Genomic DNA, 57,671 nt, shown 5'->3' on the forward strand with positions numbered 1-57,671 from the left:
GCCGCAGAAAAGGGGTTTCCCGAGCTGTCCTTCAAGTGGTTGTTCGACGCCCGCGCCCTGACATCGGATAGCCAGCCCTCCTGGCTCAACGATGGCTTGGGTAAGGGCCGCTACGACCAATCCGATCCCCTGTTGGAGCTGTCGGAAATCTCCTTGGTCGCGGAAGCCGACTTCAATTGGCAGTGGCAGGGCTTTACCCATCTCAAGTACGACCCCGAGCAGGATCAGGCGATCGATCTGGTCGAAGCTTATGTACGATTCAACCCGGTTCCGGACGGTGATATTCGCTACCGTATTCGCGCGGGTCTGCTGTTCCCGCATATCTCACGGGAGAACCGAGGTCTGGCCTGGACTAGCCCTTTCTCCATCACCCCCTCGGCCATCAACAGCTGGATCGGTGAAGAGATTCGAACGCTGGCACTGGAAGGCTCGGCGACCCACCGACAGGGTCCGTGGAAGATGACCGCCACCGCAGCCATTTTCGGCTTCAACGACCCTGCCGGGAGCCTGCTGGCGTATCGGGGTTGGGCCATGCACGACCTGAAAGTCGGCGCGTTCAGTCGAGTACCGCTGCCCCCGCTGTCCTCAATCGGCTCGCCGAGCGCGTTCTCGCCCCAACCGCTTTGGGTAGATCCCGTCCGCGAAGTCGATAATCGCCCCGGATTTTACGGCGCTCTGGACTGGGAGTATCAGCGCAAGCATAAATTCGGGGTCTTTTTTTACGATAACCGGGGTGACCCCGAAGTGTTCAAACGTAGCCAGTACGCCTGGGACACCCACTTCTGGAATCTGTATTTTGAAACCAAACTGCCTGCTTCGACCTTGCTGATCGCCCAGTACATGACCGGTCGAACCCAGATGGGACCGGAGAGCGGAGGCGCCCGACAGGTCGACGTCGATTTTGAGGGCGCCTATCTATTGGCCACCAAACAGCTGGGTAACAACCGAGTCACGCTCCGGCGTGATTGGTTCGATGCCGACGACAACAGCTTTGTCAGCATCGATAACAACGGCGAGACTGGTTCGGCCTGGACCCTGGCTTGGTCCCACAAACTGCAAAAAAACAGCCGCTTGATCGCGGAGTTCATCCGCATCGACAGTCGTCGGCCCAATCGAGCCGACCTGGGGCTGGCTGCCCGACAAACAGAGCAGCAGTTTCAGCTCAGTTACCGCCTATCCCTCTAATAGACTTGTATCTTTAGCGAACGTTTTAAACCACGCCGTGACTATGCTGCGAGACAACGCCACAAGATCCGAGCTGAGACAGCTGGTAAGCTAAGTCGCTTTGCGACAGGCACAAAAAAGCCCCGCATTGCGGGGCTTTTTTCCTCCGGATGTCCGGTATTAGAACATGTGCTGACCGCCGTTGATCGACAGGTTCGAACCGGTGATGTAACCGGCTTCATCCGCTGCCAGGAAGGCAACCGCGCGACCAATTTCAGACGGAGCACCCATGCGACCAACTGGGATACCCGCAGTGATCTTGTCTTGGATCGCCTGATCGATTTTGGCAACCATCGGGGTCAGGATATAACCCGGCGAGATGGTGTTGACGGTAACGCCCTTACGCGCACCCTCTTGTGCCAGCGCTTTGGTGAAACCGTGCAGACCAGCTTTGGCCGCCGAGTAGTTGCTCTGGCCGAACTGGCCTTTTTCACCGTTTACCGACGAGATGTTGATGACACGACCGAAGCCGCTGTTGAGCATGTCTTCAAAGACCGGACGGGTCATGTTGAAGGCGCTGTCTAGGTTAGTGTTGATAACGGCATGCCACTGATCCCAGCTCATCTTCTTGAACACGCCGTCACGGGTGATACCCGCATTGTTAACCAGCACGTCGATGGCTCCACCTGCTTTCTCTTTGGCTTCAGCCACGGCCTGCTCACAGGATTCCAGGCTGGTGACATCGACATGCTGAATCAGAAAATCTTTCCCGGCAGCTTTTTGGTCCTGCTGCCATGCAATAGCTTTTTCTTCGTTGCTGTAACCAGCAATGACCTTCATCCCTGCATCCGCAAGGGCTTCACAGATTGCCGATCCGATACCACCTGTACCGCCCGTTACCAATGCGATCCGTTGAGTCATATATAACCTCTCCTAGTGTGTATGTTGATCCATCTCATCGACCATTTCTGCATCAACAGAGTCAGAATCGATGTACAACATGGCCAGTTCCTTTTTAATTTTTTGCGACTGGTCTGCTCGACTATAGCAAAGCCGTCGCGGGTTGCACTTAGTTTTTAGGATAACCTCGTCGGGCAGACTCCCTCTGCTCTCCATTACTGATCAGTCCTTCAGTATGGTTCTTTTCCATCTATCTGCCCGGTGGTCGACGAAATCGTGATGCTTATCAATATCCTGCCAGCCGGTTTAGGCATAATGACCCCTACCTCGTTTCTTAGGCAGGAACCATCAAATGGATTTTGCTTCACTGCTGGGCTTTCTCTCCGGCCTGGCACTGATTATTGGTGCCATCTTTATCGGGGGCGACGCCGACCTGTTCGTCAACGTGCCCGGAATGATGATCGTATTCGGCGGCACCTGGGCAGCCACACTACTGACCGTACGTTTCACCGATGTTACGGCGGCGTTCCGTGCCGCCTATATCGTTTTTACCCGCGACGATACCGATCAGCAGAAGATGATCGACACCATGCTGCAACTGAGCAAGATCAGCCACCGCAACGGTTTGCTGGCCTTGTCGAAGGTTGAAACCAACTCCAAGTTTCTGCAGCGCGCCTGCATGCTGATCGCCGAAGCCTCCACCGAAGAGATGGTCCGCACCACCCTGCAGACCGAGATCGACTCGTTGATGGTCCGCCATTACGCGGTCCAGGATGTATTCAAGAAGATGGCCATGTATGCGCCGGCCTTCGGCATGCTGGGCACCCTGATCGGTCTGATCCAGATGCTCAGCAACCTGACCGATCCTGCCACTATCGGCCCGGCCATGGCGGTAGCGCTGCTGACCACCTTCTACGGTTCACTGCTGTCGTCAATGGTGTTCCTGCCGATCGCCGGTAAACTGCGGCGCCGGACCCAGGTGCAGATCACCAATCTGGAGATCATCCGTGAAGGCACCCTGAGTATTCTCAGCAACGACCATTACGCCAACGTTTACGAGCGCCTGTCCTCCTATATTCCCGAGGTGAAGCGTAAGCCGCTGACCCGTCATACCGGCGCCAACACCGTCAAGGAGCCGACCCTTTGAACGGCCCCAGCCGATCCGGTTCAGTGCTGGAGGAGGATGATGGTCCAGCTTGGATCACCACCTTTGCCGACCTGGTCACCCTGTTGCTGGTGTTCTTTATTCTGCTGTTCACCATGTCGACCGTGGAGATCGATAAATTCCGCTCGGCGATGAACTCGATTCAGGTCAGTCTCGGCCAGTCGGGTGCCGGCAACAGTATCGTGCCGCTGCCCAATGATGCGGTCCGCCGTACCCTGACCGAGCTGAATCAGGAGATCACCGACGATCCCGAGAATCCGATTCCCAACTCCCGCCAGCAACAGCAGGACCATTTCGCCAGCGCCCCGACGCCGGCCGTCGAACAGCAGTGGCGAGCCCTGGCCGAACAGCTGCGATCTACCCTGGCGGATAAGAACCTGGCCGACGAGGTTGAGATCGACACCCCCATCGACGGCACCATCGTGATTCAGGTGAAGGGCCAGGCGCTGTTTGATTCGGGCTCGGTCGAACTCAATTTTCAGGTCGACGATGTGCTCGACAATCTGGTCCGGGTATTTCACAAGCGCCATGATTTCAACATCGATATTCAGGGCCATACCGATAACCTGCCGCTTAGCAGCAGCCGCTTCGAATCCAACTGGGAGCTGTCGGCGGTGCGTGCCACCACGGTATTGCGCTATCTGCTCAGCAAAGGGATCTCACCACGTCGCCTGACCGCCACCGGCTTCGGCGACTCGGTGCCGCTGGTCAGCAACGACACCGCCGAGGGGCGCAAGCAGAACCGCCGGATCGAATTTGTGCTCGAAAAGCGGGCTCGAATCAGCAACTGATCGCAGCACGCACCATCTTTACGCAACACTCCGCTCTTTGCACCAATTGCGGGCAGCAACTCCGCCCGCTCGCACCAACTCCGTGCATATTCACTCCCCAGAATTGAACACGCTATTTTATCTCTTTGAATTCAAAGCCTTTTTTGAATGGCACATTTTGTGCTTTATCCGATACCAATTGACTTAGGGCGGCGTCAGATCGCCCACCAAGGCCCAAAAAAGGAGACAAACGTGAAACTGATCACTGCGATCATCAAGCCGTTCAAACTCGACGATGTCCGCGAAGCCCTGTCCGAAAACGGGGTCAACGGGGTGACCGTGACCGAAGTCAAAGGCTTCGGCCGTCAGAAAGGTCATACCGAACTCTATCGCGGCGCCGAGTACGTGGTCGACTTCCTCCCCAAGGTCAAGCTCGAAGCTGCGGTCAGCGATGAGCAGGTCGAGACGGCCGTCGAGGCGATCGTCAAAACCGCCAACACCGGCAAGATCGGCGACGGCAAGATTTTTGTCAGCCCACTCGACGAAGTGGTGCGGATCCGCACCGGCGAACAGGGCAACGACGCGCTTTGAGCCCGTCCCTGACGACTTTCACTGAACTCCATAGAACTACGGTAACGCCCCCATGCTAAAACGAATCGCTACCCTCGCTTTGCTGATGTCCCCGGGTATCGCCATGGCCGATGAACTCAACGGCGCCAATACCGCCTGGATTCTCACCTCAACCGCGCTGGTGCTGTTTATGACCCTGCCCGGCCTAGCGCTGTTCTACGGCGGTCTGGTCCGCTCCAAGAACGTCCTGTCGGTGTTGATGCAGTGCTTCACCATCGCCGGCGTCGCGTCGATCATCTGGATGATGTTCGGCTACAGCCTGGCCTTTGGCGAAGGCAACGCCTGGATCGGCGACCTGAGCAAGGTAATGATGGCCGGTATCAGCAAAGACACGCTGATGGGGGATATTCCCGAACCGCTGTTCATGCTGTTCCAGATGACCTTCGCGATCATTACTCCGGCGCTGATCATCGGTGGCTTTGCCGAGCGGATGAAGTTCAGCGCCATGCTGCTGTTCAGCTGCATCTGGCTGGTACTGGTTTACTCGCCGGTTACCCACTGGGTCTGGGGCGGCGGCTGGCTTGGCCAGATGGGTCTGTACGACTTCGCCGGGGGTACCGTGGTGCATATCACCTGTGGTGTATCTGCGCTGGTTGCCGCCATTGTGGTTGGTCCCCGTAAAGGCTTCCCGCAGGTGGCAATGCCTCCGCACAACCTGACCATGACCGTCACCGGTGCCGGCATGCTGTGGGTCGGCTGGTACGGCTTTAACGGCGGCTCGGCGCTGGCAGCCAACGGCGACGCAGCGATGGCGATGCTGGTTACCCACATCTCCGCCGCAGCCGGTGTGCTGGTCTGGTCCTTTATCGAATGGGTCAAGTTCGGCAAGCCCAGCGTGCTGGGTGCGGTCACCGGGATGGTGGCTGGCCTGGGTACCATTACCCCGGCTTCCGGTTTCGTCGGCCCGGGCGGTGCACTGATCATCGGTATTGTGGCCGGTGGGGTCTGCTTTATGGCGACCCAGTACATCAAGCGCACCCTGAAGATCGATGACTCGCTCGACGTAATGCCGGTGCACGGCGTCGGCGGCATCCTGGGTACCTTTATGGCCGGTATCTTCTCCAGCACCAGCCTGGGTGTATTCAGCGGCTTCGGCTTTGCCGACGGCATCGACACCATGGGCGGACAGGTCTGGGTCCAGCTGGTGGGTATCGTCGTCACCTTCGTCTATACCGCGATCGTCACCTGGATCATCCTCAAGCTGGTGGGCGCGATGGTCGGGCTGCGGGTTGATGAGGATGTCGAGATTCAAGGCCTGGATACCGCCGAACACGAAGAGACCGGTTACAACCTGTAACTCATCCAAGCGGCCTTGTGTCCGCCCTTAACTGGGTTCAACAGGGCTTCTAGGTACCCCAAAAAAACAGGGGTGTCGTTGCGACACCCCTGTTTCATTTCGGCCCCAGTTCAGGCCTGTATGGTCACCCTTAGTGACCGGCACCACATGGATGGTGCTTCGTGAAACGGGTCAAAACCCGTCTTAGATCGCGTGCATGCTGCAACTTCCCGGCGCGCTGCGCATGCTGGATATCATCCACAATCATGTGTTGTATCCGTTCTATACCCTGGTCGGTGTGGAGCAAATGTTCGCATTCTGCCAACGCCGGCAAACCTTGCAGATGCTCATGCTCGGCCACCGCATCGACTTCACTCTGATGGAGATCGCTGACTTCCAGGCAGTCCTTGTAAGTTAACATCACCAACCCCTCAAGCTTAGTTGCCAACCCCTCTAAGTGTCTGTCACCTGCCCAGTTACAGAATAGGCCGAAGCCCGGTGCAATTCAGCTGAACATTTTTCAGCCAATCCAAAGCCGCCGGGAGTCTGTTTCAATTGCCAACAGGTTCAGCCTGGACTAGTGCCGAGATCTTCCCCCAGCGCCGAGCCGGGCTGATCAGCGGCGCTTGGTAAAGGGTGCCAGGCCATCGCCGAGGGCACCGGATCCGGCCTGATCGCCGGCGGGCTTGTTACCGCTGGGTTTACGGCGTTTGCCGATCGATTTCTGGTCCCGCAGCCGCTGCTTGGGCTTCTTGGCTCCGGCTTCTGACTCGCCGCGACGCTTATCACCGCGGCCCTTGGTACGCTTGCCGATACCGGCCGCCTTGCCGGAGGACTTGAGCTTGGCCGGCCCCTTATACTTGCCTTCCAACCCGGGCACGACCCGACGCTCAAACTGCAGTCGCAGGTAACGCTCGATGCTGGCCATCAGATTCCATTCCGAAGCGCTGATCAGGCTGACTGCCAGTCCACTCTCCCCGGCTCGCCCGGTACGACCAACCCGGTGCACATGCTCATCACCGCTCCGGGCCATATCAAAATTGATCACAAGATCGACACCGCTGATATCCAGACCTCGGGCCGCCACATCGGTGGCCACCAGGATGTTGATATTGCCGCGCCGCATCCAATCCATCACCTTGTTGCGCTCATCCTGGGTCATATCCCCCTGCAATACCCCGGCACGATGGCGACGGTAGCGGATGGCACCGCCCAGGCGTTCGGCCTGAGCTTTGGTGTTGGTGAACACGATCACTTTGTTGTACTGCTCTTTCTCCAGCAGCCGGTACAGCAGTCGCTCTTTATGGGTACGATCATCGGCCAACACGATCTGCTGGCAGATATTGCCGTGCTGATCTCGGGCGCCGCTGAGGATCAGTTCTTCCGGATCCCGGAGAACCCGATCCACCACCTGCATCAACCCCTTGGTCTTCAGGGTCGCCGACAGCAGCAGGGTCTGACGCTCGGCCCGGCAATTCTCGGCGATCGCCAGCACATCCTCGGCAAAGCCCAGGTCCAGCATTCGATCGGCCTCATCGAGGACCAACACTTCCAAGTCACTCAGATCGCAGGAGTTACGCTTGATATGCTCCAGCATTCGCCCCGGCGTGGCGATAATCAGTTCCGGATTCTTACGAAAGATCGAACGCTGGTATTTAAAGTCGTCACCCCCGGTGATCAGGCCCGCCTGAAGATGGGTGAACGCGCTCAACTGCTTAAACTGCTTGAACACCTGTCGCGCCAACTCCCGGGTCGGCAGCAATACCAGGCCCCGGGTGCCGCTCTTCGGAGCGTCGGTTGCCAGAAAGCGGTGCAGGCTCGGCAGCAGATAGGCGGCGGTCTTACCGCTGCCTGTTTCAGCGCTGATCAGTAGATCTCGGCCATCCAGCGCCTTGGGGATGGCTTGCTGCTGCACCTCGGTGGGCTGTTGCAGATTCAACTCGGCCAGCGCTTTTTGCAGGCGCTCATGCAGCGATAAGTCAGAAAACACGTAAATTCCTCGGATAAAACTCGAATAGGCCGGAGGGCGGCGTTAGAGCCTGTAAACTCTATTGGAACCGAACCTACTACACCTTCTGCCTTGCTGAGCGAAAAAATGGACACAGCAGGCAGGATTCAAATAGTGTTAGCAAGCCCTAGATGGCGGCCATTCTACTCAATTTCTTATCCACAGTCTGGCACAGCACCGTTTCAGCGGTACAAATTACGAGGTTTTTATGCAGATCTGGGTCGATGCCGACGCCTGCCCCAAGGTTATTCGCGATATCCTGTTCCGAGCCGCCCAGCGGGTGGAGGTCAAATTGACCCTGGTGGCCAACCAACTGATCGCCACCCCGCCCTCACCCTGGATCAGCGCTGTGCGGGTCGAGTCGGGCTTTGATATCGCCGACAACTATATCGTCCAGCAGACCCAGCCCGGCGATCTGGTCATTACCGCCGATATACCTCTGGCTGCCGAGGTGATCGAGAAGCAGGCCCTGGCCCTGAATCCGCGTGGCGAACTCTATACCAGCGAGAGCATCCGCCAGCGCCTCAATATGCGCGATTTCATGGAAACCTTACGTGCCAGCGGGGTCCAGACCGGAGGTCCTGCGGCGCTGTCCCAGGCCGACCGTCAGGCCTTCGCCAATCAGCTCGATCGACTGCTGGCCCAAAGAAGCCGCTAATCCCGGTCGCCCCCAACTATAATTACCAGCGACGAAACGAACCGACAGTTAGCGAGTCTATTGATCAAGATGCCTTGACGCTGGGTTTAGCGCGCCATGGGCGACATCGGTTGCTGAGGCCCGTCCGGCGGATAGGTCAACCCAGGCATCTTAGATTCGGTTCAAAACGAGGTGTTAATCCGACAACACCCAGGCTGAGCTGTCAGTTGTGTAGTCCGCCATTGGCGAGGTATGACCATGATTAGTCCTGACCACTGGGTTTTAGAAGAGAAAGAACGCCTTATGCCGCTGGACAAGTGGCAGAAAACTGTCGATGTCATGGCACGGGTATTCAAAGCCCCCGCCGGCTTTATCGTTCAGTCGGGTCCTGGCGGCTATCAAGTGGTCATCTCCAGCGATCAGGACAGCAACCCCTACGAACCCGGCGTACTGATTCCGGAAGAGACCAATATCTTCTGCCGCAAGGTGGTCGAACAGCGCCGCCAGCTCTACGTTAAGGACGCTTCCAAAGACCCATTCTGGGACAGTAACCCCGAAGTGACCGACGACGGCTTCCACTCCTACCTGGGGTTTCCGCTGTTCTGGCCCGATGGTCGCCCGTTTGGCACCATCTGCGTGATGGATTTCGATAGCACCGATTACGGTGAAAGCTATGTCGACCTACTCAGTGAGTTGCGTGACCTGATCGAAGCCGACCTTGGGATCCTGCACCAGTACCAGGTTATCTCCGACCTGGCGATGACCGACGAACTAACCGAACTCTACAACCGTCGCGGCTTCAACTCGGTCGCAAGCCAGTATCTAGCGCTGGCGAAACGCTCCAGCTTGAACCTGGGACTGCTGTACCTGGATATGGACGGCTTGAAACAGATCAACGACACCCAAGGCCATGCGGCCGGAGACGCCGCCTTGCAACAGCTGGCAGCCTCTATTCGCCAGGTGGTGCGGGAAAATGACGTCTCGGCACGGCTGTCCGGTGATGAGTTTGTGATGTTGGTCGCCGCTAAAGATCAACAACAGCTGGATACCATCGCCGAGAGAATCTCCGAGCTGCTGGCACAGCAACAGTTACGCGCCAGCATCGGCAGCGTACTGCTGGATAATCCGCACAAGCCGCTGCAGTTCTGGCTTGAAAAGGCCGACCGCCGCATGTACCGGCAAAAACAGCGCTAGCACCCCCGTACTTTACTGTCGCCACCAAAGCCTCCCGGCAATCCAATCTACACTGTAAGCAGATAGCAGACGGGAGGGCCTAATCATGCCGGTCAGTGTATTCGATCTATTCAAAATCGGGGTCGGTCCCTCAAGCTCCCATACCGTTGGCCCCATGCTGGCGGCTAACCGCTTTGCCACCGAGCTGGATCACAACGGCCTGCTAGCCCTAACAACCCGCGTCCAAATTCATCTGTTCGGATCCCTCAGCGCAACCGGTGTCGGTCACGCCACCGACTGTGCCTGTTTGATGGGATTGCTCGGTGAACTGCCCGATCAGATCGACCCGGACCAGATTGAGCCCTGGTTCAATCAGATCAAGACCGAGCAGCGTATCCGGCTGCTGCAACGCCACCCTGTCGACTTCGATTATGACCAAGACCTGGTGTTCGATCCGGTACCGCTGCCCGAGCATCCCAACGCGCTTCGTTTAACCGCCTACAACGACGATGGCGACAGCCTGCTCGATCAGACCTACTTCTCCATCGGCGGCGGTTTTATTCACCAACAGGGTCAGGACGAAGCCGTCGAACAGACTCCGCTGGACCTGCCCTATCCGTTCCGATCCGCAGCACAGCTGTTGGAGCTGTGTCAGCAACACAAGATCTCGATCAGCGAACTGGTGCTGCGTAACGAATCCAGCCTGCAATCCCGGCAACAGGTGATCCAGCGTCTGGTCGAGATCTGGAAGGTGATGGATGAAGTGATCGACCGGGGACTCCACAGTCGCGGCATCCTTCCCGGCGGCCTGGCGGTCAAACGGCGAGCTCCCGAGCTCTATCAGGCACTGCGGTTGAAACAGCCGGCCAATCTGATCGCCGCCAGTCTGGAAGGGATGGATTGGGTCAATCTGTTTGCGCTGGCCACCAACGAAGAGAACGCAGCTGGAGGTCGAATCGTCACCGCACCCACAAACGGCGCCGCCGGTGTGATTCCGGCGGTGCTGAAGTACCTGATCCGCTACAACCACGGCCTGGATGACGAACAGATCGCTCGGTTCTTTCTCGGTGCGGCGGCGGTGGGAGCGCTTTGTAAAACCAACGCCTCGATCTCCGGCGCCGATGTCGGTTGCCAGGGCGAGGTCGGCTCAGCCTGCGCGATGGCCGCCGCCGGTTTAACCGAGGTACTCGGGGGTAGCCCGCAGCAGGTTGAGAACGCCGCCGAAATCGGACTGGAACATAACCTTGGACTCACCTGCGATCCGGTCGGTGGTCTGGTTCAGGTTCCCTGTATCGAGCGCAATGCCATCGCCGCGATGAAGGCGATCAATGCCGCTCAGATAGCGCTCAGGGGCGACGGTGAACATTTCGTGTCGTTGGATAAGGTGATCAAGACCATGAAGGACACCGGCCACGATATGCAGGCCAAATACAAGGAGACCTCCGAGGGCGGGCTGGCCGTCAATGTGATCGACTGTTGAGGCGGCCTGGACGGTTAACGGGGATTAACCGCCCAGCCCTCTGAACCACGCCAGCAAGCTGTCGGAATAGGCCAGTCCGGCGGCCGCCACCACCACGCCGAGCAGTGCGGCCAGCACCAACTTGGTACCACCCCTTCCACCAGCTTGGTCGCCATTGCCGTTGCGAGCCTCCGGCACCGGTCGCGACTCAGCAGCCAACCCCAAGCCTCCCTCAATCGACTCGCGGCCGCTCTTTAACTCTGCCAGTCGCTGCAGGTCCTGCAGCTTCTTGCGCAGTTGCTGCTCCAGGGTTTGCAGGTCCAGGGTCTTGACGATCAACTGATAGTTTTCGTACTGCTCGTGATGCCTTGAACGCACCGGATTGTCGAACAGATACTGGGCGCAGAAACGCTGCACCTCCAGCTGGGCGCGATTGAGCTGATCACCACCGAGGCTCGTCATCTGCGACAACCGATTGATCATGCTGTTGAGTTGAAAGTGGTAAGCCAGACCCAGTCCATACAGCGCTAGCGAACGTGCAAAGCAGGCTTCCTGCTTGCCGCCGAAGATAAAGCCGCGATGGTAGTTCATCGACCAGTTACTACCCGTGTACTTACGGGTCACGCCATCCAGGTTCGGTTCCGGATCACCGCTGGCATGGGTCAGCGTGTTCAGGAACTCCTGTTTCTGCAATCCCCGCGGCATCCAGATCGCCTGGTGCAGATACTCGCCGTAGTGGACCGGTTCATTCAGACTGAGCATCTCAGATATCTGAAAGGCGCATTGGGTTTCAAGATGCTTGCGACCGATACTGTCCATGTCTCGGACCACCACCATAATGTCGGTCTGATACGGTTTGCTGAAATAACTCAGTCCGTAAACGGTACAGTCGGGATAGTTGACCTTGGTGAAGCGGCAGTTTTCCTCGAGGGACTCGTACAGCGGTGCCACCGACGAGACTGGTAAGTTCATGCCGAAGTCGGCCGGCGCTTTGGCTTTATCCGTATTGAGTAGAAAGAAAAGACCGACCTTTGTATCCATAAAAGTTATCCAGCGGTTGCAGGGGCAAGGCGAGAAATTAAAACGTCCGTTTAAAAGACTACCCTGACAAATCTTCGGGACAAGTCTGAAAGTTAATATGGCAGACTTTTTCCGCCTGCGGTTGATCCTGGGCAAAAAAATCCCCTTGGATTCAAGGCCCAGGACTTCGCTGGCCCTGATCAAAGCGGTCCGCTATGCTGATCGACCCATTGCCCCACCGAGACTTCGGCCTTGATCACCGACCCGCTGTTTTACCTGTTTGCCATCCCTGCGGTGCTGATTGTCGGCATCTCCAAGGGAGGTCTTGGTGGAGGTCTGGGATTGATCGCAGTCCCCCTGATGTCGATGGCGGTATCGCCCTTTCAAGCCGCCGCGATCATGTTGCCGATTCTGTGTGTAATGGATCTGGTCAGCATGTGGGGGTTTCGAGGTAACTACGACCGTCGCAACCTGGTAATTCTGTTGCCCGCCGCAGTACTGGGGATCGGTATCGGCGCACTCAGTTTCCAATACCTTTCCGAATCCCATATCAAGCTGATTATCGGTGTGATCGCACTGCTGTTCACCGCCAACTTCTGGCTCAACAAACTGCGTCGTCGAGTACCGCGGAAAACCCAAGCCGACACGCTCAAAGGCAGTCTATGGGGTACCCTGGCCGGCTTCACCAGTTTCAGCGTCCACGCCGGCGGCCCGCCGATGAATATCTACCTGCTGCCGCAGCAATTGGACAAGACCCTGTTTGCCGGCACCACGGTGATCTTCTTCGCGGTCATCAACTACGTCAAACTGGTGCCCTACACCCTGATGGGGATGTTGGAAAGCGGCAACCTGCTGACCTCGCTGGCCTTGATGATCTTCGCGCCGATCGGGGTCTACACCGGCATCTGGATGCACAAGCGGATCAATGAAAACCTGTTCTACCTGCTGTGCTATGGTTTGCTGTTTCTGACCAGCCTGAAAATTCTGGTGGAAGGCTTCAACGAACTGCTGCTTTAATTCTCCATTCAGGCGCTCCGGTTATGATATGGCGCTATCTATGAGAAGGAGAGTGGGATGCTCAAGCAATTCAAGGCACTGCAACGATTCGGAATCTTAGCCCTGTTCGCACTGGGATTGAGCGGCTGTGCCACACTTCAGCCCGGCTTTGAAAAACCCCAGGTCAATCTCACCTCCTTCGAGCTGCTGCCCTCCAACGGGGTCGCCCCCAAGTTCGGCATCGGGCTGCATGTGATCAACCCGAATCGAACCCCGCTGTCGCTCAAGGGGTTGGTCTATAACGTCGAGATCGAGGGGCACAAGATCCTCACCGGCGTGGCCAACGATCTGCCGGTGATAGCCGCCTACGGGGAAGGCGATATCCAGCTGCAGGCCAGCGCCAATCTGTTCAATACCCTGCGGATGCTCAGCTCGCTGGTCAACCGGCCCAGCGATAGCCTGAGCTATGACCTCAACGCCAAGCTGGATGTCGGCTCACTGCTGCCAAGGGTCGAAGTCAATGAAAGTGGCAAGATCGATCTGTCGGGATTAAGCCGCTAATTCAACTCTCCTGTTGGAGTTGCGGCAGGGTCTGAACATTTTGCTTGTTCAGCCTCTTGTTGCGCACTCACTCGCTCCACCCAGCTGGAAGACCAAAAAAAACGGCGCCCTGAGGCGCCGTTTTCAGATCCTTTCGCCGACTTACAGGAAGGCGTGGAAGGCCACCAGAGCGACCGCCAGGATCCACATCAGCGGATGGATGTCGCGGGCCTTGCCGGTGATCAGGTGGATCGCCACCCAGGAGATCACACCCAGGGTGATACCGTGGGCGATCGAGTAAGTGAACGGCATTGCGATCACGGTCAGGAAGGCCGGTACCGCATCTTCCATCTTCGTCCAGTCCAGCTCCTTGGCCGCGCCCATCATCATCGCGCCAACAACGATCAGAGCCGGTGCGGTAGCCAGCGCCGGTACCGCAGTAAACAGCGGCGTGAAGAACATCGCCAGCAGGAACATGATCGCCACGACCACCGCGGTCAGACCGGTACGGCCGCCCTCTTCGATACCGGTGGCCGATTCGATGTAGGTGGTAACCGTACTGGTACCCAACAGGGAACCGGCGGTGGTGCCGGAGGCATCCGCCATAAAGGCGCGATCGGAACCCGGCAGCTCACCCTTGTCGTTGAGGAAGCCACCCAGACGACCCACACCCAGCAGGGTGCCGGCGGTATCGAAGATATCAACGAACAGGAACGCAATGACCACGGTCACCAGCGCACCAGTGAAGATCTGCGAGAAGTCCAGCGCCGCCAGCGTTTCGGTCGGCAGGCTCGGCCAGGCCATAAACTGCTCCGGCGCAGGTGACAGGCCGAAGCCCCAGGCGATAGCGGTCAGCACCACGATACCGATCAGAATCGCACCCTTAACCTGACGAACGATCAGCCCGCTGGTGAGGATGATACCGACCAGCGACAGCAGCACCGCCGGATCGTGCAGGTCACCCAGGGTTACCAGGGTGGCCGGGTGATCGACGGTCAGCTTGGCGTTCTGGAAGCCGATGATGGCCAGAAACAGGCCGATACCGGTCATGGTCGCAATCTTGATCGCCTTGGGTATCGCATTGATCAGCTTGGTCCGGAAGCCGGTCATCGCCAGCGCCATAAAGATCAAGCCTTCGATAAATACCGCCGTCAGCGCGACCGACCAGTGCACCCCCATGCCCTGAACGACGCCGAAGGTGAAGTAGGCGTTAAGCCCCATACCCGGCGCCAACGCGAACGGGAAATTGGCGTACAGACCCATGATCAGCGTCGCGATGGCCGCTGCCAGCGCGGTAGCGATGGCGACATCGTTGGCCGGCATCCCGGAGATGCTCAGCAACTGCGGGTTCACGAACAGAATGTACGAGATGGTCAGAAAGGTGGTCAGGCCGGCCCGGATTTCGGTACCGATATCACTGCCCCGTTCGGAAATTTTGAAATAACGCACTAATGCGTCCATACAGCACTCCCCTTACTGCATTGGTTTGGTGGGCTCAGATGCTGTTCTGATGGCGCCGGGCCCAACATGTAGATGCGAACCATCCGGCTGGTCAGAATCTGAGCGGCGTATTCTAGTCGACTAAAGTCCATATGCCGACTGTTTTTGTTGACATTTGGGCAAAATATTAAACATGGATATTGTCATCCGTGTACTAAAGTCTTAGTGTTCGCGGTTTACTTGCTGTTGGGGAGTCCCACATGATCGAAAAAGTCTATCTATCAGCCCAGGATCTGCTCGAAGATTCGTTCCGTTTGGGCTTGGAGATCTACAAAAGCGGCTTTCGCCCGGACTTTATCGTCGGTGTCTGGCGCGGGGGCACCCCGGTCGGCATCGCGGTTCAGGAAATTCTCGATAACCTGGGTGTGAAAACCGACCACATTTCGATCCGCACCTCCTCCTATGTCGGTATCGGCCAGCGTGGCAAAGAAGTTCGTGTTCACGGCCTGGATTACATCATCCGCAACGTCAACGCGCCCGACTCGCTGCTGATCGTCGACGACGTGTTCGACTCCGGCCTGAGCGTCAAAGCGGTCATCGATACGCTGAAGGAAAAGGCGCGCCTGAATACGCCCGGTGATATCCGTATCGCCACCCCCTGGTTCAAGCCGGCCAACAACCAGACCGACCTGGAACCGCACTACTACCTGCACAAGTCAGACGACTGGCTGGTCTTCCCCCACGAGCTGAATGGCCTGGACCGTGAAGAGATGCTGGCGAACAAACCCGGACTGCGCGAAATCTTCGAAGAGTACGACCTCTAAGATCGACGCTTCATCTAGTGCAAAGTCTGTTTCGAAAGCCGCTGAATTCAGCGGCTTTTTTATGGCCGCTGATCAACCCTACTGGTCCGGCCGATTCTGTTTCGGCCATTCACGGGCCCTTCCCTATTCAGTAAAGGCAACCCAGATCAATTGAGAAAAGGGGATCCGAGGTTACACTGACCGAATCTTTCCAACCTCTGTCACCGTTTTATCATGACCATCAGCAACCAAGATCACGTTGCTCTGCTGCAAACCATCAGCGCGACCCTGTCCCGTTATATCAATGAGTCCAACCCCTACCGGCTGTTCAACGGACTGTTGGAGGATCTGCTGCGTTTGACCAACAGCGAGTACGGTTTTATCGGTGAAGTGTTCTACGATCGCCACCAGTCGCCCTACATCCAGAACTACGCCACCACCAATATCGCCTGGAGCGATGAGACCCGACGGCTGTATCAGGATACGGTCGAGAAAGGGATGGTGTTTAAAAAGCTCGATAGTCTCTACGGAGAAGTACTGAAGACCGCCGAACCGGTGATCGCCAACCATCCGGCCGAAGACCCTCGTGCCGGTGGGATCCCCAAGGGCCACCCACCGTTGAACAGTTTTCTGGGATTACCCTTCTATACCAACGGCCGACTCCAGGGCGTGGTCGGCATCGCCAACCGGGAGAATGGTTACGACCAGCAGTTGGTGGATTTTCTGGCCCCGTTCCTGTCGACCTGCAGCAACCTGGTCGAAGCCTATCGCAATAACCTCAAACGACTGGAGGTCGAAGAGGAGCTGCAGCGGACCAAGAGCCGAATGCTAATGTTGATGGCGGAGCAGCCGTCGCTGACACCGCAGCAACATCACCAGACGCAGCCGCTACCGTCCGGCTATCAGTTTGATTCCAACAATCTGACCCTGACCCAGCACCAACAACCGATCCATCTGACCGTTAAGGAAGCCAAGCTGTTGGCGACCTTGATCGATAATGTCGACCAGGTGGTCAGCCATCAGCACCTGGAACAGCTGATCTGGCCAGATGTAGTCGTCAGCGACAGTTCGCTCCGCTCGCTGGTGCTTCGGCTGCGTAAAAAGGTCCCTGCGATGCAGATTCAAGGGCTGGCCGGTCGCGGTTATCTGCTCAATACTCGGGTAGACGCCGAACTCCGATAGAAAATATCACCGTAATATCACCGCTCTGTGACGCCAGGCTGACCTGCGGTTGCGTTCTTCGACATACCCTAGCGGTAGTTGAAACTACCTTGGAGAACAGCAACATGAGTGAATCCTCCCTGTACCAACGTTTAGGCGGCTACGATGCGATTGCCGCGGTCTGCCATGACCTGCTCCCTCGCCTGCAAAATGACCCGCAACTGGGCCGTTTCTGGCAACACCGCGGTGATGATGGCATCGCGAGGGAAAAGCAGCTGCTGATCGACTATCTGTGCTCCGCTGCCGGCGGCCCGATGGTCTATACCGGACGTGAAATGAAGCAGTCCCATATCGGCATGCAGATCAGTCAAAGCGACTGGGACCGCTTCCTGGGACACCTCAACGGCACGCTTGACGCTTTTGCGGTACCGATGCCTGAGCGTACTGATGTACTGGCATTTATCGACAGCACCCGCGCCGATATCGTCGAAGCCTAATCGGATTGGCTACGGCAGAGCAACCTCTGCTGTAGCCAGCTCACTCCCTCACCCTGCCAAGCCCCTCTCAACAGCCTCGCCTCAGCTCTGCCCTCTCTTTTTCCCATCTCGGGTTGAAAACCTTCGGCTCGACCACATATAGAGATCAGCGGTCGCCACCTGGGACCGCCATTTTAATCGCCCGCTCTGTGTTAGAGGGGCAACCACCATATTGCTCATTTGAGGATGTGACTATGCATATCGATTTCACCCCGCTGTACCGTTCCTCCATCGGCTTCGACCGCCTGGCCAACCTGATCGAAAACGCCAACGCAGGTTCCAACCAGGCCGGCTACCCGCCCTACAACATCGAACTGCTGGACGAGAACCAATACCGAATTACCATGGCCGTGGCCGGTTTCGCCGAGTCCGAGCTGGACATTCAAAGCCAGGCCAACACGCTGGTGATCAGCGGCAAGAAGACGGCCCAGGACGATAATCGCCAGTTCCTGTATCAGGGCATCGCCGAACGCAGCTTCGAGCGCCGTTTCCAACTGGCCGACTATGTCCGCGTCACCGCCGCTTCGATGGAAAACGGCCTGCTCCACGTCGAGCTGGAACGTGAAATTCCCGAGGCGATGAAAGCCCGCAAGATCGAGATCCAAAGCGGCAAGAGTACGCTGATCGAAGGCAACTGATCCCGATAACGGGCTTTCCCACCAAGGTGGGCAGTCCAACCAAGTACGGCAGCGCTCAGGCGCTGCCGTTTTCGTTTTACTATTTTCTGAGTTCCCCCGATGCTGTTACTGCTAGCCTGCCTGATCGTCCTTGTTTCTGCGCTGGTGCAAACCACGATCGGATTCGGCTTGGCACTGATCGCCGTTCCGCTATTGGTCTTGATCGATCCGCAGATGGTGCCGGCACCGCTGATCATCGTCTCGCTGCTGCAGCTGAGCATCTCGGCGTGGAAACATCGTAGTGAGATCCACTGGAAACCGTTGTGGATCGCGCTGATCACCCGGATCCCCGGCACCGCCCTGGCGGTCTGGTTGATGGGGCGCTACGGCATCGACGGAATCAAGATCTTTATCGCCACCTCGGTGCTGTTGGCGGTTGCCATCAGTCTGTTCAAATTTGAAGCCGAACCCAACCAGCGCAACCATGCCATCGCCGGTTTCTTCTCGGCCTTGAGCGGCACCACCACGGCCATCGGCGGGCCACCGATGGCGCTGCTGTATCAGAATCAACCGGCGGACTACGTGCGAGCCAACCTGTCGGCCTACTTCACCATCGGCAGTATGATCTCCCTCGCCGGGGTAGCCATGGGCGGCTTTATCACCGCCCAGAGCTGGGTCTACGTGGCCTGGTTCGTCCCTGCCACCCTGCTGGGCACCGTGCTCGGGCTGCGCTTGCGCCATCGAGTTAACGCTCAACTGATTCGACCGGCCATTCTGGTGCTCTGTTCGGCCAGCGCCCTAATCGTTATCGGACAGACCCTGGTGAGCTGAGTCAACCTGCGGGAACAGGCGCTAACCGAAAACAAACCGGTCTGCGGCTAAACTTTTTGGCCGCCGCGCAATCCAAACGGTTCAATCAGTCATGAATTAGGAGCCCGACCCGCGATGACGCAGGCATTTCGAACCCTCTCACGTCCCCTGATCCTGACCGCCGTCATGGCCCTGGGGCTACTCAGCGCGCAAGCCAACGCCACGCTGCCGGCCCATGACTCCCAAGGTCAACCGCTACCAACCCTGGCACCGTTGATGAAGTCGGTAACCCCGGCCGTGGTAAACATCTCCACCTTCACCAATCGCCGGGTCAGCAATCCCCTATTGCAGGATCCGTTCTTTCGCCGCTTCTTCAGCCTGCCCCAGCAACCCCAACAGCCGCAGCGCCAACGCCGCTCGCAGAGCGCCGGCTCCGGGGTCATTATCGATGCCGAGCAGGGGCTGGTGGTGACCAACCACCATGTGATCGCCAATTCCGATGAGATCCATATCGCCCTGACCGACGGTCGCAGCCTGCAGGCCACTCTGATCGGCAGCGATCCTGACGCGGATCTGGCGCTACTTAAGGTCGAAGCGGACAACCTGACCGAAGTACCGCTGGCCAACTCCGATGCGCTGGAAGTGGGAGACTTCGTGGTTGCAATCGGTAACCCCTTCGGCCTCGGTCAGACCGTCACCACCGGCATCGTCAGTGCCCTGGGACGCACCGGCCTAGGGATCGAAGGCTATGAGAACTTTATTCAGACCGATGCATCGATCAACCCTGGCAACTCCGGCGGCGCCCTGGTCAACCTGCGTGGTGAACTGGTGGGTATCAACACCGCGATCATCGCCCCGGGGGGCGGCAACGTCGGCATCGGCTTTGCGATCCCCAGCAACATGACCCGCGCCATCACCCGCCAGTTGGAAGCCAACGGCGAGGTTCGCCGCGGTAGCCTCGGCGTTGCACTACAGGATATCTCCCCGGACCTTGCCGAAGCCTTCGGCATGGGAGCCGACGAAAAAGGCATCTTGATCAGCCAGATCTCGCCGGGCTCAGCGGCGGAAAAGAACGACCTTCGCTCCGGTGATGTGATCCTTCGAGTTAACGATCAGCCGGTGAAAAACACCGCCGAACTGCGCTCCAAACTGGGCGTCTGGCTGATCGATTCCGAGATCAAGCTGGAGCTGCTGCGCGACGGCAAGCGACTGGACAAAACCGTGATGCTGGACCAGCCCAGTCAGGGCTCCACCGATGGCGGCAGCTACAGCAGCAACCTCAAAGGCGCCACTCTGGCCGAGAGCGATCAGGGCGTGGTGATCGAAACCATCGAACGCAACAGCCCGGCGGCATTCACGGGTCTACGCAGCGGCGACATTATCAGTGCCGTTAATCGCCGCCAGATCAACAATCTGGATGAATTCGCCAAGGCGGCCAATAGTCGCAGTCGCAAACTGCTGCTGTTGATCAATCGCGGCGGTAATGTGCTCTATCTAGCACTATCCAATCGTTAACCAACACCAGTAGATAGGACTGATCCGAAGTCACAGATGGAGCCCAGAAAGAAAACCGGAGCTATCAACCGAGATCGGTAATAGCTCCGGCTAGCGACGCCTTGCAATCAGACTGGAAACGATCTCAGGCTGCGGTCGGCGGACTCTTCAGGGCGCGACGCAGTACCTTGCCGACATTGGTCTTGGGCAGTTCATCGCAGAACTCGACCTGACGCGGAATCTTATACGCGGTCAGTCGTTCACGGCAGTATTCGACGATCTGCTCGACCCCGAGGCTGTCATCATTGCGAACCACAAACAGCTTCACCACCTCACCGCTGCGCTCGTCCGGGACCCCAATAGCGGCGCACTCCAGCACTTCCGGCATGGTGCAGACCACATCCTCGATCTCGTTCGGATAAACGTTGAAGCCGGACACGATGATCATGTCCTTCTTGCGATCGACTATACGGGCAAAGCCGTCATCGGCCAGAATCGCCATATCGCCGGATTGGAACCAACCATCGGCGGACATCACCTCGGCGGTTTCATCCGGACGCTGCCAGTAGCCATCCATCACCTGGGGACCACGGATACAGAGCTCACCCGGCTGACCGGTCGGCAGCTCCACCCCTTCATCATCCACCACTTTCAATTGAGTCAGCGGAATCGGTATGCCGATCGACCCCAGCTGTACCTTGCCGGGCTGATTGAAAGTGACGGCCGGTGAGGTTTCGGTCAGTCCGTAACCCTCAAGAATGCCGCAGCCGGTGACCTGTTCCCACTGTTTAGCGGCATCCATGGTCAGGGCCATGCCCCCGGATGCGGTAAATTTCAGCTGGCTGAAGTCCAGCTCACCGAACTCCTTGTTGTTGGCCAACGCCACAAACAGGGTGTTAAGCCCGGCAAAGCCGGTAAACTTCCATTTCTTCAGCTCTTTGACAAAGCCGGGAATATCGCGTGGATTGGGGATCAGTACACTTTGATTGCCGGTACCCAACAGCAACATGCAATGCAGCGTGAAGGCATAGATATGGTAGAGCGGCAACGGACCGATAAAGACCTCTTTTTTAGCACCGATAAAATCGCCGAAATGAGTAGCCAGCTGTAGGTAATTAGCGACCAGATTACCGTGGGTGAGCATCGCCCCCTTGGCCACCCCGGTGGTTCCCCCGGTGTACTGCAGAATCGCCAGATCCTCGGGACCGGGATTGGCGGGGGCATGATCAAATTCACGCCCCTGTTCGAGAGCCTGATTCAGCGAAATGGCGCCAGGGATATTGTACTTGGGCACCATTTTCTTGATGTACTTGACCACCGAGTTCAGCAGCAGCCGCTTGAACGGGCTATGTAGATCGGCCACTTCGGTGACAATAACGTGCTCAATGGGCGTATCCTTGATCACCTGTTCCGCACGATCACCGCAGCCGGCGAAAACGACCAGCGCCTTAGCACCGGAATCGTTGAACTGGTGACGCATCTCGTTGGCGGTATAAAGTGGGTTGGTATTCACGACTACCAGCCCGGCCCGAATGGCGCCGAAAACCACCACCGGATACTGGATTAAGTTGGGGAGCTGGACCGCAATGCGATCACCCGCCTTGAGTCCGAGCACGTGTTGGAGAAAAGCGGCAAAGTCTGCCGAAAGACGATCCACCTCGGTGTATGTCAGCGTACGCCCGAGACTGGTGTAGGCTGGTTGGTCGGAAAATCGTTGACAGGATAACGCCAGCACTTCATTGATCGAGTTAACCCCGTCCGGATTAATCGCTGCCAGAAAGGGCTTTTCCTGGGTGATCTCTTGGCTGGCTACTTCACTCACGTTCATTATCTGACCTAGTCCTGTTGTTATTCGAATGGGAGCAGCGATAAACACATCGGCCCGCCGGGTCTCAACCGGGCGGGCAATACCACAAGGGGCTGTTAACAGGCCCTGACTTCACTTTAGCTGACCGGGAAAAGCGCTGTCAGTCGAGTCGCCAGCATCATGTCACCGGTCACCATCAGCTTACCGGCCATAAACGCCTGCATCCCATCGGTTTCGCCGGACAGAAGCTCCTCGAAGGTTTCGTCATCCAGGCTCAGGGTGGCATTGGGATCATCGTGCTCACCGGCATTGAGAGTACAGGTACCGTCGACAATGGTCACGTAGAAGGGATCGCCCCCTTCGAGCTGATACTGGAAAACCGCATCCAGATCGCCGGCCGCATCGGCGTCAAAACGGCTCACCATGGTATCGAGCATTTGTTGATGTGACATAGATTCTCTCCCGGATGTCAGTGTATTGAGATTAGTGCTGTTGAGAAATTTGGCATTGGGCCGCCCGGCAGCGGGCGGCCTCGGAGCGCGCATAGAAACCATCGACTCACTCCGATCAGAAGGCGAAATCTTCGGCGGCCAGCGCCATCAGATTATCGGCACCGGAGGTCATGGTGGTCGCCAGAGTCTGAGTGCGCGGCAGGAGGCGGGCGAAGTAGAAGTTCGCCGTCGCCAGTTTGGCCTGATAGAACGCCTCTTCGGAGGTGCCTTCGGCCAGCTTCTGCTGCGCAACCTGAGCACTGCGAGCCCAGAAGTAAGCCAGCACGATGTAACCGGAGTACATCAGGTAATCGACCGATGCGGCGCCCACCTCTTCGCGGTTCTGCATCGCCGACATACCGATCTTCATGGTCAGCTCACCCCACTCTTTGTTGAGCTTGTTCAAGGGCTCAACGTAAGCGGCCATCGCTTCATCGCCTTCGGCGGCCTGACAGAATTTATGCACGATCTTGGTGAAGGTCTTCAGCGACTCGCCCTGGCTCATCAGCACCTTGCGACCCAGCAGGTCCAGCGCCTGGATACCGGTGGTTCCCTCGTACAGCATCGAGATCCGTGAATCCCGGACGTTCTGTTCCATGCCCCACTCGCTGATAAAGCCGTGACCACCAAAACACTGCAGACCCAGGTTGGCGGACTCGAAACCGACTTCGGTCAGGAATGCCTTGGCGATCGGGGTCAGGAAGGACAGCAGCGCATCCGCCTGCTGGCGCTCTTCATCGGTGTTGGCGTGCTTAACAATATCGACCTGCTGAGCGGCAAAGTAGATCAACGCCCGGCCACCCTCGGCAAAGGCCTTCTGAGTCAGCAACATCCGGCGCACATCGGGATGGACAATGATCGGGTCGGCGGACTTCTCCGGCGCCTTCGGTCCGGTCAGCGAGCGCATCTGCAGTCGTTCGCGGGCGTAATCCAGCGAGCCCTGAAAACCGACCTCGGCGTGGCACAACCCCTGGATCGCAGTACCCAGACGAGCGGTATTCATAAAGGTGAACATGCAGTTCAGGCCCTTGTTTGGCGGCCCGATCAGGTAACCTTTGGCGCTATCGAAGTTCATCACACAGGTGGAGTTACCGTGGATACCCATCTTGTGCTCCAGCGAGCCACAGGCCACACCGTTGCGATCGCCTAGCGAACCATCGTCGTTGACATTGAACTTGGGCACGATAAACAGCGAAATGCCCTTGGTCCCTTCGGGAGCATCCGGTAGGCGTGCCAGCACGATATGGACGATATTCTCGGCCATGTCATGCTCACCGGCGGAGATAAATATCTTGGTGCCGGAGACGCTGTAAGTGCCGTCGTCGTTTGGCTCGGCCTTGGTACGCAGCAGTCCCAGATCGGTGCCGCAGTGGGGTTCGGTCAGGCACATGGTGCCGGTCCAGTTACCGGAGATCAGTTGGGTCAGGTAGGTCTGTTTCTGGTCATCGGTCCCATGGGCCTCGATGGTGTTCATCGCACCATGGCTCAGCCCCGGGTACATGCTCCAGGACCAGTTCGCCGAACCGACCATTTCATTCAGCACCAGCCCCAGGGATTCCGGCAGGCCCTGACCACCCAGCTCGGTGTTATGGGCCAGCGACGGCCAGCCACCTTCAACAAACTGCTGATAGGCCTCTTTGAAGCCGTCCGGCGTAGTCACTTCGCCATCATTCCACTGACAGCCCTGGGTATCGCCGACCCGGTTCAGCGGTGCCAGCACCTGCTCGGAGAACTTGGCACCCTCTTCGATGATGGCATCAACCATATCCGGTGAAGCCTCATCCGCCCCCAGATTGACGTAATGCTGTTCGGTATCGAGCATCTCATTCAGGACAAAACGGATATCACGCAGTGGTGCTTTATAGTCAGGCATGTTGATCTCCCAGGCTTTATTGGGCCGACAATATTCTTATTTAACGGTACCGCCAGGCAGTACCCTGATGCTTAAAAGCATCGTTCAAGCGCCGCTAACCAACAATGTCAAATCCCACCCTATTAACTAACAATTTCAACCAAACCCAAGCTGAATCGGCGTAGCATTTCGCACCGCATCACCAATAAAATCAATCGATTGATTAAATTAAAAGACGAGAAGCGCAGGCCAATCCTGCACAGACAAAACCAGCCATCACATACAACAGGATAGTTCAAAAAGAGACAGTGCGTACCAGAAAAAAAGCCACGGCAGAGCCGTGGCAAAAGACACACTTGAAATCGGCAAGCCGATCCCAACAGGGTGAGACACCCCAGAGGAAGACGCCCAACGAGAAGCGCCTGTGTTCAAAAGAGTTAGTGTGATTAGAGGCGCTCGATAACGGTCGCAACCCCCTGCCCCATGCCGATACACATGGTAGCCAGACCCAGGGTGCCCTGGCGCTGCTCCATCACGTTCAGCAAGGTGGTGATGATCCGGGTGCCGGAGCAACCCAACGGATGACCAAGCGCGATGGCGCCCCCGTGCAGGTTGACCTTCTGCTCCATCTGATCCAGCAGCTTCAGATCCTTCAGCACCGGCAGCGCCTGGGCCGCAAAGGCTTCATTAAGCTCGATAAAATCCAGATCGGCGGTGGTCAGACCGGCCTTTTTCAGCGCCTGTTTCGACGCCGGAACCGGACCATAGCCCATGATCGCCGGATCACAGCCCGCCACACCCATAGAACGAATGCGCGCCCGCGGCGTCAGCCCCAACGCTTTGGCTTTGGCACCGGACATCAGCAGCACCGCGGAGGCACCATCGGAGAGCGCCGAGGAGCTACCGGCGGTCACAGTACCGCCCTTGGGATCAAACACCGGACGCAGCCCCGCCAGCGAGTCCAGCGAAGCGTCGGCACGGATCACTTCGTCGACCTCGATCAACTTCTTAAAGCCGTTGTCGTCATGACCCTCAACCGGGATGATTTCATTGGCAAAACCGCCCGCCAGCGTCGCGGCATGAGCTTTCTGGTGCGATGCCAGGGCGAAGGCATCCTGCTGCTCACGGCTGATGCCGTGCAGCTTGGACAGCATCTCGGCGGTCAGGCCCATCATCATCGACGCCTTGGCCGCATGCTTGCTCAGCGACGGGGTGATATCGACCCCATGGGTCATGGCCACATGGCCCATGTGCTCGACGCCACCGACCATAAACTGGTCGCCGTTGCCGCTTAGAATGGCTTGAGCGGCGGTATGCAGCGCCGACATCGAGGAGCCACACAGACGGTTGACGGTCTGAGCGGGCACTTCGTGGGGCAGTCGACTCAACAGACCGACGGAGCGGGCGATATTGAAACCCTGCTCCAGAGTCTGGTTTACACAGCCCCAGATCAGATCATCGGTCTGGTTCGGCTTGACGCCTTCGTTACGCTCGAACAGTGCGTCGACCAACACAGCCGACAGCTCATCGGCACGAACATTACGGAAAGCGCCCTGCTTGGAACGCCCCATCGGGGTACGGACGGCATCAACAATTACCGCATCGGTATCCAAATAACTCATCTCTCGATCCCCCGATTAACTGTAAAAACGCTGATTGTCTGCGGCCATCGCACGCAGCTTATCAGTCGGCTTGTATAGGTTGCCCAGGCCCGCAAAGCTGTCGGCCAACTGGCAGAATTCGGCCACACCCATGGCATCGATATAGCGCAGTGCTCCACCGCGGAACGGAGGGAAACCGATGCCGTAGATCAGCCCCATATCGGCTTCGGCCGCCGAGGCAACGATGTTGTCCTCCAGGCAGCGAACGGTCTCCATGCACAACGGCACCATCATCGCGGCGATGATCTCTTCATCGCTGAAGTCACGTTTTTCGGTCACCACTGAATCCAGCAACGCCTGAATCTCCGGCGCCGGCTGCTTACGCAGCTTGCCTTTGCGATCCTTCTCATAGTTGTAGAAACCGCTGCCACTCTTCTGGCCCAGGCGTCCCTGTTCTACCAGTTTGGCAATCGCACTGGGATTATCACTGGCCATTCGATCCGGGAAGCCTTCAGCCATCACGCCGTTGGCATGAACGGCGGTATCCAGGCCCACCACATCGAGCAGGTAAGCCGGGCCCATCGGCCAGCCAAAGCGCTCCATGACCTTGTCGATGCGAGCCAGTTCTACACCGGCTTCCAGCAGCTTGGCGAAACCGCCGAAGTAGGGGAACAGGATCCGATTAACCAGGAAGCCGGGGCAGTCATTGACCACGATCGGGGTCTTACCCATCTTCTGGGCATAGGCCACAGTAGCGGCAATAGCGGCGTCGGAGGTTTTTTCACCGCGGATCACTTCCACCAGCGGCATCCGGTGCACCGGGTTGAAGAAGTGCATACCGCAGAAATTTTCCGGCCGCTGCAGCGACTCGGCCAGACGGCTGATGGAGATCGTTGAGGTGTTGGAGGTCAGAATCGTGTCTTTATCGACCTGCTTTTCGACCTCGGCCAGCACCATCCCTTTGACCTTGGGATTCTCGACCACGGCCTCGACCACCAGATCGACTTCGGCAAAGTCACCGTAGCTCAGGGTCGGGCGAATCCGACTGAGGCTCGCCGCCATCTTCTTGCTGTCCATGCGACCACGCTCAACCTGACCGGACAACAGACGGCTGGCTTCATCCAGACCGGTCTGGATCGCTTGCTCGTTGATATCCTTCATCAGGATCGGCGTACCTTTAACGGCGGACTGATAAGCGATACCGCCACCCATGATGCCGGCACCCAGAACCGCAGCCTGCCCGACCTTGGCCGCACCTTCGACATGACTGGCAGAAACTTTCTTGATCTGCTGATCGCTCAGGAACAGGCCGACTAGGTTGGCGCAAACGTCGGTCTTGGCCACTTTGGCAAACGCCTTGGCTTCCACCTCCAGCGCCTTGTCACGCCCCATGGCTGCGTGTTTCTGCATCGCCTTGATTGCCGCTACCGGTGCCGGGTAGTGAGGTCCCGCCTTACCGGCAACAAAACCTTTGGCGGTTTCAAACGCCATCATCGCGTCCATCGGCGTCAATTTGACCGGGCTGGTCTTCTCGGCACGCCGCGCCAGATAATCGACTTTACCGGCCTGACACTGGGCCAGCAGATCCAGTGCGGCCGCACGCACCTGATCGACCGAAACAACCACGTCGGCAGCACCTTCAAACAAGGCTTTGTCGGCACGTTTTTCGTTGCCGCTACAGATCCATTCGATCGCATTGTCCACCCCGATCAGACGCGGTAGACGTACGCTGCCACCCCAACCCGGGAAGATACCCAGCTTCACTTCCGGCAGACCAACCTTGGCGCTGTCGGCCATTACTCGATAGTCAGTCGACAGGCAGAGCTCGAAACCACCACCCAGGGCCAGACCGTTGATCGCGGTGACGGTCGGACAAGGCAGGTCTTCCAGGGCATTGAAGATCTGGTTCAAGCCCAGATTCATCTCGACGATCTCTTCTTCGCTACGGGCAAAGACACCGTGGAACATGGTGATATCGGCACCGACGATGAACGCGTCCTTGGCGCTGCTCACCAGCACACCGGCAATATTGCTCTGGCCCTGCAACGCTTCGATCGCTGCCTTGAATTCTGTCAGCGCCTGCTCGTCAAACTTATTGATCGAGCTGCCTTCACGATCAAAGCGCAGTTCGAAGATGTTATCTTCCAACGCGATGACCTGAATCGCTTGTCCTTGGTAGATCATGGTTTCACCCTTATCCGGTTATCCGAATCGCTCGGAGTGGATGGTTATTGTTCTCCCGGGTCTCAGCCCGGCAGGGATAATGCATTGTTGGTCAGCAGCCAGCAGCAGACAATGTCAGTTTTGGCCAAATTAATGACAAAAACGGTCTACCTGGTTTATTAAGCGCACTCTAACGCGCAATAAACCACAGCCGTACTGCCTACAACTTAGCAGCCAGGGAGAGGATTGCAGGGATCGATGGGGTCTGGATTCAGCTGATCTGACGGCGGTAATCGCCGGGGGTCATACCGGTCCATTTTTTGAACGAACGGAAAAATGCGCTGGTCTCTTCAAAGCCCATCAGCAGGGCCACGTCGGTATTGCTGAGATCCGGATAACTCAAATAGTTGGTTGCCGCCTCGCGACGGCACTCATCCTTGATCTTCTGGTAGGAGGTCCCTTCAGCCTGCAGGCGCCGACGTAGCGTGGTTACCGACATGTGCAGGGCTTCAGCCACCTGTTCAGCCCCCGGCAGCGGGCGACTGAAATCTCGCCCAATCAGCGCCCTTACCTGGGCCCTCAGGCTGTTGTCACTATCGACCATCACCAACAGTTGATAGGGTGCGGTTTTTAAGAAGCCCTGCAGGCTCTCTTCGGTCTGAACCAGCGGCAGTTTGGACTGGGTCAACTCGAAACGTAGCTGATTGACCGGCTGATTAAATTTCACCGGAGCCTGAAACAGCACCTCATAATCACGGGCATCTCGGGGCTTGGAAAAGCTGAAGCAAACTGCTGACAATTCCACCCGACGGCCCACCAGCCAGCTCTGAAAATGGTGCCAGCAGGACAACGCGGTACGGATCGAATTTCGACCGGCATCGGCCATAATCTGGTCGAACTCTTCAACACTGACCTCTTCCAGTGGCGCCAGGGAGATGCTGCCATGGCGGCCGCGTTCTTCGTACTTGGGCTTTATTCGCGCGCCGCGACAGATCTCGTAAAACTCGCTGGCCCGCTGCATCGCCTCCCCCAGAGTCGGACAATGGATACAACACAGGCACATCATCCGGAAGGTACCGTTGGGTACCTTGCCGCCGCTGGGCATACCGTAGGATTCATCGCGCATCTGCCACATCGCCTTCTGATACAGACGACCGTACTTGGCAGCAGAGAGCTCCGGTTGCTGCAGCTCTTCGGCACTGATCTCGGCGGCTTCCAGCAGCGCCCGCAGATCGGCGGAGCTATCCTCCAATGACTTGATCAGTGAATGGACATACGCAGCGGGGACAGTCAGATCAGACACAACGACACCTTAGTCAGCATAACAGTAGCAATAGCAACCATATGACTACGAAGACATCTATTTATCAAGTCAAAAACCTGCTTTATGACTAACATAAACCGCCAACCGACCCCTTATCCTCACCACCGGGCCGAACTTGTTCGCCGCCGACGAGTCCAAATTCGCAACAGCAGCCAACAACAATCCAGTTACCTGCTGAGAATCCTTGAGCCGATAAGGTAATTCCGATGCCATCTCCTTCACACCTGGCCCTGATCGGCCTTGTTAGCCTGGTACTGAGCGGCTGCAACAGCGTCACTTCCAACGTGATCAGCTTCCATGAAAACCAGCTCGAACACCGCGGCTCCATCAGCGTTCAGCCTGCTGACCCAGCGCTGCGCGACAGCCTGGAATTTGATCATCATCGGTTTATGCTGGAGCACTTCCTGAGCCTGGAGGGCTACCGGGTGATCGACAGCCATCAACCGGGCGCCGCCCAAACCGACTTGGTTGCCCTGCTTGATTACGAAGTCGAAGGGGTGCAGACCGAAGTTCGCAGTTATCCACACTTCAGTTACGGTTTCGGCAGTTATCGGGGATCCAATTCGGTCCATTTCGGCACCCACTGGGACCGCCACGACTGGATCACCCATCAATCCATGGCCCATGCCTCAGCACAAAACCGCTTCAATCGCATCCTCAGGCTGCAGATCCGGGCCAACAGCGACGCTTCGGACAATCCGCCAATTTACGAAGGACGTGTCCAGAGCCTGGGGCGCTGCAGCAACATCACCCCGGTGTTCAACGCCATGCTGAAAGCCCTGTTTACCGACTTTCCCGGCCAGCCCGGCCAGAACCGCAAAGTCAAAATCGAATCCAACGGCGATAGCTGCTAGCATCCCGAGGCCAAGTCAGATCGCCTTCGGGCGCCATCATCAACGCCAAGGGAACAGAGTATGGCTCGCGCCCAGATAATCAGCGCCGCAAAGGTGATCGATAATGTCGGCTGTATGCAGCACTGCCTGACCCTGGAGCAGCGCATCATCGATCTAGGCCATCCCCTGCGCCAGCTCCATATCGACCCGCTTAGCACCGACTGGCACAGCCCGGAACAACCGGACCACTTCCGCAGCGGCTGTGGCCCGATCGAAGCCCTGGCACGAGCTCAGCAACTGATCCAAGAGGGTACTCCGGCGGTCGTCATCTGCGGCGAGGACAATATCAAGACCGGCTACGCCCGCCATCAACGACTGGAGTTGATGGAGATCTACGGTCAACAGCAGCCGATCACCGAAGCCTACAACGCCCTGGCACTCCGCTTCTTGCAGCTGCACCAGATCGACGAAAGCCACTTCCGTCAGCTGGCCCACGCCCTGTTCGACAACTACTGCCTCAGTTACCGCAATGTACTCAGCGATGAGTTCAGCGAAGAACTGCTGCCCGATGCCCGCTGGCACCAACCGCTGACCTCGCTGTTCCGCGGGGTCGATTGCGCCAACCCGCTGGTGGACTTTCAGGGCCGCCTGCTGATCGTCAGCGATCAATTAGCCGATCAACTGGCCTGCCCGATTGAGCAGCGTCTGGATATCCGTGCGGTTGGCCTGAGTCGACTGCAGCAGGACGGCCCCGAGGGGCTCGAACAGATCGCCCGCTACGACCATCTCGAAGCGGCCTATCAGGACTGCTGTCGCGAAGCCAAGGTCGATTTTGCGGATGAATTCAAAGCCGGTCAGGGCCTGCTCGAAGCCTATACCTGCTACCCGGTGGTGCCGATGGCATTCCTGCTGGCATCGGGCTTGGTGGACGTTCTGGAACAGATTCCGGCGTTTCTGCAACGCCACAGCATTACCGTCACCGGCGGCATGAACCTGGCCAAAGCGGCCTGGAACAACCCGGCTCTGAACGCCCTGATCAGTATGCATCACTGTCTGCTGAACGGTGACGAGCGCTACGGCATGGTGCACGGTAATGGAGGATTAGGGTATCGCCAGGGGGTTGCGCTGCTGGCCAAAGTCGACCGCTAACCGCTCCAGTACTATTGAGTTCGCGCCGCTAGCCCTGGGTGACCACCAGGTCGCCCTTGGGACGGCAGCTGCAGGCCAGCACGTAGCCCTGCTCCTTGTCCTGCTCTGACAGGCCGGCATCCTGCAGTACTTCCACCTCACCACTCTCCAGCTTGACCCGGCAACTACCGCAGAAACCTCCACGACAGGAAAATGGAATCGCCACCCCAGCCTTCTCGGCCTGCTCCAGCAGGGTACTGTGGGTGTCGCCTTCGACAAAGCTGTCCCAGGAGTCGAACAGAATCTTGACCGGCTGATCCGGCTTCGCATCGGAGGAGTCGTCAAACTCCCGCACCCCGAAGCTCTCTTCGAAGTAGTGGGTTTCCGGTAATCCCAGCGCCAACAACAACTCCTTGGCACGGGCCATAAATGGATGGGGACCGCAGACGTAGGCCTGCCGCTCGCTGAGCTTTGACACCGCCTCCAACATCGAACGATCCAATCGACCACGGAAGCTGCGCAGATCACCGGGCTTGGCCTGGGTCAGGGTGTAAACCAGCTCGCACCGGCCATGCTGGGCCGCCAGCAGTTCCAGCTCTTGGCGGGCGATCAGGTCGGCCTCGGTATGGGCGCTATGGAAAAACACGATATCGTTATCAAGCTGCAAGTCGGTCATCCAGCGCAACATCGACAACATCGGGGTGATACCACTACCAGCCGACAACAGCAGGATCTTGTCCTGAGGCGCGGCGAAACAGTGGAAATCCCCTGCAGGGGCACGCGCATGTATGGAATCACCCAGTTTCAGGTTATCGTGCAGCCAGTTGGAGATCCGCCCGCCCTCGACTCGCTTGACCGTTATCGACAACCGCTCCGGACGGCTGGGGCTGCTCGATAGGGTATAGTTTCGATGGACCGGCTCGCCGTCGACTTCCAGCTCAAGGCAGATAAACTGGCCCGGTTGGTAGTCCGGCTGAAGCTTACCGGCCAGTTCAAACGTAAAGGTGCGCACATCCGCCGTCTCATCTCGCAGATGAACGCAGTGCAGCTCGGCCAGCTCGTTACTGCGCCAGCGATGGGGCCGAACGGCGGGTTTCGGCTTCGGCGGCGCATTATCCGGATAGTGCGGCGGCTCGACAGTTTCCAGCACCTCAATCGGATCATAGAGAGTTATTTTTCCCGGATTAGCCGCCACGAAGTTCTGACCGAAATAGACCTTCCGATCCTCACCTTTGCGATAACGTGACAACGTCACCAGCGGTTCATTATCCGCATCGGGCTGAGCCGTCTGCGGGTCGATGCTGGTCAGCACACAACGTGAACAGCCGTCGGTAGCGACAAACTCGACCTCACCGATACGAATCCGCTTCCAGCTGTCCTCGGCAAAGGCTTCGCAACCCTTGGCCACCAGGTTGGGGCGAAATCGGGTCATCGGAAGCTCCCGACCAACCCGGCTGTTGAGATCCTCCAGAGAGGCTTCAGAGATCAACAACAGCGGGGAGGCATCGGCGAAACTGACCTGCCCGTCCGGCACGCCGTCAAAACCTTCTTTTCTCGGTCGCTGGGTCTGCTCACCGCAGTACAGCAACTGAACCGGCTCCTCCAGCAGACGGCTGAACCAGTCTGCGGCCGCGTCACCGCAACTCTGGCCCTGCATCGACTGACCCCAGATCTCCAATGGCCGGTAGTCATCAACGAAATCACGGTAATTCAGCGTAATGGGTTCCATCTCCGGTGCCCGAAGGTGCAAACCGTCAGCACCCAGCGCGCTGTGAACCAGCAACAATCTGGAATGGGTGCGGGCGGTGACGAAGCTGCCGTCCGGTCGGGCGACGACAAAACGGCGATCGAACGCCAGCCCCCGCTCCTCCATATAGGCATGATTCAGGTGAATACCGGTGGTGGACTTAATCGGATAAACGCTGATCTGACTGACGCAGGGGTTGGACATAATGCAATACCGCTGTTGAGGGACTGCTTGAAAGTAGCAGATCAAAACCCGTTTTTCATCAGCGGTTTATTAAAGCAAGGAGCACCGAATCAGTGATTCGATGCCGGATTGAGACGAGCAGCAGGAAGGAAGAAATTACTGCTCGTCACTCCGAGATCGAGGACTTAGGGAACCTGCGAATAAGTCTTTGCTAGCTTCTGGCTTTCAGCTTGGTTCGCAATCCAGGCGCAGCTTTGAAGTCATGTCTAGACCTTACGAAAAGCTGCAACGCAGAGTGCGGATCAAGCTGAAAGCCCCGCAGGGCAAGGCCTGAAGCACACAATTTCGTCGTTGCAACCTTTGCTAAGGGCGACGGCCATTAGCTTCAGCTTGCGTCTAGAACTTGCGTACTTCAGGCGCTTGCAGAAGCCGCAGAGACTTGTTCGCTGGTTCCTTAGCTCTGATCGTCGATCTCTGCTGCCAGGCGGGCTGCCGGCAGATAGCCGGGCATCAGGCGGCCGCTTTCCAATACCAGCGCAGGGGTCCCGGTGACACCGAAACGCTGCCCCAGGTCATAGTGATCGGCCACCGGGTTATCACAGCTCTTCGACGCTACCCGGGCACCGCTTTTGGACTGGGTCATCGCTTCATGCTGATCATCGGCACACCAGACCGAAACCATCTGCCGGTAGGTACCCGAACCGATGCCGGCGCGAGGAAAGGCCAGATAGCGGACCTCGATCCCTTGCTTGTTGTAGTCTTCCATCTCGCTGTGAAGCTTACGGCAATAACCGCAGTCCACATCGGTAAAGGCGTAAACCACCGCCTTGGTTTCACCCTTGGCCGGGAAACTGATATAGGTGTCGCTGTCCAACCCCTTCAGTGCCTCAGCCCGATACTGATCTTTGCGCTTCTTGCTGAGGTTCACGAACCGATCCTTTTTCAACTGGTACAGATTCCCGAGGACAAAATGGCTGGCATCGGGGCTAGAGAACAGGGTTTCTCCGCTGCTCAGCTCGACCTCGACCACCCCCTCAATCACCGACGGCTTGACCGCGCTGACTTCGATCATCGGATTGACCTGCTGTAGCTTATCGACAATCAGCTTGCGCTGAGAGTCACTCACCTCGGCAGCACTCAACAGGGAACTTCCCAGCAGCAGCGAAAGCGACAGGGGCAGAGAAAACAGAGAAGCGGATAAACGCATGATCACCTCAAAATCTGTGAAAAATGGCCGTGGGCCCGGTTATAACACCCTTAGAGCGCTAACACCCCCAACAAGTTCAGCCACGGGGATGATGTTGTTGATGCAGTGATTGTAATCGGTGCTGGGCAATATGAGTATAGATCTGGGTTGTCGACAGACTCGAATGCCCCAGCAGTAGCTGGACCACCCTAAGATCGGCCCCGTGATTAAGCAGATGCGTGGCAAAGGCATGCCTTAGAGTGTGGGGCGACAGCGGCTTGGTAATACCGGCTAACGCGGCATACTTCTTAATTCGATGCCAGAACGTCTGACGTGTCATCTGACGACCCAACTTGCTCGGGAACAACACCTCGCTGTCACCGCGCTCCAGCAGTAGCACCCGGCCTTGACGCAGATAGCGCGCCAACCACTCGATCGCCTCTTCGCCCAGCGGCACCAGGCGTTCTTTGTCACCCTTGCCGGTGACCCGCACCACGCCCTGGCGCAGATTCACCATCGACAACTCCAACCCCACCAACTCGCTGACTCGCAGACCACAGGCGTAAAGCAACTCCAGCATCACCCGATCACGCAGACCCAGCGGATCCGATGGATCCGGCGCCCCCAACAGCGCCTCCACTTCGACCTCGGTCAGCACCTTGGGGAGCGGCCGGGATTTTTTCGGGTTCTCGATCCGCAGGGTCGGATCGGCATCGATCTCCTGCTCGCGCAGCTGATAACGGAAAAACCCCCGCAGACAGGACAGCGACCTCGCCGTGGAGGCACGACTGTAACCCTCACGCTGGCGGTAACTCTGGTAGCGACGGATCTCCTCGTGGCGGGTCTGCATCAGCCGACCGCCAGCCTGATCCAACCAGATCGAAAACGCTTTGAGGTCACGACGATAGGCACTGAGGGTATGTTCGCTTGAGCCCTTTTCCAACCAGATCGTCTCGATAAAGGCCTCGATATCGGCGTAGCCGGGGTAGTCGTACTTACCGTATTTACGGTTGACGGATTCTGGTTTGGGCTTGGTTTTCATGGCGCCTTTTATACCACCGCAATGGATGTTCAAGCGAGCAATAGCACTACTGAAAGAAGAATCGATCATGGATGAATTGAATTGCGCATTTCCGGCGCCTTAAGGATATGCGCCGCCATATCCTTAAGAACCCTAGGCGGCCCCTGCGAAAACGCCCTGCGGGTACGCGCCCGTGGCGCTATAAACCCCGGCCTAAGGCGGGCCGAAGGGGCATCCATGCCCCTGCGACCCGTCGCGTCGTCCATGACACGACCCTGAAGGGCCTGTTTCAGTCCGCGGTTTACCGTTTTCGAAGGGGAATAGGGTGCAAGCCGTCAATCCGTTTTTTGGTCGAAGACCTGCCATTGCTGCCGTTGAGCACGTAAGCGGAATTCGGATCAGGCCCTCTTTTTCAAAAGAGGGGCGAGGCAGGGACGCCGAGCCGCAGCGTCGGGGCAGGAGCCCCGTTGCTGCGCCCCGAATTTTGCTTACGCGCGCAGTGAACCCGTCAGGGCGGCAGCAGGCGGCTGGCACCAAAAGCGTTTTTTGCTTCGTTTTTGTCGCGACTGACAAAAATGAAGGCGCCCGGCGGGGCGCAACAAAACGTTGAAAACAACCGCGATAAATCCGTACAAACCTTGAATTACAGTCCAGCCACCTTCCCAACCATTACCGCAGACAAAAAAACCGGAAGGCTCTCACCCTCCGGTTTTTTATCTTCAGACTCGCTCAGGTCAACCCGAGCTATCCGAGTTACATGCCGACTGCGTTCACCTCAACATCGAAGTTATCGAAGCCCAGCTTGTAGCCCAGAGATACGTGGTGGTAACGAGCGTTGGTGTAGTCGTCGTGGATGGCGAAACCGAAGTTGTAAGTTTGACCCACATCCAGGCTGACATCACCGGCGTTGTCGGACTTCAACGGACGCTTGAAATCAACAACCCAGAAACCATCTTCCAGCTTCGCATTGGCAGTGGAGATCGGAGTTTCGTCCATCATACGGTCTGCCAGAATGGCACCGTTCTCAAGCTTCTGCTCATCGACCTTGTAGCGGATGATGTCCATGAAGCGACCAGCTTCCAGCTCGGCCTTGATCTCGTCGTCAGACTTGCGCTTGTCCCAGCCGCCCATCGCCTTACCGCGACGGCCTTTGACTTCGATCTTGGTACGGCTTTCGGTCAGGTACTTGGTAACTTCCTGGCCTTCCGGATCGAACGGCATGGAGTCGGCATCGGCGTGACAGGTGCCCCAGCAGCCGGCACGATCGGCGTATTCAACCGCGTCGGTGGACAGCATAAAGGCGATCTTGATGCGGTTGGCCGGGTCCATCTTGTCACCGCTGGACTCGCTGGTGTCTTCCCACTTGAAGCGCAGGTACAGGTTCTCACCGTCATGGGAAGCCTGCACACCGACCGGGATACCAGCTCGCTTACCGGCGATCACGCTTGGCTCCAGCTTCTCACCGGTGACAATCTTCTGGCCCATGTCGGCGGTTTCTTCGTCATGGCAATCGACGCAGCGGTCACCGCTCTTGAAGGCACGACCACCGCCGTGCTTACCGGACTTGTGCTTACCGCCCAGCGTCCACTCGATAGAGGCTTCACCCGGGTAGAACAGGGTGATATCGCGGACCGGTACACCGGACCAGTCGACATCGCTGGCACCACCGGCGGCAGGTGCTGCTGCCGGAGCAGCAGCTGGTGCCGCGGCCGCTGCGGTTGCAGCAGGCGCTTGCGCCAGCGCTTCAGCCTGGACCGCATTCACTTCCACATCGAAGTTGTCGAAGCCCAGCTTGTAGCCCAGGGATACGTGGTGGTAACGGGCGTTGGTGTAATCATCGTGGATCGCGAAGCCAAAGTTGTAGATCTGGCCCATATCCAGGTTGATATCACCTTTGTTGTCAGACTTCAGCGGACGCTTGAACTCGACAACCCAGACACCGTCTTCCAGCTTGGCATTGGCCATCGAGATCGGAGTCTCGTCCATCAGGCGATCGGCCAGGATGGCACCGTTCTCAACTTTCTTCTCATCAACCTTGTAGCGGATGATGTCCATGAAGCGACCGGCTTCCAGTTCCGCGGCGATCTCGTCATCGGTCTTGCGCTTGTCCCAGCCGCCCATCGCTTTACCGCGACGGCCTTTGACTTCAATCTTGGTACGGCTTTCGGTCAGGTACTTGGTAACTTCCTGGCCTTCCGGATCGAACGGCATGCTATCGGCATCGGCGTGACAGGTACCCCAGCAGCCGGCACGATCGGCGTATTCAACCGCGTCGCTGGACAGCATGAAGGCGATCTTGATGCGGTTAGCCGGATCCATCTTGTCACCGCTGGACTCGGTGGTGTCAGGCCATTCGAAGCGCAGGTACAGGTTGTCGGCATCGTGGGCCGCCTTAACGCTGACCGGAATCGCACCACGCTTGCCGGCGATCACATTCGGCTCGAGCTTCTCGCCGGTAACCATCTTCTGGCCCATATCGGCGGTTTCTTCGTCGTGGCAGTCTGCGCAACGGTCACCGCTCTTGAAGGCGCGACCACCGCCGTGCTTGCCAGTCTTGTGCTTACCGCCCAGAGTCCATTCGATGGAGGCTTCACCCGGGTAGAACAGGGTGATGTCGCGAGCCGGAACACCGGACCAGTCGACAAAGCTACCACCACCGGCAGGGGCTGCGGCCATCGGCGCGCTGGCAGCCTGCTCGGCTTTCTTGGCCTCGCGCTCGGCTTTTGCCTTGGCTGCGGCAATCTTGGCAGCTTCGGCCTTGGCCTTCTGCTCAGCTTTCTTACGGGCTTTCTCTTCCTCTTCCTTCGCCAGGAAGGCAACCCACTGCGGCGGCAGATCGATCGCCAGCTCGGGGTTCGGTGCACTCAGCGCTTCCATCTCTTCGTCGCTGAGCTGATCATGGACCGCCGTGTGGGCGATACCTTTGTGACAGTCGATACAGGTGTTACCAGCCTTCATCGCGTTCATATGCTGCTTACGCGCACGCGGCTTCTGGTTCTCCGGCATCATGGTGTTGAAGTCGTGGCAGTTGCGGCACTCGCGTGAATTGGTGCCTTTCATCCGTGCCCATTCACGGGCTGCCATCTCTAGCCGGTGTTCATCGAACTTCTCGGGTGTATCGATTTTACCGGTAATTTTGCCCCAGACCTCTTTACTGGCCTGGATCTTACGAATCAGTTTGTACGTCCACTCACGTGGAACGTGACAGTCGGAACAGACCGCCTGCACACCACTACGGTTGTTGTAGTGGATAGTCTGGGTGTATTCCTCGTAAACGTTGTTTTTCATCTCGTGACAACCGATACAGAATTCCATCGTATTGGTTGCTTCCATCGCGGTATTGAAACCGCCCCAGAAGATCACGCCGACAAGCATGAAGGTCAGGCCAACGCCAATAGACGTGCCAAGAATGATCTTTCGAGATAACAACTTAGAAAGTCCCTGCGGCATAGCCATCTCTCCGAAATCTAAGAGCCTTGTGGTTCTAGTTATAGGTACTGGTTATAGGTACAACTGAAGTACTGCGAGGGGGAATGCAAGAACCGGAGGGGGAAGCCCCCTCCGGTTATCAGGTTCAACTACCGGATCAAGTTACGTGGTTGATACGGTTGTGGACGTTGAACTTACCAGTCGGTGTAGTCAGGCCCTTGATGCGGTACTTCTCTTCGAGAGTCTTCGCATCGTAAACCACGATTTCACCAGTGGCGTTGCTGTTGTCCTTACGGTTCCAGACAGAGACCCAAGCTTCAGAGCCGTCCTGAGTGAATTCGATGTGAACGGCAACCTTACCTTCTTCTTCGGTCACGCGGATGGTCTTAACGATCTCGCGAGTGTCCTTGTCGAAGACTTGTACGGACTGCTGAACTTCAACTTCAGGGTGCTTGGTCTGGTCAGCCCAGACGTACTGAGAGTCAGGATGGGTACGGATGAATACACCAGCACCGTCGGTTTCAACTTCGTAGCACAGCTTCCAGGCTTGATCCGGCTTGTTGATCGGATCGCTGCCCCAGACGGAAACAGTACCTACACCCAGGTGGGTAGTACCAGAAACCTGACCACACTCTTTGTCGATCCAGTTGGCGCCCGGACCCGGGTGCGGCAGATCAACAACGTCGATCAATGCTTCCAGCTTACGAGTCTTGGTGTCTACGACAACCATCTTGTTGGAGGCGTTAGCAGCGATCTGGAAGTAACGGCCAGACGGATCGAAGAAGCCGTCGTGCAGGAACTTAGCAGAGTTGATCTGCTCGATACGCAGGTTGTCCAGGTCGGTGTAGTCAACCTGCCACATTTGACCCAGCTCCTTAACAGCAACCAGGAAGGTTGACTCGTTCGGAGTGGTGTAGATAGCAGCTACACGCGCTTCGTTAACGTACTCGCCATCAACGTTGATACCACGGGTGGATACGACTTTCAGCGGATCCAGGGTATCTGCGTCCATGATGACGAAGTGCGGCGGCCAGTAACCACCAGCGATGACGTACTTGCCGTCGCCAGATACGGCGATGTCACGTGCGTCGTAAGCCATCTTGGTTTCAGCAACCAGCATCTTGTCAGGCGTCTGCCACAGGTCGATCTTGTTGACTTTACCGTCACGACCGATGGTGTACCAGAAACGACCTACTGCATCTTTCGGATGGTCGACCTTGTGGTGCTCGGAACCCTTGATTACGTGTACGGCGTAACCAGTGTCCAGGTGAGCGATAACTTCTTTGGTGTCGCCGTCGATGATGGCAGCTTTACCAGCGTCACGCTCGATAACTACGAAGAAGTTTTCCCAGTTACGGCCGTGCAGCGGCTTAGTCGGGTAGTCTTCCAGAGCAACGAACTGCTTGGTGTGCTCCTTCATCATCTCCAGAGACATTTCAGGCGGAACAGGCGGTTCATTCTGGATGTACTTGGCCAGCAGATCGATGTCAGCCTTTTCAAAGATATCGTCGAAGTTGTTCATGCCACCTTCAGTACCGAGCTCGATGATACGGCTCAGACGTTCGGTGCCCTTCTTCAGAGTGTCTTTCGGCAGCAGGCTCTTACCAGTAGCGCCAGTCCGCAGTACACCGTGACAGCCAGCACAACGCTGGAAGTACATGGTTTTGGCTTTTTCAAACTCTTCCGGAGTCAGTGTCGGCGCCTGATTGGCAGCCATTGCACTTCCACCTGCGCTCAGGCCCATAGCCAGTGCCAGAGTAGAGAGACCTAGAGTAGCTCGTTTCATAAGTTGGTGACCTCATTAACGACTTAAATGTCTTTTTAGAAACCCTTAACAACAAGAATTCTGAGCCCATCGGCGATGTCGTCCTTTTCTTGGGTCATAACCACTTATGAAAGAGACACTTATCTGATGAGCTGGAAAAAATAGTAAACCCCTAGGAACTTTACTGACTTGATCCTTGTCAAGTTGGCTATCCACATCAGCAAAGCTGATTTTTATCAATAATTAACTTAAGAATTTATCAATAAAAACAAACAGTTAATCAACAGAGGCTTAACATCAGCAAATATTTTATTTAAAATTAGCGACGTCTAATTAAGTCGCTTTTTTTAGTGCACAGATGGGTTTTATTTTTTCAAAAGGGTACAAATTTTTATCATTTCAAAGAAATTTCGCCTTTCACTCTCGATATGCACTCTGTCGGCAAAAAGAAAACGGCCCCTTACGGAGCCGTTATTTGAGAAAGAAGAGAGGTTGATTCTCTATTCTTGATTGGCTTAATGACTGGTTCCTGACGAATAACGGGTCTTGTTCCAGACGTTATACTTGCCCGAGGGCTTCACCATCGGTAGCCGCTTGATCTCTTCGAACGTTTTGGCGTCGTAGATAATCAGCTCACCGTCCATATCCCAGATACTCAGCAAGGCATACTTACCATCTTTGGTGAACTCGACGTGCGCAGCGGTCTTGCCCGGTGACGGCTTCAACGTCTTGACGATCTCCAACGTCGATTTGTCGATAATATGGACCTTGTCTTTATTAGGGCCAAAGAACACATCCACCCAGGCATAAGGCGAGTTCTCGTGGCTACGCATGAAGAAGCCGGGGCCTTCGGTCTCGATCATCTTGATCGTTTCGAAGCTCTCCATATCCACAATACTAACCAGCCCTTTCTTAATATTCGGTGTCGCCATCACGGGTCGGCCCTGGTAGTCCCAAGTGATCCCAGAGCCCAGGTGAGGCATACCACTCAGCTCCAACTGGGTATATTCACGGCGTGCATCCATCGACATAACCAGCGCTTCACCGTCTCGGGAAGCCCCAAATAGCAGGTCATACTGCTGGTTGAAGAAAAAGTCATCCAAGAACACCCGGGTGGGGATCTTACGGGTCGGGAAGTCCTCATGCGGTTTATTGGCGGCTTTCTCGTTCTTGTAGTCATGAATCCAGCCGGCAAAATCCTCCGACGGTTCATCCGCGTAGCTGATCTCCCAGACCTCCTTAATGTCCTTCAAGGCGGCGATAAAGCTCTCGCGCGGCGGCGCATTATAGACCGCACTGACCCTGGAACTGATCTCGACACCTTCATCATTCTTACCGATCGTCTCGATCACCTTCAGCGGCTTCATCGTTTCGGTATCGAGCACCACCAGGTTATGGGGTAGGTAGTTAGCCACCATGGCGTATCGACCATCGGACGAAACCGCCAGGTTGCGGCTGTTAATCCCGGCCCGGATCTCTGCGACAACCTTCAGGTTGTAGATATCGAACTTGCTGATCCAGCCGTCGCGGGAAGTGATATAGACATAGCGCCCGTCGGGCGAGTATTTGGGGCCGCCGTGCAGCGCGAAGCGGGTCTTGAAGCGATGGATCGGCTCGAAGGTATCGCCGTTGAGCAGGGTCACATGGTGATCGCCAATCTCAACCACCAGGAACAGATTCATCAGATCCGCTTCAAAGACCGGCTCGTCCGACAGCGTTCCCGGCTCGTGGTTAACGATACGGCTGGCCAGCATCTGCTCCATGCCCCACTCGGGCACTTCATCCAGCGGCGTGTAAACATAGTCCACCAGCGACTGGATCTGCGCCTCATTCAGCTGCTCGGCAAAGGCCGGCATCTGGGTGGCGGCGCGGCCATTGGCGATCACCTTGGCGGCTTTGTTCTTACGCAATCGCTTCAGATTCTGCGGCAGAAGCGCCGGCCCCATCAGGCCGAATCGATCGGCACCATGACAGCTGGCACATTTGTCCTGATACAAAGCGGCAACATCGTCGGCCACCGCAGGCACAGTGGCAACCGACAGCGCCGCTGCGCCCAACAAGGCCACGCTCAAGCGGCTGACCACAGCTTTAACGGAACTCCCCATCAGACGTTTTCTCCGCGTGGGTCCACAGTACGTACCTTCTTGACCCGGTCAGCGTGGACGTAGGGCATCACTTTAAGCCGCTCAACCCCTCCGTCGTAACCAATCTCGGCATCGGTCAGGTAACAGGCCGGATCTTCCGCCCAGGGATCACCGCCGGTCAGTTGGTAAGAACGCACACGGGTGTTGCCGCCACAGATTTTCAAGAACTCGCATTCACCGCAACGCCCCTTGACCGGACGCGGCTGCTGACGGAAACCCACCATCAACGGATCGTCGGTCTGACTCCAGATATCGGAGAACGGCTTATCGCGGACATTGCCCAGGTCGTAGTTCCACCAGAAGGTATCCGGATGCACGGTCCCCAGGTTATCGATGTTGGCGATATAGAGCCCGGACGCGTTGCCACCCCAAGCTTCGAGGTATTCACGGATATGTTCGGCTTGTTCCGGGAACTCCTTCTGCGCCCATTTGTAGAGGTAGACACCATCGGCATCGTTGTTGCCGGTGACGAATTCGCGGTCCCGCCCCTCTTTAACATCCTGCAGCGCTTCTTTGAGTAGCAGGTCCAGCGCGTCACGGGTGGTGCGGTGGAACGCATCGTCCTCACGGTTCTTGTTACCACGACCGGCGTAGTTCAGGTGCGACAGATAGAACTTCTCGATGTCGTATTCCTTGCTGATATCCAGCAAAGCCGGCAGCTCATGGGCGTTATCCTGGGTCAGGGTAAAGCGCAGCCCGACCTTGATACCGGCCTCATGGCAGAGCTCGACCGCCCGGAATGAAGCGGCAAAGGCGCCCTTCTTCTGGCGGAACTCGTCGTGGGTCTCCTCCAGGCCATCGAGACTGATACCGACATAATCGAAGCCGACCTCTTTCAGCTTCTCGATCACCTCTTCGTCGATCAGGGTTCCGTTGGTCGACAGACCGGTATAGATGCCCAGCTCCTTACAGCGGGCACCGATCTCATAAATGTCAGGGCGCATCAGCGGCTCACCGCCGGACAGAATCAGCGCCGGAACACGGAATTTCTTCAGATCATCCAGTACCGTAAACACCTCTTCGGTGCTCAACTCACCCTTGAAATCGGTGTCAGCGGAGATCGAGTAACAGTGCTTGCACAGCAGGTTGCAGCGTCGGATCAGATTCCAGATCACGACCGGACCGGGCGGTGTTCCCGGCTTGCGTTGGGAACCCGGGTGGACCAGCTCGCGTACATATTGAGTCAGTCGGAACATGTGCTATCTCCTTGGTGGACCTCACTCCAGAGGAGTGGACCACGGCGGCGCCTAATACCAGCTAGGGTTGGGCGCGGCTTATTTGGCTGTTGAATCTTTGGCAGTTGAATTATTGCTGCGTTGTTTGATCCGCATCCCGGTCTTTTTCAGGATACGACGGCTGTAGAGCCGTTGGTGCTGGCGACAGTCGGCCTCCAGCAGCTGTTTGAGTTGAGCCACCTTCTCCTCGACCTCGGCTTCGCTGCGACCGTGGACCATCGCGAAAAGGTTGTAGGGCCACAGCGGCAAGGCCCGCGGACGCTCATAACTGTGGCTGACAAACGGCAGCGCGCCCACCTGCTCACCCAGTTCGGTGATCTTCTCGTCCGGCACATCCCAGACCGTCATGGCGTTGTAGCGGTAGCCGAGCTTGTAGTGATTCGGCACCAGTCCGATCCGACGCACCACACCGCGATCCATCAAACGCTGCAGACGATCGATCACCTCGGCCTCTTCCAGCTCCAGCTGTTCGGCCACGGTACGGTAAGGGTGCAGATCCAGCGGCAACCCCTTCTGGGTCAGCTCGACCAGACGACGGTCGGTCGGATCCAGGCTCTGATCGGCACTCTGATCTTGGTTTAGTTGCTGGTTTTTTTGCTCGTTAAGGCTCATACGTCAAACCTCAGGCCGATAAAGAATTCCTGCAATTTCGGGAACGGATAAGGCTTGATGCCGCTGGCCTTGTGTAACTGCTCCAGCACCTCTTCGGTGTGCTCGCGACTTTCGCAGGCCAGTACAAACCACATATTAAGCTGATGTTCGCGTTCGTAATTGTGGGCCACTTCGTCGAAGCTGTTGACGATTTCGGTGACTTCGTCGTAGCGCTCGAGCGGCACTTCCATCGCGGTCAGGGTGAACTCTCCCCCCATTGCCTCGATATCGAACAAGGGACCAAACCGGCTCAGAAAACCGCTGTCGAGCAGCGTTTCGATCCTGCTGAGCACTTCTTCGGCCTCGATGCCGAGGCGGGCACCGATCTCAGCATAGGGATCGGCGCAGAGCGGAAAGCCGCTTTGGTAGTCGTTGATCAGCTGTCGGTCGATCGCATCCAGACTCGACAGGTCGGCCTCGGCCGACAGCGCGGCCGCGTCGGCGGCCCGATTGGTATTGCTGGAACCACTCATAGAAAAAACCTAGATCGCCGCAGCGGCTGCATGGGCGCTGGGCATCGACACCATCGGTCGACCCCGCTTGAGATAACGTCCACCGCACTGTTTAAAACAACGGGTGCTGAACAGCGGCTCGTGAGGGATCTGCTGAAGACCCAGCGTCTCGACCAGCTCCTCCAGTTTTTCCATCACCTGGTCACGCTGACGGCCATGGATCATGCAGAACAGATTATAGGGCCAATCCGGCAACCGACGAGGACGCTGGTAACAGAGGGTAACGGCATTCTGGGCCGCCAGTTGCTCGGCCACCGCATCGACCTGATCGTCCGGAATATCCCAGACCACCATCGCATTGGCACGAAACCCCAGGGCATGGTGCTTGACCACGATCCCCATCCGCCGGACCCGGTCGGATTCGGCCAGTGCCGCCATGGTTTCGATAACGCGACCTTCGCTCCAGCCCAGGGCTTGCCCCAGTTCGGCGTAGGGGCGCTCAACCAACGGCAACCCTTCCTGCAACAGTTCCAACAGCTGTTCAATTTCGGGGTTGTCGCTGACGACAACCTGATCAGTCAATCCGTCCATTAGAGTGCAAACCCCAGATCCAGATGATGTGCTTTGAGCATCGGCAGATTCAACAACGGCAGCTGGGTACGCGCTTCGATATCTTCCAGCACCTCGTCGAGTTGCTGCTGATCGGGCGCGGCCAACACAAACCAGAGGTTGAACCGATGTTCACGCTTGTAGTTGTGATTCACTTCCGGGTAACCGCTGACCAGATCGGCAACCGCCTCAAGCTGGTCTTCCGGTACCGCCAGCGCCGCCAGGGTGCTGGCTCCAAGACGCTGGTGATTGATCACCGCACCGACACGACTCAGGACGCCCTTCTCGTCCCAATAGCGCAGCTTCTCGATCACCTCTTTCTCGGTCATACCACAGGAGGCCGCCATCTCCGCGTACGGGTTGGGGCACAGCGGCAGTTCGTGCTGATACTGGTTCAGCAACTGCCGCTCCTGCTCGTTCAATTCGATAATTTCTGCCGCCATGATGTTGTTCTCGCCTTTACCCCTGCTCGCACTCGACCGATCAAAGACCGATCTTGTGAGCCCGATTGGTGAAGAAGATGCCACTGGGGCTGGCAACCGGTACCGAAGCCCGCTGTTCAAAGCTGGCGGTATCGAACACCTGCACCTCATTTTCGTTACGAACCGATACCCAGACCTCTTCGCCGCGTGGCGTGAACTCCATATGCAGCACCCCTTCTCCGGGCTCCATGTGGGTCAGCATCTGATGGGTATCGGTATTAAACACCTGCAGGTGGCGATTCTCCGGGAACGCGAAGTTGACCCAGATCTGACGACTGTCGGGGCTCGACATCACGAATACCGGTTGACTATGGACCGGAATCCGCTCGATTTCGGTCCAGGTATGCATATCGACCACCAGGACTTCGTGGCGGCCAACGGCCGGCATAAAGGCCTTGTTGCCGGCGATCGCCCAGCCTTCCAGATGGGGCATCTTGTAGACCGGCAGCCGCTTCTCACCCCGACCGTAGTTCGGCAGGATATGCTTGACCCCCTCTTCCAGGTGCCACAGGTCCAGCAATGCCAAACCGTCCTCACCGAACAGACCGGCGATATAGTAGCGCCCGTCCGGAGTAATCAGCGCATCGTAAGGCTGCTTACCGGCGTTATCGAACTTGGTGATTTGCGGCTGACCACCGTTGGCTTTGGCCTGGCTGAAGTCCACCACCCAGATCTCACCCGAGTCGAACAGACTGAAGACAAATTTGTGTCCGGGGGCATCGACCAGGCCAACGGTTTTGGAAGCCTGGCCATCACTACCGACAGCGGGCAGATCCAGCACCATCTCCAGGGTATCGCTGTTAAAGATACGAACACCGCCCGGCTCGTAGTTGGATACGGCTACCAGCGAGCCATCTTGCGAGATCGCACCACCGATACTGTTACCGGACTGCATCACCCGACCCACCACCGAGCGGCCGATCAGATCAACCTTGCTCAAGCCGCCATCACGGCCAAACACATAGGCGTAACGTTCATCGCGGCTGTATACCGCCGAGGCGTGGGACAGATCACCCAGGCCGTCGATCTCGGCCAGCTTTTCGCGGCTGCTGGTGTTAACCAGCGCTACCCTTCCATCGGCACGCTCGATAATAATTCCCAGATCACCGGTCGGCAGCCAGTGTTCCTGTGCCGCCGGCTCACTGGTGAGATTGGCACAGCCGGCCAATCCCAGTGCCGCAGCAGCGATAACAGATTTCAGCAGTTGACGTCGTAGCATGAAATGATTCCTAGCAATGATCACTCGTCCGGACCCGAACTCAGTTCGTACCCTTCAACAGTTGATCGGAAATCCAGCGGATATCTTCGTCGGCCAGAATCGGCCCCCAGGGCGGCATCGCCGTATCCGGCACCCCGTGCCGAATAATCAGACTGAGGCTATCGATGGTGTGGCCTTTTTGCTGCAGCAGCTCCGGCAACAACGAAGGACCCAACCCCCCTTTGAGGGTCATCCCATGACAGGAACCACAGTCGTGCTTGAGCATATAAGCCAGCGATTGCTGGCGTGAATCGGACGGCTCTGCCATGACCGGAGCCGCCAGCAAAAGTGCAGCAATTCCCAACCAGCGACGGCCTGTACCCATCTTATCGCCCATCTAAAAACTCCATTCGGTACAAATAGTTAGAAAACCATTTACCAAATAAACAAACTAAAAAAAGCAAGCGACGGAGGAGCCCAACTGGGTGTTTAACTACAAGCTACGAGCCGAATCGGTGCGTAGTTCTGAGCGCATCCATACCGCCTGCGATCGTTGCTGATCAGAATACGGGTTGACCAATCTATCGCCTTGACATAGGACAATTCCCCCTCCCAGGTGAGGGATTACACTGCCTTCCAAGCTGACACACCAACCGGGGCAGGTATCAGGTTTACCCCAACCGCTGTGTTCCCATGACAACCTGAAAGGGGTCATATCTTGGAGACGTTTCCACTCTTTCTACGCTCACAACAAGCTCGCGCATTGATTGTGGGGGGAGGATCGCAGGCAACCGCCAAGGCCCGCTTGTTGAATCAGGCCAAATTCACTATCACCATCGCCGCGCAGGCCCCCTGCGACGAGCTTTGCCAATTGATCGAAGAAGCCGGTCTCAACCATCAAAGCCAGGGCTATTTTCCCGAGCTGCTCAAGCAGCACGATCTGGTGGTGATTGCCGATATTGCTACCGACGAAGCTGCGCAGATCGCCGAACAGGCTCGAGCGCTGAACCTGCCGACCAACGTGGTCGATCAGCCGTCGCTATGCAGTTTCTTCTTCTCCGCCGTGGTCGATCGTTCACCGATCACCGTGGCGATCGGCAGCCAAGGTAATTCGCCGATCCTGGCCCACTATGTGCGCCGTCGGATCGAAACCAGCCTGCCCGGTTCGCTGGATCGTCTGGCCGAGCTGATGGCTCGCCATCGCGACCAGGTCAAGCAGATCGTCCCATCCGCAGCCGAACGGCTGCAGTTTTGGGAAGCGCTGCTCGATGCCGACCTGCCAGAACAGATCCGAGCTGGCGATACCCAGGCCGATCAGCTGGTCAAGCAGGCGCTTGAGGATTACGCGGCCAAAAAACCCACCAGCGGCACGGTGTATCTGGTTGGTTCAGGCCCCGGCGATCCCGACCTGCTGACCGTCAAGGCGCTGCGTATCATCCAGCAAGCCGACGTGGTGGTTTACGACCGCCTGGTCTCCGATGAGATCATGAAGCTGACCCGCCGTGATGCAGAGATGATCAATGTCGGCAAGACCATGGGCAATCACACCCTGCCGCAGGAACAGATCAACCAGCTACTGGTGAAACTGTCACGCCAGGGCAAACGCGTGGTACGCCTCAAGGGCGGCGATCCGTTCATCTTCGGTCGTGGCGGTGAAGAAGTTGAAGAGCTGTTGCAGGAGGGCGTCCGTTTCCAGGTCATCCCGGGTATCACTGCCGCCTCCGGAAGCTCCACCTACTGCGGCATTCCGCTGACTCACCGCGATCATGCCCAGTCGGTCACTTTCGTCACCGGACACCTGAAGACCGACCAGCTCAATCTGGAGTGGGGCAGCCTGGCACAGCCGCACCAGACCCTGGTGTTCTACATGGGCCTGACCGCACTGCCGATTATCGCCAAGCAACTGCAGGCCCACGGCATGCCGTCTGACACCCCGGTCGCGCTGGTCTACAAGGCCACCCGTCCGGAACAGCGCCTGCTGGTCGGCCAACTGGACAACATCGCCCAACTCAAGGACGAGCACCAGTTCAAATCGCCGTCGCTGATCATTGTCGGTTCGGTGGTCAGCCTGGCTGACAAAATCGGCTCGGCAAGCCAAATCTAACGACCCACCCAACCAAACCCACCTCTCTCAATCTCCGGGGATTCCACCTATCCCCGGAGACTGGTAACCTGCCGCTCGCTGCCCGACTCCGGTCGGTGTTGAGACACAACCCAGAATCTTCAGGAGCTGCTATGCGCTGGCGTCATTTTTTTCTGCTGCAACTGCTATTGATCGCCGTTGTGGTCGCGATCGGCTATCTGCACCAAGACCGACTGATCATCCTCAAGAAGCCGCCCGAAGAACTGGCCCAGTGGTACAAACCCGACAACAAGCGCCAAGTCTGGCTACACACCATGTTCAATCTGCGTCGTGAGATGCAGGCCGTGGCCGACTATGCCGAGCGCGGTGACGCGGCACTACTGAGTGACTGGAGTCAAAAACTGGAGCAGCATTATCTGAAGATCGGCGAGATGGTACCGCAATGGCAGAAAAAGCTGGACCTGGCCGCACTGGAGGCGCTGCAACAGGCCGTCGCCTCACAACAGTTCAACCAGGTCAGCGAGCCTCTGGATCGACTCCAGCAGAGCTGTGACAGCTGTCACGATGATTTCCGAGTCCAGACCGCCCTACTTTATCGGGCACCGGACTTTGGCGATGTTACCCTGGCCGACGGTCAACACTCTTCCAAGCAGATGCAGCAGCTGATTCGCCAGGTCAACGCGATCAAAATCGCCAGCGTCGACCAGCGTCCCGATGAAGCCCTGGCCTCGGTGAATGAGCTCAAGCTCGGTATGGAACAACTGGGAGAGATCTGCCTGGACTGCCATAAAACCGATCGCAAGACCTACCCCAGCCCGGCCATCGACGAAACCCTGGACAAGCTCGAACAGAGTTTGAACGGCGGTACCCTGAAAGAGCAGGGTCGTCAGCTCGGCACCCTGGCCGTACAGGCCTGTGCCCGTTGCCACGGCATTCATCGCCAGGGATTTGATATGCGGGAAATGCTGACCGACGCCAATGACTGGCCGATACTACTGAAGCATCGCTGATCGCTAACAGATCGGAATAAACGGTCAATCAGGAGAGCAGCCTGGCCAAACGGCATCAGGCTGCCATGCAGCTGGGCTCAGGCGCCGTTCACCAAACTTTGTAGATCGCTAAATTCAGCGATGGCATGTAACTCGGCCGGCAGATTGCAGAAGCTGACTTCAACTCCGCGCCGCTCACCGTTGCGGCGCCAGCTCAGCAGCAGCGACAGGGCCACGGTATTGGCCGATACCACTCCACTGAAATCAAACCGGCACTGCGGTTCAGCCTGACCATTTTGCTGCGACCGAGCCTGCTCGATCGCTTCGATACCGGCCTGACGCAGCCGATTGGCCGTACCGAAATCAACAACACCGGCAACCTGCCACTGTCCCGACTGCTGCTGTGCCAACTGTGCTGCCATCACGATTCCTCGGTTGAAAGAGCCTCGAAAGCAACCCGAGGGTTACTCTTCGTTGACCTTGTTAAACAGGAATTTACCGATCAGCTCTTCGAGAACCAGCGACGACTGGGTATCGTCGATGTAATCACCTTCGGTCAGCATCTCTTCCTCACCACCGACGGTGATACCGATATATTTCTCACCCAGCAGACCCGCGGTCAGAATTGCGGCGGAGCTGTCATAGCTCAGGTAATCGACATCGCTGTTGATCTTCATCTCGACCCGGGCCATCAACGCTTCCTGATCGATTTCGATCGCGGTGACCTGACCGATGGTGACACCGGACATCGCCACCTTAGAGCGCACCGTCAAGCCACCGGCATTTTCAAACAGGGCATAAAGGGTGTAACTCTGCTGCGGAGCGGACAGACTCAGGCCACTGATATTGACTACCAGCACCACCAACGCCAGCAATCCCGCCAGCATAAAAGCACCAACCCCTAACTCCAGGGTACGAATCCGCATGATCACAGATCTCCAAACATAAGTGCGGTCAGCAGGAAGTCGAGTCCCAGTACCGCCAACGAAGAATAAACCACAGTCTTGGTGGTCGCATGACTGATCCCTTCGGATGTCGGAATACAGTCATAGCCCTGGAACACCGCGATCCAGGTCACCACAAAACCAAACACAATCGCCTTGATGATGCCGTTCAGGACATCTTCGCCAAAGTCGACCGATGCCTGCATATTGGCCCAGAACGAGCCTTCATAGACGCCCAGCCAGTCAACCCCGACTAGCAAGCCACCCCAGACACCAACCACACTGAAGATCATCGACAGGATCGGCAGCGAGATAAAACCGGCCCAGAAGCGCGGCGCCACAATCCGGCGCAGCGGGTCGACCCCGATCATCTCCATGCTGGCCAGTTGCTCGGTGGCTTTCATCAAACCGATCTCGGCGGTCAGCGCCGAACCGGCCCGCCCGGCGAACAGTAGCGCCGTGACCACCGGTGACAGCTCCCGAACCAGGCTCAGGGCCACCATCTGCCCCACCGCCTGCTCGGAACCGTAATCCACCAGGATGGTGTAACCCTGCAGACTCAACACCATGCCGATAAACAGACCGGAAACGATGATGATGATCAGCGACAGTACACCGACCGAATAGAGCTGTTTAACCAGCAATGGGAAACCGCTGCGGAACCGGGGAACCGCCACGATCGAATGGAACAGAAACAGGCCGGAGCGCCCCAGCGCTTCCAACCGAGCCAAGGTATTGCGCCCCAGCGAGGCGATCATCTCGATCATCGCCGACCCTCCGGGTGCATCAAGCTGGGCATATAGTCGTCGGCCGGATAATGGAAAGGTACCGGCCCATCGGGCAGGCCCTGCATAAATTGCTTCACCTTCGGCAACTCCTCGGCCAACAGTGATTCTGGTGTCCCGTGGGCGACCACCTGGGCATCGGCCACCAGATAGATGTAATCGGCGATGCTGAGGGTCTCCTGGATATCGTGGGAGACGACGATACTGGTATGGCCCAGCGCGGAGTTGAGGGACTTGATCAGCTTCACCAGCACCCCCATCGCGATCGGGTCCTGGCCGGTAAAGGGCTCATCGTACATCATCAGGTCCGGATCCAGCGCGATTGCCCGCGCCAGCGCCACCCTTCTCGCCATACCGCCGGACAGTTCGCTGGGCATCAGTTCGGCCGCACCGCGCAAGCCGACCGATTGCAGCTTGATCAGCACCAGATCGCGGATCATCGACTGATTCAGGTCGGTATGAACCCGCAGCGGAAAGGCGACATTTTCGAACACGCTCATGTCGGTGAACAGCGCGCCGCTCTGAAACAGCATCCCCATCCGCTCGCGCAGATCGAACAGATCCTTACGTCCCAGCGTTGGTACATTCTGGCCGTCGATCACGATCCGGCCAGCATCGGGTCGCAACTGGCCGCCGATCAGCTTTAACAGCGTGGTTTTACCCGTCCCGCTGGGCCCCATGATGGCGGTGACTTTTCCGCGCGGAACCTGTATCGACACATCCTTAAAGATGTAGCGGCCGCTACGGGTAAACGTCAGGCCGTCGATATTGATAATGATGTCGTCTAATTGATCCATAGCCCGGTGGTTTCGGCTGTTAAAATGCGGGTCCCTACGCTGCCCACTCAACACAGACAGTTTTTGGTGCAACGAGTTTCATCCTTGAGGCACCGACCGGGAACAACAGGGGCGCTACTATAGCATCTGCCTGCATGTGAATGTAGACTGCCCAGACTCAACAACCTGACACCTCGTCAATCAGGTTAAAAAGGCTATATAAAACAACGACAAAGCCAACATTCCTGCAAAACAGGACCCGGCAAAGTTCTGCCCTATCGCCGGGTTCGCAGGTATCGAAAAACCACGCAACATCTATTTCGAGGTTAACGATGTCCGAGATGGCATTTGCCGTTGCTGCTCTGCTGGCCGGCTTTATTATTTTGATCTGGAGCGCCGACCGTTTTGTAATGGGAGCGGCGGCCACTGCAAAAAACCTGGGTATGTCGCCGATGCTGATCGGCCTGACCGTGGTCTCACTGGGCACCTCCGCGCCGGAGATGCTGGTTTCCGGCTTCGCCGCCTACACCGACGCCGGTGGTCTGGCGATCGGCAACGCCCTGGGTTCCAATATCGCCAATATCGGCCTGGTTCTGGGCGCCACCGCGCTGATCGCGCCGCTGCCGGTTAAGACCGGCTTGATGCGCAAAGAGCTACCACTGCTGCTGATCATCTCCATCGGAGCCGGTCTGATTCTGATGGACCAACGCCTGGGGCTGGTTGATAGCCTGCTGCTGATCAGTGCGCTGGTGGTAACCCTTTATCTATTCAGCCGCTTCCAGAAGAGTGCCGACCCGGAAGAGATCGAGCACGAAGAGGAAGAACTCCCCGATCTGGCCCTCAAGCCCGCGCTGTTCTGGTTGATCCTGGGCTTGGTGCTGCTGGCCGGTAGCTCAAGACTGCTGGTCTGGGGCGCCACCGAAATTGCGGTAGCGATGGGTGTCAGTGATCTGGTGATCGGCCTGACAATCGTCGCTATCGGCACCAGCCTGCCGGAATTGGCTGCCTCCGTCGCCAGCGCCCTGAAGGGACACCACGATATCGCCATTGGTAACGTGGTCGGCTCCAACATCTTCAACCTGCTGGCGGTTATGTCGCTGCCGGGATTGATCCAGCCGATCGACTTTGAAGCCACGGTGCTCTGGCGTGATTACGGCGCCATGATGCTGTTTACTCTGTCGTTACTGGCATTTGCCTACATTCTTGAGCGCGGCAAGATCAACCGTCTCGAAGGCTCGATGCTGTTAGCCGGCTATTCAGGCTATCTCGGACTGCTATATTATATGGCTTCGGCTTAACCGGCCGCCCTACACGGTGCCGTTTCGTCACCCAGACAACTGAATTGAGCAATGAGCCAAATCGACACCTTTATCCAATCCGCCCGCCGCACCCTGCAGATCGAAGCCGAGTCCGTGGCTGCGCTGCAACAGCAACTGGACCAGAATTTCAGTCGCGCCTGCGAGCTGGCACTCAACTGTCGTGGCCGGGTGATCGTCACCGGCATGGGCAAGTCCGGCCATATCGGCAAGAAGATCGCCGCCACCCTGGCCAGCACCGGCACCCCGTCATTTTATGTTCACCCCGGTGAAGCCAGCCATGGCGATATGGGGATGATCACCAGCGACGATGTTGTGGTCGCCCTCTCAAACTCGGGCTCCACGGCCGAAGTAGTGACCCTGCTACCGCTGTTGAAGCGTCTGGGCAGTCCGCTGATCAGCATCACCGGTAAGCCCGACTCGACCCTGTCCCAGGCGGCCGATGCCAACCTGGATGTCAGCGTCAAGACCGAAGCCTGTCCGCTGGGACTGGCCCCCACCTCCAGCACCACGGCCGCACTGGCGATCGGCGATGCCCTGGCAATCGCGCTGCTCGAAGCCCGCGGCTTCAGTGCTGAAGACTTCGCCTTCTCCCACCCCGGCGGAGCCCTGGGACGCAAGCTACTGCTGAAAGTGAAAGACCTGATGCACAGCGGCGATCGCCTACCGGTGGTTGACCAGCAGACCAGCCTGAGCGACACCCTGCTGGAGATCAGCCGTCAGGGTCTGGGGATGAGTGCGGTAATCGATGAACAAAAGCGGCTCGTTGGTGTCTTTACCGACGGAGACCTGCGACGCACCCTGGATCTGCAGCTGGACCTGAAGCAGACCCCGATCAGCCAGGTCATGACGCGCCAGGCCCAGACCACCACGCCGGAGAGTCTGGCTGCCGAAGCGCTGCATTTGATGGAAGAGAAGAAGATCAACGGCCTGATTGTGATCGATGACAACCAACACCCGGTCGGTGCGCTGAACATGCACGACCTGCTACGAGCCGGAGTTTTATAGATGGACGAGGTATTTAAGCGCGCCCGCGATATCAAGCTACTGGCCCTGGACGTCGATGGCGTCCTCACCGACGGCCGACTCTACTACAGCGAGAACGGCGAGCAGCTGAAAGTCTTCAACAGCCTCGATGGCCACGGCATCAAGATGCTGCAGGCCTACGGCGTTCAGGTCGCCGTCATCACCGGCCGCAACAGCCCGGCCATGGCACGTCGGATTCGTGATCTAGGTATTCAACACCTCTACGCCGGCCGCGAGGATAAACTTACCGCGCTGCAGGAGCTGTGGCGCGCGACCGGATTCAAGCCCTCCAATAGCGCCTACATGGGGGACGACCTGCCCGACCTTCCCGCCATCCGAGCCTGCCGGCTCGGTTGCGCCGTTCCCAATGCCAACCCGGTGGTCAAACGTTACGCCGACTGGGTTTCCAATCTTGCCGGCGGTGAGGGGGCGGTCCGGGAGCTGTGCGACCTGCTGATGAGCGCTCAGCAGACGCTGGATCAGGCACTGACCCCCTACCTTGAGCTACCCGACCTGCAGGAGTTCGAGTGAACCGTAGAAAGCTCAAGCTCTTTCTCTCTCTGAGCGTCAGCGTGCTGGTGCTGGGAATCTGGGGATTCCTGGAACCGGAGCGCAGCCGAGTTGAACCGCGGCCGGATTACATAGGCCAAGTGGACGCCTATGTGACCAACGCCCGGGTTAAGCAGTTCGACCAAAGCGGCCGCCTGACTCACCGTGTCAACGCCGAACGTCTCCGGCACCTGCCCGACACTGGCGTTACCCTGCTCGACCAGCCGCTGATGACCGTTTATCGTCAGAACCGCGATCCGATTACCGCCAAGGCCAGATTCGGCGAACTGGAAGCGGACCATGATGTGTTCTGGCTGCGCGAAGACGCGTTGGTGTTCAATATGATCGACCGACGCTACCGGCTCGAAGCCCCCGAACTGAAGATCACTCCGGATAAGGAGTTGGTCGAAACCGACAGTCCGGTCATAATCCGCCAACCAACCGGCGTGACCCATGGCGTCGGCATGACCGCCGACCTGGCCAACGATAAGATAACACTGCACAGTACGGTGCGAGGTACCTATGAGACAAACTAGTCGCTGCTCCCGTTTGATCGGCTCCCTGTGCCTGAGCGCATTGATGCTGGCCAGTACGGCCGTCCAGGCACTGCCGGAGGACAAGGAGCAGCCGATCAACATCGCCGCCGACAGCGCCGAGCTGGATGACGGCAAGCGCACCGCGATCTACACCGGTGCGGTCAAGCTGGTGCAGGGCACCCTCGAACTGGAAGCCGATAAACTGACGCTCTACGCCGATGATAAGGGCGACATCAACCGTATCGTCGCCACCGGCAAACCGGCCCATTTCCAGCAACAGCACCAAGCCGGCGCCCCACTGACCCACGGCTACGGCCTGACCATAGAGTTCGAGGTCCTCAAGGATCTGCTGACTCTGACCGAGCAGGCCAAACTGGTCCGCGCCAGCGATACCTTCACCGGCCAGCAGATCAAGGTGAACACCAACAGCAATGTGATCCGCGCCTTCAGCGACGAGAGCAAGCCCAGCAGCCGGGTTGAGATGGTGATCCAGCCACGTAGCGACAAGAAGGACAACAGCAAAGAGGACAACGCTCAATGAGCCGACTCGAAGCACGCCATCTGGCCAAAAGCTACAAGCGTCGCCAGGTGGTCAAAGACGTTTCGATGTCGATCGAGCAGGGTCAGATCGTCGGCCTGCTGGGACCCAATGGGGCCGGCAAAACCACCTGTTTCTACATGATCGTGGGGCTGGTGCCGTCGGATAACGGCGAAGTCCTGATCGATGGCGAGGAGATCACCCGTCTGCCGATGCACGGCCGAGCCCG

At 57.5% G+C, this 57,671-nt stretch carries 54 protein-coding genes (2 of these 54 only partly in view); 27 read left to right on the forward strand and 27 right to left on the reverse strand.

Translation table 11 applies throughout. The features are described 5' to 3' along the window. Positions 1–1,185, forward strand: the 3' portion of a protein-coding gene (locus DV711_RS12685; RefSeq protein ID WP_114696076.1) for a hypothetical protein. Its footprint begins 75 nt before the window's first position; the window shows 1,185 of its 1,260 coding nt (coding positions 76–1,260); the start codon falls outside the window, past its left edge; its stop codon occupies positions 1,183–1,185. A gap of 159 nt (positions 1,186–1,344) precedes the next feature. Here DV711_RS12685 and phbB read toward each other — a convergent pair whose 3' ends face one another. After that, positions 1,345–2,085 carry an acetoacetyl-CoA reductase gene (gene phbB / locus DV711_RS12690; RefSeq protein ID WP_114696077.1) on the reverse strand — a complete coding sequence of 247 codons (741 nt, stop codon included), beginning with the start codon at positions 2,083–2,085 and terminating at the stop codon, positions 1,345–1,347. 331 nt (positions 2,086–2,416) lie between these two features. Between phbB and DV711_RS12700 the strand changes: the two genes are divergently transcribed. From DV711_RS12700 to DV711_RS12720, 5 genes are all read left to right on the forward strand, one after another. Further along, positions 2,417–3,211 (forward strand): motility protein A, encoded by a 795-nt coding sequence (locus DV711_RS12700; protein WP_114696079.1) that lies wholly within the window; start codon positions 2,417–2,419, stop codon positions 3,209–3,211. Next, positions 3,208–4,020, forward strand: a complete 813-nt coding sequence (locus DV711_RS12705) for an OmpA/MotB family protein (protein ID WP_114696080.1) — start codon at positions 3,208–3,210, stop codon at positions 4,018–4,020. The genes DV711_RS12700 and DV711_RS12705 overlap by 4 nt, the downstream gene beginning before the upstream one ends. A 231-nt stretch (positions 4,021–4,251) precedes the next feature. Next, entirely contained in the window at positions 4,252–4,590 is a 339-nt protein-coding gene (locus tag DV711_RS12710) for a P-II family nitrogen regulator (protein ID WP_114696081.1), read from the forward strand. Between the two features lie 52 nt (positions 4,591–4,642). Further along, complete coding sequence (locus DV711_RS12715; RefSeq protein WP_114696082.1) at positions 4,643–5,926, forward strand: ammonium transporter; 1,284 nt, start codon at positions 4,643–4,645, stop codon at positions 5,924–5,926. 196 nt (positions 5,927–6,122) lie between these two features. Further along, entirely contained in the window at positions 6,123–6,323 is a 201-nt protein-coding gene (locus DV711_RS12720) for a hypothetical protein (RefSeq protein ID WP_114696083.1), read from the forward strand. A gap of 198 nt (positions 6,324–6,521) precedes the next feature. On the opposite strand, the gene DV711_RS12725 is transcribed toward DV711_RS12720, so the two are convergent. After that, positions 6,522–7,895: a DEAD/DEAH box helicase gene (locus tag DV711_RS12725; protein ID WP_207802630.1), complete on the reverse strand. Its 1,374-nt coding sequence runs from the start codon at positions 7,893–7,895 to the stop codon at positions 6,522–6,524. A 226-nt stretch (positions 7,896–8,121) separates the two neighbouring features. Between DV711_RS12725 and DV711_RS12730 the strand changes: the two genes are divergently transcribed. The 3 genes from DV711_RS12730 (at position 8,122) to DV711_RS12740 (ending at position 11,203) form a co-directional block, all read left to right on the forward strand. Further along, a complete protein-coding gene (locus DV711_RS12730; protein ID WP_114696085.1) occupies positions 8,122–8,571 on the forward strand; it encodes a YaiI/YqxD family protein in 450 nt (149 codons plus the stop codon). A gap of 237 nt (positions 8,572–8,808) precedes the next feature. After that, positions 8,809–9,744 (forward strand): sensor domain-containing diguanylate cyclase, encoded by a 936-nt coding sequence (locus DV711_RS12735; protein WP_114696315.1) that lies wholly within the window; start codon positions 8,809–8,811, stop codon positions 9,742–9,744. 85 nt (positions 9,745–9,829) lie between these two features. Further along, positions 9,830–11,203 (forward strand): L-serine ammonia-lyase, encoded by a 1,374-nt coding sequence (locus tag DV711_RS12740; protein WP_114696086.1) that lies wholly within the window; start codon positions 9,830–9,832, stop codon positions 11,201–11,203. Positions 11,204–11,227: 24 nt separating this feature from the next. Here DV711_RS12740 and DV711_RS12745 read toward each other — a convergent pair whose 3' ends face one another. Then, positions 11,228–12,223 (reverse strand): hypothetical protein, encoded by a 996-nt coding sequence (locus tag DV711_RS12745; protein ID WP_114696087.1) that lies wholly within the window; start codon positions 12,221–12,223, stop codon positions 11,228–11,230. Between the two features lie 231 nt (positions 12,224–12,454). On the opposite strand from DV711_RS12745, the gene DV711_RS12750 reads away from it, so the two are divergent. Next, positions 12,455–13,219: a sulfite exporter TauE/SafE family protein gene (locus DV711_RS12750; protein WP_114696088.1), complete on the forward strand. Its 765-nt coding sequence runs from the start codon at positions 12,455–12,457 to the stop codon at positions 13,217–13,219. A 57-nt stretch (positions 13,220–13,276) separates the two neighbouring features. After that, positions 13,277–13,759 (forward strand): LEA/WHy family protein, encoded by a 483-nt coding sequence (locus DV711_RS12755; protein ID WP_114696089.1) that lies wholly within the window; start codon positions 13,277–13,279, stop codon positions 13,757–13,759. Positions 13,760–13,900: 141 nt separating this feature from the next. Here the strand turns inward: DV711_RS12755 and DV711_RS12760 are convergent, their stop codons facing one another. Next, the gene (locus DV711_RS12760; RefSeq protein ID WP_114696090.1) at positions 13,901–15,199 is read right to left on the reverse strand and encodes an NCS2 family permease; all 1,299 of its coding nucleotides are present in this window, start codon (positions 15,197–15,199) and stop codon (positions 13,901–13,903) included. Positions 15,200–15,438: 239 nt separating this feature from the next. Here DV711_RS12760 and DV711_RS12765 point away from each other — a divergent pair, with 239 nt between their 5' ends. The 6 genes from DV711_RS12765 (at position 15,439) to DV711_RS12790 (ending at position 20,620) form a co-directional block, all read left to right on the forward strand. Further along, entirely contained in the window at positions 15,439–16,002 is a 564-nt protein-coding gene (locus DV711_RS12765; RefSeq protein ID WP_114696091.1) for a phosphoribosyltransferase, read from the forward strand. Between the two features lie 213 nt (positions 16,003–16,215). Further along, complete coding sequence (locus DV711_RS12770) at positions 16,216–17,163, forward strand: GAF domain-containing protein (protein WP_114696092.1); 948 nt, start codon at positions 16,216–16,218, stop codon at positions 17,161–17,163. Positions 17,164–17,267: 104 nt separating this feature from the next. Next, a complete protein-coding gene (locus DV711_RS12775; RefSeq protein ID WP_114696093.1) occupies positions 17,268–17,639 on the forward strand; it encodes a group I truncated hemoglobin in 372 nt (123 codons plus the stop codon). Between the two features lie 233 nt (positions 17,640–17,872). Continuing rightward, positions 17,873–18,316: an Hsp20 family protein gene (locus DV711_RS12780; RefSeq protein WP_114696094.1), complete on the forward strand. Its 444-nt coding sequence runs from the start codon at positions 17,873–17,875 to the stop codon at positions 18,314–18,316. 99 nt (positions 18,317–18,415) lie between these two features. Then, on the forward strand, positions 18,416–19,126 hold the full coding sequence (locus DV711_RS12785; protein WP_114696095.1) for a sulfite exporter TauE/SafE family protein: 711 nt from the start codon (positions 18,416–18,418) through the stop codon (positions 19,124–19,126). A gap of 114 nt (positions 19,127–19,240) precedes the next feature. After that, positions 19,241–20,620, forward strand: a complete 1,380-nt coding sequence (locus DV711_RS12790; RefSeq protein WP_114696096.1) for a DegQ family serine endoprotease — start codon at positions 19,241–19,243, stop codon at positions 20,618–20,620. A 124-nt stretch (positions 20,621–20,744) separates the two neighbouring features. Here DV711_RS12790 and DV711_RS12795 read toward each other — a convergent pair whose 3' ends face one another. From DV711_RS12795 to DV711_RS12820, 6 genes are all read right to left on the reverse strand, one after another. Beyond that, positions 20,745–22,427, reverse strand: a complete 1,683-nt coding sequence (locus DV711_RS12795; protein WP_114696097.1) for an AMP-binding protein — start codon at positions 22,425–22,427, stop codon at positions 20,745–20,747. A gap of 116 nt (positions 22,428–22,543) precedes the next feature. Continuing rightward, the gene (locus DV711_RS12800) at positions 22,544–22,858 is read right to left on the reverse strand and encodes an SCP2 sterol-binding domain-containing protein (protein WP_114696098.1); all 315 of its coding nucleotides are present in this window, start codon (positions 22,856–22,858) and stop codon (positions 22,544–22,546) included. 115 nt (positions 22,859–22,973) lie between these two features. Then, complete coding sequence (locus DV711_RS12805; protein ID WP_114696099.1) at positions 22,974–24,770, reverse strand: acyl-CoA dehydrogenase C-terminal domain-containing protein; 1,797 nt, start codon at positions 24,768–24,770, stop codon at positions 22,974–22,976. Positions 24,771–25,195: 425 nt separating this feature from the next. After that, complete coding sequence (gene fadA / locus DV711_RS12810) at positions 25,196–26,371, reverse strand: acetyl-CoA C-acyltransferase FadA (RefSeq protein WP_114696100.1); 1,176 nt, start codon at positions 26,369–26,371, stop codon at positions 25,196–25,198. A 15-nt stretch (positions 26,372–26,386) separates the two neighbouring features. Then, positions 26,387–28,534, reverse strand: a complete 2,148-nt coding sequence (gene fadB, locus DV711_RS12815) for a fatty acid oxidation complex subunit alpha FadB (protein ID WP_114696101.1) — start codon at positions 28,532–28,534, stop codon at positions 26,387–26,389. Positions 28,535–28,784: 250 nt separating this feature from the next. Then, positions 28,785–29,816: an AraC family transcriptional regulator gene (locus tag DV711_RS12820; RefSeq protein WP_114696102.1), complete on the reverse strand. Its 1,032-nt coding sequence runs from the start codon at positions 29,814–29,816 to the stop codon at positions 28,785–28,787. A gap of 227 nt (positions 29,817–30,043) precedes the next feature. Here DV711_RS12820 and DV711_RS12825 point away from each other — a divergent pair, with 227 nt between their 5' ends. Then, positions 30,044–30,691 carry a hypothetical protein gene (locus DV711_RS12825; RefSeq protein ID WP_114696103.1) on the forward strand — a complete coding sequence of 216 codons (648 nt, stop codon included), beginning with the start codon at positions 30,044–30,046 and terminating at the stop codon, positions 30,689–30,691. A gap of 60 nt (positions 30,692–30,751) precedes the next feature. Beyond that, on the forward strand, positions 30,752–31,819 hold the full coding sequence (locus DV711_RS12830) for a hypothetical protein (RefSeq protein WP_114696104.1): 1,068 nt from the start codon (positions 30,752–30,754) through the stop codon (positions 31,817–31,819). Positions 31,820–31,847: 28 nt separating this feature from the next. On the opposite strand, the gene DV711_RS12835 is transcribed toward DV711_RS12830, so the two are convergent. The 13 genes from DV711_RS12835 to DV711_RS12895 all read right to left on the reverse strand — a co-directional run bounded on the left by DV711_RS12835 (position 31,848) and on the right by DV711_RS12895 (position 48,297). Then, positions 31,848–33,749 carry a hybrid-cluster NAD(P)-dependent oxidoreductase gene (locus tag DV711_RS12835; RefSeq protein WP_114696105.1) on the reverse strand — a complete coding sequence of 634 codons (1,902 nt, stop codon included), beginning with the start codon at positions 33,747–33,749 and terminating at the stop codon, positions 31,848–31,850. 433 nt (positions 33,750–34,182) lie between these two features. After that, a complete protein-coding gene (locus tag DV711_RS12840) occupies positions 34,183–34,935 on the reverse strand; it encodes a DsbC family protein (protein WP_114696106.1) in 753 nt (250 codons plus the stop codon). Positions 34,936–35,011: 76 nt separating this feature from the next. Then, on the reverse strand, positions 35,012–35,956 hold the full coding sequence (gene xerD, locus DV711_RS12845; protein ID WP_114696107.1) for a site-specific tyrosine recombinase XerD: 945 nt from the start codon (positions 35,954–35,956) through the stop codon (positions 35,012–35,014). A gap of 732 nt (positions 35,957–36,688) precedes the next feature. Beyond that, positions 36,689–39,385: a NapC/NirT family cytochrome c gene (locus DV711_RS12850; protein ID WP_207802631.1), complete on the reverse strand. Its 2,697-nt coding sequence runs from the start codon at positions 39,383–39,385 to the stop codon at positions 36,689–36,691. A gap of 136 nt (positions 39,386–39,521) precedes the next feature. Continuing rightward, positions 39,522–41,081: a cytochrome D1 domain-containing protein gene (locus DV711_RS12855; RefSeq protein WP_243633815.1), complete on the reverse strand. Its 1,560-nt coding sequence runs from the start codon at positions 41,079–41,081 to the stop codon at positions 39,522–39,524. A 563-nt stretch (positions 41,082–41,644) separates the two neighbouring features. Further along, the gene (locus tag DV711_RS12860; protein ID WP_114696110.1) at positions 41,645–43,234 is read right to left on the reverse strand and encodes a cytochrome D1 domain-containing protein; all 1,590 of its coding nucleotides are present in this window, start codon (positions 43,232–43,234) and stop codon (positions 41,645–41,647) included. Then, a complete protein-coding gene (gene nirJ / locus DV711_RS12865) occupies positions 43,234–44,469 on the reverse strand; it encodes a heme d1 biosynthesis radical SAM protein NirJ (RefSeq protein ID WP_114696111.1) in 1,236 nt (411 codons plus the stop codon). The genes DV711_RS12860 and nirJ overlap by 1 nt, the downstream gene beginning before the upstream one ends. A 78-nt stretch (positions 44,470–44,547) precedes the next feature. Continuing rightward, positions 44,548–45,120: a siroheme decarboxylase subunit beta gene (gene ahbB / locus DV711_RS12870; RefSeq protein WP_165840110.1), complete on the reverse strand. Its 573-nt coding sequence runs from the start codon at positions 45,118–45,120 to the stop codon at positions 44,548–44,550. Further along, entirely contained in the window at positions 45,117–45,632 is a 516-nt protein-coding gene (locus tag DV711_RS12875; protein ID WP_207802632.1) for an Lrp/AsnC family transcriptional regulator, read from the reverse strand. The genes ahbB (DV711_RS12870) and DV711_RS12875 overlap by 4 nt, the downstream gene beginning before the upstream one ends. Before the next feature lie 9 nt (positions 45,633–45,641). Beyond that, positions 45,642–46,202: a siroheme decarboxylase subunit beta gene (ahbB, locus tag DV711_RS12880; RefSeq protein WP_165840111.1), complete on the reverse strand. Its 561-nt coding sequence runs from the start codon at positions 46,200–46,202 to the stop codon at positions 45,642–45,644. Next, the gene (locus tag DV711_RS12885; RefSeq protein ID WP_114696112.1) at positions 46,202–46,663 is read right to left on the reverse strand and encodes an Lrp/AsnC family transcriptional regulator; all 462 of its coding nucleotides are present in this window, start codon (positions 46,661–46,663) and stop codon (positions 46,202–46,204) included. Before DV711_RS12885 ends, ahbB (DV711_RS12880) begins: the two co-directional genes overlap by 1 nt. A gap of 40 nt (positions 46,664–46,703) precedes the next feature. Then, complete coding sequence (locus DV711_RS12890) at positions 46,704–47,921, reverse strand: cytochrome D1 domain-containing protein (protein WP_114696113.1); 1,218 nt, start codon at positions 47,919–47,921, stop codon at positions 46,704–46,706. A gap of 40 nt (positions 47,922–47,961) precedes the next feature. Further along, positions 47,962–48,297 (reverse strand): c-type cytochrome, encoded by a 336-nt coding sequence (locus DV711_RS12895; RefSeq protein ID WP_207802633.1) that lies wholly within the window; start codon positions 48,295–48,297, stop codon positions 47,962–47,964. Between the two features lie 321 nt (positions 48,298–48,618). Between DV711_RS12895 and cysG the strand changes: the two genes are divergently transcribed. Further along, the gene (gene cysG, locus DV711_RS12900; protein ID WP_114696114.1) at positions 48,619–50,004 is read left to right on the forward strand and encodes a siroheme synthase CysG; all 1,386 of its coding nucleotides are present in this window, start codon (positions 48,619–48,621) and stop codon (positions 50,002–50,004) included. Between the two features lie 131 nt (positions 50,005–50,135). Beyond that, positions 50,136–50,993, forward strand: coding sequence for a cytochrome c3 family protein (locus DV711_RS12905; protein WP_114696115.1), 858 nt, complete (start codon positions 50,136–50,138; stop codon positions 50,991–50,993). 77 nt (positions 50,994–51,070) lie between these two features. Here DV711_RS12905 and DV711_RS12910 read toward each other — a convergent pair whose 3' ends face one another. From DV711_RS12910 to DV711_RS12925, 4 genes are read right to left on the reverse strand one after another with little or no spacing between them, the layout of a single operon-like run. After that, entirely contained in the window at positions 51,071–51,394 is a 324-nt protein-coding gene (locus DV711_RS12910) for an STAS domain-containing protein (RefSeq protein ID WP_114696116.1), read from the reverse strand. A 42-nt stretch (positions 51,395–51,436) separates the two neighbouring features. Next, complete coding sequence (gene mlaD, locus DV711_RS12915; RefSeq protein ID WP_114696117.1) at positions 51,437–51,898, reverse strand: outer membrane lipid asymmetry maintenance protein MlaD; 462 nt, start codon at positions 51,896–51,898, stop codon at positions 51,437–51,439. Between the two features lie 2 nt (positions 51,899–51,900). Next, positions 51,901–52,683: a lipid asymmetry maintenance ABC transporter permease subunit MlaE gene (gene mlaE / locus DV711_RS12920; protein WP_114696118.1), complete on the reverse strand. Its 783-nt coding sequence runs from the start codon at positions 52,681–52,683 to the stop codon at positions 51,901–51,903. Further along, the gene (locus DV711_RS12925; RefSeq protein WP_114696119.1) at positions 52,680–53,498 is read right to left on the reverse strand and encodes an ATP-binding cassette domain-containing protein; all 819 of its coding nucleotides are present in this window, start codon (positions 53,496–53,498) and stop codon (positions 52,680–52,682) included. The genes mlaE and DV711_RS12925 overlap by 4 nt, the downstream gene beginning before the upstream one ends. 311 nt (positions 53,499–53,809) lie before the next feature. Between DV711_RS12925 and DV711_RS12930 the strand changes: the two genes are divergently transcribed. The 6 genes in view from DV711_RS12930 to lptB are tightly spaced (at most 51 nt apart) and all read left to right on the forward strand, a layout consistent with a single transcriptional unit that may run on beyond the window. Next, entirely contained in the window at positions 53,810–54,775 is a 966-nt protein-coding gene (locus tag DV711_RS12930; protein ID WP_341537591.1) for a calcium/sodium antiporter, read from the forward strand. Between the two features lie 51 nt (positions 54,776–54,826). Beyond that, positions 54,827–55,801, forward strand: a complete 975-nt coding sequence (locus DV711_RS12935) for a KpsF/GutQ family sugar-phosphate isomerase (RefSeq protein ID WP_114696120.1) — start codon at positions 54,827–54,829, stop codon at positions 55,799–55,801. After that, a complete protein-coding gene (locus DV711_RS12940) occupies positions 55,802–56,350 on the forward strand; it encodes a KdsC family phosphatase (RefSeq protein WP_114696121.1) in 549 nt (182 codons plus the stop codon). It abuts the gene before it with no gap. Further along, positions 56,347–56,904, forward strand: a complete 558-nt coding sequence (gene lptC, locus DV711_RS12945; protein WP_114696122.1) for an LPS export ABC transporter periplasmic protein LptC — start codon at positions 56,347–56,349, stop codon at positions 56,902–56,904. Before DV711_RS12940 ends, lptC begins: the two co-directional genes overlap by 4 nt. Beyond that, on the forward strand, positions 56,891–57,445 hold the full coding sequence (gene lptA / locus DV711_RS12950) for a lipopolysaccharide transport periplasmic protein LptA (protein WP_114696123.1): 555 nt from the start codon (positions 56,891–56,893) through the stop codon (positions 57,443–57,445). The genes lptC and lptA overlap by 14 nt, the downstream gene beginning before the upstream one ends. After that, a protein-coding gene (gene lptB / locus DV711_RS12955; RefSeq protein ID WP_114696124.1) for an LPS export ABC transporter ATP-binding protein crosses the window boundary here: on the forward strand, positions 57,442–57,671 show its 5' end (the start). The gene runs 496 nt beyond the window's last position; the window shows 230 of its 726 coding nt (coding positions 1–230); the start codon lies at positions 57,442–57,444; its stop codon lies off the right edge, out of view. Before lptA ends, lptB begins: the two co-directional genes overlap by 4 nt.

Source organism: Motiliproteus coralliicola, assembly GCF_003345655.1.
GTDB classification, from domain to species: domain Bacteria; phylum Pseudomonadota; class Gammaproteobacteria; order Pseudomonadales; family Balneatricaceae; genus Motiliproteus; species Motiliproteus coralliicola.

What these genes read in the sequence shown, in the direction of transcription:
- phbB (WP_114696077.1), bottom strand. Translation starts at nt 2,085, where the DNA reads ATGACTCAACGGATCGCATTGGTAACGGGCGGTACAGGTGGTATCGGA.
- DV711_RS12700 (WP_114696079.1), top strand. Translation starts at nt 2,417, where the DNA reads ATGGATTTTGCTTCACTGCTGGGCTTTCTCTCCGGCCTGGCACTGATT.
- DV711_RS12715 (WP_114696082.1), top strand. Translation starts at nt 4,643, where the DNA reads ATGCTAAAACGAATCGCTACCCTCGCTTTGCTGATGTCCCCGGGTATC.
- DV711_RS12720 (WP_114696083.1), top strand. Translation starts at nt 6,123, where the DNA reads ATGCTGCAACTTCCCGGCGCGCTGCGCATGCTGGATATCATCCACAAT.
- DV711_RS12730 (WP_114696085.1), top strand. Translation starts at nt 8,122, where the DNA reads ATGCAGATCTGGGTCGATGCCGACGCCTGCCCCAAGGTTATTCGCGAT.
- DV711_RS12735 (WP_114696315.1), top strand. Translation starts at nt 8,809, where the DNA reads ATGATTAGTCCTGACCACTGGGTTTTAGAAGAGAAAGAACGCCTTATG.
- DV711_RS12740 (WP_114696086.1), top strand. Translation starts at nt 9,830, where the DNA reads ATGCCGGTCAGTGTATTCGATCTATTCAAAATCGGGGTCGGTCCCTCA.
- DV711_RS12745 (WP_114696087.1), bottom strand. Translation starts at nt 12,223, where the DNA reads ATGGATACAAAGGTCGGTCTTTTCTTTCTACTCAATACGGATAAAGCC.
- DV711_RS12755 (WP_114696089.1), top strand. Translation starts at nt 13,277, where the DNA reads ATGCTCAAGCAATTCAAGGCACTGCAACGATTCGGAATCTTAGCCCTG.
- DV711_RS12760 (WP_114696090.1), bottom strand. Translation starts at nt 15,199, where the DNA reads ATGGACGCATTAGTGCGTTATTTCAAAATTTCCGAACGGGGCAGTGAT.
- DV711_RS12765 (WP_114696091.1), top strand. Translation starts at nt 15,439, where the DNA reads ATGATCGAAAAAGTCTATCTATCAGCCCAGGATCTGCTCGAAGATTCG.
- DV711_RS12770 (WP_114696092.1), top strand. Translation starts at nt 16,216, where the DNA reads ATGACCATCAGCAACCAAGATCACGTTGCTCTGCTGCAAACCATCAGC.
- DV711_RS12775 (WP_114696093.1), top strand. Translation starts at nt 17,268, where the DNA reads ATGAGTGAATCCTCCCTGTACCAACGTTTAGGCGGCTACGATGCGATT.
- DV711_RS12780 (WP_114696094.1), top strand. Translation starts at nt 17,873, where the DNA reads ATGCATATCGATTTCACCCCGCTGTACCGTTCCTCCATCGGCTTCGAC.
- DV711_RS12785 (WP_114696095.1), top strand. Translation starts at nt 18,416, where the DNA reads ATGCTGTTACTGCTAGCCTGCCTGATCGTCCTTGTTTCTGCGCTGGTG.
- DV711_RS12790 (WP_114696096.1), top strand. Translation starts at nt 19,241, where the DNA reads ATGACGCAGGCATTTCGAACCCTCTCACGTCCCCTGATCCTGACCGCC.
- DV711_RS12795 (WP_114696097.1), bottom strand. Translation starts at nt 22,427, where the DNA reads ATGAACGTGAGTGAAGTAGCCAGCCAAGAGATCACCCAGGAAAAGCCC.
- DV711_RS12800 (WP_114696098.1), bottom strand. Translation starts at nt 22,858, where the DNA reads ATGTCACATCAACAAATGCTCGATACCATGGTGAGCCGTTTTGACGCC.
- DV711_RS12805 (WP_114696099.1), bottom strand. Translation starts at nt 24,770, where the DNA reads ATGCCTGACTATAAAGCACCACTGCGTGATATCCGTTTTGTCCTGAAT.
- fadA (WP_114696100.1), bottom strand. Translation starts at nt 26,371, where the DNA reads ATGAGTTATTTGGATACCGATGCGGTAATTGTTGATGCCGTCCGTACC.
- fadB (WP_114696101.1), bottom strand. Translation starts at nt 28,534, where the DNA reads ATGATCTACCAAGGACAAGCGATTCAGGTCATCGCGTTGGAAGATAAC.
- DV711_RS12825 (WP_114696103.1), top strand. Translation starts at nt 30,044, where the DNA reads ATGCCATCTCCTTCACACCTGGCCCTGATCGGCCTTGTTAGCCTGGTA.
- DV711_RS12830 (WP_114696104.1), top strand. Translation starts at nt 30,752, where the DNA reads ATGGCTCGCGCCCAGATAATCAGCGCCGCAAAGGTGATCGATAATGTC.
- DV711_RS12835 (WP_114696105.1), bottom strand. Translation starts at nt 33,749, where the DNA reads ATGTCCAACCCCTGCGTCAGTCAGATCAGCGTTTATCCGATTAAGTCC.
- DV711_RS12840 (WP_114696106.1), bottom strand. Translation starts at nt 34,935, where the DNA reads ATGCGTTTATCCGCTTCTCTGTTTTCTCTGCCCCTGTCGCTTTCGCTG.
- xerD (WP_114696107.1), bottom strand. Translation starts at nt 35,956, where the DNA reads ATGAAAACCAAGCCCAAACCAGAATCCGTCAACCGTAAATACGGTAAG.
- DV711_RS12850 (WP_207802631.1), bottom strand. Translation starts at nt 39,385, where the DNA reads ATGCCGCAGGGACTTTCTAAGTTGTTATCTCGAAAGATCATTCTTGGC.
- DV711_RS12855 (WP_243633815.1), bottom strand. Translation starts at nt 41,081, where the DNA reads ATGGCTGCCAATCAGGCGCCGACACTGACTCCGGAAGAGTTTGAAAAA.
- DV711_RS12860 (WP_114696110.1), bottom strand. Translation starts at nt 43,234, where the DNA reads ATGGGGAGTTCCGTTAAAGCTGTGGTCAGCCGCTTGAGCGTGGCCTTG.
- nirJ (WP_114696111.1), bottom strand. Translation starts at nt 44,469, where the DNA reads ATGTTCCGACTGACTCAATATGTACGCGAGCTGGTCCACCCGGGTTCC.
- ahbB (WP_165840110.1), bottom strand. Translation starts at nt 45,120, where the DNA reads ATGAGCCTTAACGAGCAAAAAAACCAGCAACTAAACCAAGATCAGAGT.
- DV711_RS12875 (WP_207802632.1), bottom strand. Translation starts at nt 45,632, where the DNA reads ATGAGTGGTTCCAGCAATACCAATCGGGCCGCCGACGCGGCCGCGCTG.
- ahbB (WP_165840111.1), bottom strand. Translation starts at nt 46,202, where the DNA reads ATGGACGGATTGACTGATCAGGTTGTCGTCAGCGACAACCCCGAAATT.
- DV711_RS12885 (WP_114696112.1), bottom strand. Translation starts at nt 46,663, where the DNA reads ATGGCGGCAGAAATTATCGAATTGAACGAGCAGGAGCGGCAGTTGCTG.
- DV711_RS12890 (WP_114696113.1), bottom strand. Translation starts at nt 47,921, where the DNA reads ATGCTACGACGTCAACTGCTGAAATCTGTTATCGCTGCTGCGGCACTG.
- DV711_RS12895 (WP_207802633.1), bottom strand. Translation starts at nt 48,297, where the DNA reads ATGGGCGATAAGATGGGTACAGGCCGTCGCTGGTTGGGAATTGCTGCA.
- DV711_RS12905 (WP_114696115.1), top strand. Translation starts at nt 50,136, where the DNA reads ATGCGCTGGCGTCATTTTTTTCTGCTGCAACTGCTATTGATCGCCGTT.
- DV711_RS12910 (WP_114696116.1), bottom strand. Translation starts at nt 51,394, where the DNA reads ATGGCAGCACAGTTGGCACAGCAGCAGTCGGGACAGTGGCAGGTTGCC.
- mlaD (WP_114696117.1), bottom strand. Translation starts at nt 51,898, where the DNA reads ATGCGGATTCGTACCCTGGAGTTAGGGGTTGGTGCTTTTATGCTGGCG.
- mlaE (WP_114696118.1), bottom strand. Translation starts at nt 52,683, where the DNA reads ATGATCGAGATGATCGCCTCGCTGGGGCGCAATACCTTGGCTCGGTTG.
- DV711_RS12925 (WP_114696119.1), bottom strand. Translation starts at nt 53,498, where the DNA reads ATGGATCAATTAGACGACATCATTATCAATATCGACGGCCTGACGTTT.
- DV711_RS12930 (WP_341537591.1), top strand. Translation starts at nt 53,810, where the DNA reads ATGTCCGAGATGGCATTTGCCGTTGCTGCTCTGCTGGCCGGCTTTATT.
- DV711_RS12935 (WP_114696120.1), top strand. Translation starts at nt 54,827, where the DNA reads ATGAGCCAAATCGACACCTTTATCCAATCCGCCCGCCGCACCCTGCAG.
- DV711_RS12940 (WP_114696121.1), top strand. Translation starts at nt 55,802, where the DNA reads ATGGACGAGGTATTTAAGCGCGCCCGCGATATCAAGCTACTGGCCCTG.
- lptA (WP_114696123.1), top strand. Translation starts at nt 56,891, where the DNA reads ATGAGACAAACTAGTCGCTGCTCCCGTTTGATCGGCTCCCTGTGCCTG.